49 protein-coding genes (2 of these 49 only partly in view) are annotated in these 57,103 nt (G+C 72.2%); 22 read left to right on the forward strand and 27 right to left on the reverse strand.

Annotated elements, in window-relative coordinates:
• A protein-coding gene (nucS, locus tag ABZW32_RS01370; RefSeq protein ID WP_030235827.1) for an endonuclease NucS crosses the window boundary here: on the reverse strand, window positions 1-278 show its beginning. The gene continues 394 nt to the left of window position 1, outside the view; 278 of the gene's 672 nt are visible here — the first part of the coding sequence; its start codon is at window positions 276-278; its stop codon lies off the left edge, out of view.
• Window positions 279-498: 220 nt separating this feature from the next.
• Between nucS and ABZW32_RS01375 the strand changes: the two genes are divergently transcribed.
• Complete coding sequence (locus ABZW32_RS01375) at window positions 499-891, forward strand: SCO5389 family protein (RefSeq protein WP_030235830.1); 393 nt, start codon at window positions 499-501, stop codon at window positions 889-891.
• Between the two features lie 105 nt (window positions 892-996).
• Here ABZW32_RS01375 and ABZW32_RS01380 read toward each other — a convergent pair whose 3' ends face one another.
• Window positions 997-2,028 (reverse strand): LLM class flavin-dependent oxidoreductase, encoded by a 1,032-nt coding sequence (locus ABZW32_RS01380; protein WP_356209648.1) that lies wholly within the window; start codon window positions 2,026-2,028, stop codon window positions 997-999.
• Between the two features lie 244 nt (window positions 2,029-2,272).
• On the opposite strand from ABZW32_RS01380, the gene ABZW32_RS01385 reads away from it, so the two are divergent.
• Window positions 2,273-2,599, forward strand: a complete 327-nt coding sequence (locus ABZW32_RS01385; protein ID WP_267012173.1) for an ATP/GTP-binding protein — start codon at window positions 2,273-2,275, stop codon at window positions 2,597-2,599.
• Between the two features lie 12 nt (window positions 2,600-2,611).
• Here ABZW32_RS01385 and ABZW32_RS01390 read toward each other — a convergent pair whose 3' ends face one another.
• The 7 genes from ABZW32_RS01390 to mce form a co-directional block, all read right to left on the reverse strand.
• On the reverse strand, window positions 2,612-3,466 hold the full coding sequence (locus ABZW32_RS01390; RefSeq protein WP_356209650.1) for an ABC transporter permease: 855 nt from the start codon (window positions 3,464-3,466) through the stop codon (window positions 2,612-2,614).
• Complete coding sequence (locus ABZW32_RS01395) at window positions 3,463-4,587, reverse strand: ABC transporter ATP-binding protein (RefSeq protein WP_356209652.1); 1,125 nt, start codon at window positions 4,585-4,587, stop codon at window positions 3,463-3,465. The genes ABZW32_RS01390 and ABZW32_RS01395 overlap by 4 nt, the downstream gene beginning before the upstream one ends.
• 179 nt (window positions 4,588-4,766) lie before the next feature.
• Complete coding sequence (locus tag ABZW32_RS01400; RefSeq protein WP_356209654.1) at window positions 4,767-5,543, reverse strand: ABC transporter permease subunit; 777 nt, start codon at window positions 5,541-5,543, stop codon at window positions 4,767-4,769.
• Window positions 5,544-5,545: 2 nt separating this feature from the next.
• Window positions 5,546-6,538, reverse strand: coding sequence for an ATP-binding cassette domain-containing protein (locus ABZW32_RS01405; protein ID WP_356209656.1), 993 nt, complete (start codon window positions 6,536-6,538; stop codon window positions 5,546-5,548).
• A gap of 78 nt (window positions 6,539-6,616) precedes the next feature.
• Window positions 6,617-7,555 (reverse strand): cellulose-binding protein, encoded by a 939-nt coding sequence (locus ABZW32_RS01410; RefSeq protein WP_266573907.1) that lies wholly within the window; start codon window positions 7,553-7,555, stop codon window positions 6,617-6,619.
• A gap of 194 nt (window positions 7,556-7,749) precedes the next feature.
• Entirely contained in the window at window positions 7,750-12,405 is a 4,656-nt protein-coding gene (scy, locus tag ABZW32_RS01415; protein ID WP_356209658.1) for a polarized growth protein Scy, read from the reverse strand.
• A 180-nt stretch (window positions 12,406-12,585) separates the two neighbouring features.
• Window positions 12,586-13,014: a methylmalonyl-CoA epimerase gene (gene mce, locus ABZW32_RS01420; RefSeq protein WP_356209660.1), complete on the reverse strand. Its 429-nt coding sequence runs from the start codon at window positions 13,012-13,014 to the stop codon at window positions 12,586-12,588.
• 135 nt (window positions 13,015-13,149) lie between these two features.
• Here mce and ABZW32_RS01425 point away from each other — a divergent pair, with 135 nt between their 5' ends.
• Together ABZW32_RS01425 and meaB are read left to right on the forward strand one after the other, a co-directional pair.
• A complete protein-coding gene (locus tag ABZW32_RS01425; protein ID WP_356209662.1) occupies window positions 13,150-14,352 on the forward strand; it encodes an acetyl-CoA C-acetyltransferase in 1,203 nt (400 codons plus the stop codon).
• Window positions 14,353-14,360: 8 nt separating this feature from the next.
• Window positions 14,361-15,323 (forward strand): methylmalonyl Co-A mutase-associated GTPase MeaB, encoded by a 963-nt coding sequence (gene meaB, locus ABZW32_RS01430; RefSeq protein WP_356209664.1) that lies wholly within the window; start codon window positions 14,361-14,363, stop codon window positions 15,321-15,323.
• 89 nt (window positions 15,324-15,412) lie between these two features.
• On the opposite strand, the gene ABZW32_RS01435 is transcribed toward meaB, so the two are convergent.
• From ABZW32_RS01435 to ABZW32_RS01455, 5 genes are all read right to left on the reverse strand, one after another.
• Entirely contained in the window at window positions 15,413-16,000 is a 588-nt protein-coding gene (locus tag ABZW32_RS01435; protein WP_356209667.1) for a PepSY domain-containing protein, read from the reverse strand.
• Between the two features lie 135 nt (window positions 16,001-16,135).
• Window positions 16,136-16,612: a MarR family transcriptional regulator gene (locus ABZW32_RS01440; protein ID WP_356209960.1), complete on the reverse strand. Its 477-nt coding sequence runs from the start codon at window positions 16,610-16,612 to the stop codon at window positions 16,136-16,138.
• A gap of 67 nt (window positions 16,613-16,679) precedes the next feature.
• On the reverse strand, window positions 16,680-17,483 hold the full coding sequence (locus tag ABZW32_RS01445; protein ID WP_356209963.1) for an AIM24 family protein: 804 nt from the start codon (window positions 17,481-17,483) through the stop codon (window positions 16,680-16,682).
• Between the two features lie 11 nt (window positions 17,484-17,494).
• A complete protein-coding gene (locus tag ABZW32_RS01450; RefSeq protein WP_356209668.1) occupies window positions 17,495-18,145 on the reverse strand; it encodes an AIM24 family protein in 651 nt (216 codons plus the stop codon).
• Window positions 18,145-18,783, reverse strand: coding sequence for an AIM24 family protein (locus tag ABZW32_RS01455; protein WP_356209670.1), 639 nt, complete (start codon window positions 18,781-18,783; stop codon window positions 18,145-18,147). The genes ABZW32_RS01450 and ABZW32_RS01455 overlap by 1 nt, the downstream gene beginning before the upstream one ends.
• 163 nt (window positions 18,784-18,946) lie before the next feature.
• Here ABZW32_RS01455 and ABZW32_RS01460 point away from each other — a divergent pair, with 163 nt between their 5' ends.
• Together ABZW32_RS01460 and ABZW32_RS01465 are read left to right on the forward strand one after the other, a co-directional pair.
• Window positions 18,947-19,291 carry a DUF3817 domain-containing protein gene (locus tag ABZW32_RS01460; RefSeq protein ID WP_356209673.1) on the forward strand — a complete coding sequence of 115 codons (345 nt, stop codon included), beginning with the start codon at window positions 18,947-18,949 and terminating at the stop codon, window positions 19,289-19,291.
• Complete coding sequence (locus ABZW32_RS01465; protein ID WP_356209676.1) at window positions 19,288-19,584, forward strand: MTH1187 family thiamine-binding protein; 297 nt, start codon at window positions 19,288-19,290, stop codon at window positions 19,582-19,584. The genes ABZW32_RS01460 and ABZW32_RS01465 overlap by 4 nt, the downstream gene beginning before the upstream one ends.
• Window positions 19,585-19,623: 39 nt before the next feature.
• Here ABZW32_RS01465 and ABZW32_RS01470 read toward each other — a convergent pair whose 3' ends face one another.
• The gene (locus ABZW32_RS01470) at window positions 19,624-20,622 is read right to left on the reverse strand and encodes a DUF5937 family protein (protein WP_356209678.1); all 999 of its coding nucleotides are present in this window, start codon (window positions 20,620-20,622) and stop codon (window positions 19,624-19,626) included.
• A gap of 70 nt (window positions 20,623-20,692) precedes the next feature.
• Between ABZW32_RS01470 and ABZW32_RS01475 the strand changes: the two genes are divergently transcribed.
• The 4 genes from ABZW32_RS01475 (at window position 20,693) to ABZW32_RS01490 (ending at window position 24,953) form a co-directional block, all read left to right on the forward strand.
• Entirely contained in the window at window positions 20,693-22,228 is a 1,536-nt protein-coding gene (locus ABZW32_RS01475) for an MFS transporter (RefSeq protein WP_356209680.1), read from the forward strand.
• A 43-nt stretch (window positions 22,229-22,271) separates the two neighbouring features.
• Window positions 22,272-22,826, forward strand: a complete 555-nt coding sequence (locus ABZW32_RS01480) for a MarR family transcriptional regulator (RefSeq protein ID WP_356209683.1) — start codon at window positions 22,272-22,274, stop codon at window positions 22,824-22,826.
• Window positions 22,827-22,836: 10 nt separating this feature from the next.
• A complete protein-coding gene (locus ABZW32_RS01485) occupies window positions 22,837-23,166 on the forward strand; it encodes a DUF3817 domain-containing protein (protein ID WP_030235898.1) in 330 nt (109 codons plus the stop codon).
• Window positions 23,167-23,252: 86 nt separating this feature from the next.
• A complete protein-coding gene (locus tag ABZW32_RS01490; protein WP_356209686.1) occupies window positions 23,253-24,953 on the forward strand; it encodes a methylmalonyl-CoA mutase family protein in 1,701 nt (566 codons plus the stop codon).
• A gap of 118 nt (window positions 24,954-25,071) precedes the next feature.
• On the opposite strand, the gene ABZW32_RS01495 is transcribed toward ABZW32_RS01490, so the two are convergent.
• Window positions 25,072-25,725 (reverse strand): TetR/AcrR family transcriptional regulator, encoded by a 654-nt coding sequence (locus ABZW32_RS01495; RefSeq protein ID WP_356209689.1) that lies wholly within the window; start codon window positions 25,723-25,725, stop codon window positions 25,072-25,074.
• 238 nt (window positions 25,726-25,963) lie between these two features.
• On the opposite strand from ABZW32_RS01495, the gene ABZW32_RS01500 reads away from it, so the two are divergent.
• From ABZW32_RS01500 to ABZW32_RS01515, 4 genes are all read left to right on the forward strand, one after another.
• On the forward strand, window positions 25,964-26,956 hold the full coding sequence (locus tag ABZW32_RS01500) for a tetratricopeptide repeat protein (protein WP_356209692.1): 993 nt from the start codon (window positions 25,964-25,966) through the stop codon (window positions 26,954-26,956).
• A gap of 584 nt (window positions 26,957-27,540) precedes the next feature.
• The gene (locus ABZW32_RS01505; protein WP_356209694.1) at window positions 27,541-28,191 is read left to right on the forward strand and encodes a DUF6230 family protein; all 651 of its coding nucleotides are present in this window, start codon (window positions 27,541-27,543) and stop codon (window positions 28,189-28,191) included.
• A 103-nt stretch (window positions 28,192-28,294) separates the two neighbouring features.
• Complete coding sequence (locus tag ABZW32_RS01510) at window positions 28,295-28,849, forward strand: DUF6114 domain-containing protein (protein WP_356209697.1); 555 nt, start codon at window positions 28,295-28,297, stop codon at window positions 28,847-28,849.
• The gene (locus ABZW32_RS01515) at window positions 28,839-30,158 is read left to right on the forward strand and encodes a hypothetical protein (protein ID WP_356209699.1); all 1,320 of its coding nucleotides are present in this window, start codon (window positions 28,839-28,841) and stop codon (window positions 30,156-30,158) included. Before ABZW32_RS01510 ends, ABZW32_RS01515 begins: the two co-directional genes overlap by 11 nt.
• A gap of 61 nt (window positions 30,159-30,219) precedes the next feature.
• Here the strand turns inward: ABZW32_RS01515 and ABZW32_RS01520 are convergent, their stop codons facing one another.
• The 5 genes from ABZW32_RS01520 to pta all read right to left on the reverse strand — a co-directional run bounded on the left by ABZW32_RS01520 (window position 30,220) and on the right by pta (window position 39,500).
• A complete protein-coding gene (locus tag ABZW32_RS01520) occupies window positions 30,220-30,534 on the reverse strand; it encodes a hypothetical protein (protein ID WP_356209702.1) in 315 nt (104 codons plus the stop codon).
• A 16-nt stretch (window positions 30,535-30,550) separates the two neighbouring features.
• Window positions 30,551-34,345, reverse strand: a complete 3,795-nt coding sequence (locus ABZW32_RS01525) for a hypothetical protein (RefSeq protein ID WP_356209705.1) — start codon at window positions 34,343-34,345, stop codon at window positions 30,551-30,553.
• A 321-nt stretch (window positions 34,346-34,666) separates the two neighbouring features.
• On the reverse strand, window positions 34,667-36,097 hold the full coding sequence (gene pyk / locus ABZW32_RS01530) for a pyruvate kinase (protein ID WP_356209707.1): 1,431 nt from the start codon (window positions 36,095-36,097) through the stop codon (window positions 34,667-34,669).
• A gap of 62 nt (window positions 36,098-36,159) precedes the next feature.
• Window positions 36,160-37,374, reverse strand: a complete 1,215-nt coding sequence (locus ABZW32_RS01535) for an acetate kinase (RefSeq protein WP_356209710.1) — start codon at window positions 37,372-37,374, stop codon at window positions 36,160-36,162.
• Between the two features lie 35 nt (window positions 37,375-37,409).
• Window positions 37,410-39,500, reverse strand: coding sequence for a phosphate acetyltransferase (gene pta, locus ABZW32_RS01540; RefSeq protein WP_356209712.1), 2,091 nt, complete (start codon window positions 39,498-39,500; stop codon window positions 37,410-37,412).
• Between the two features lie 312 nt (window positions 39,501-39,812).
• On the opposite strand from pta, the gene ABZW32_RS01545 reads away from it, so the two are divergent.
• Window positions 39,813-40,838, forward strand: a complete 1,026-nt coding sequence (locus ABZW32_RS01545) for an ATP-dependent 6-phosphofructokinase (protein WP_356209715.1) — start codon at window positions 39,813-39,815, stop codon at window positions 40,836-40,838.
• A 116-nt stretch (window positions 40,839-40,954) separates the two neighbouring features.
• Here ABZW32_RS01545 and ABZW32_RS01550 read toward each other — a convergent pair whose 3' ends face one another.
• Window positions 40,955-41,578, reverse strand: a complete 624-nt coding sequence (locus ABZW32_RS01550; RefSeq protein WP_356209965.1) for a helix-turn-helix domain-containing protein — start codon at window positions 41,576-41,578, stop codon at window positions 40,955-40,957.
• A gap of 400 nt (window positions 41,579-41,978) precedes the next feature.
• Between ABZW32_RS01550 and ABZW32_RS01555 the strand changes: the two genes are divergently transcribed.
• Both ABZW32_RS01555 and ABZW32_RS01560 read left to right on the forward strand, forming a co-directional pair.
• A complete protein-coding gene (locus ABZW32_RS01555; RefSeq protein WP_356209717.1) occupies window positions 41,979-42,401 on the forward strand; it encodes a MerR family transcriptional regulator in 423 nt (140 codons plus the stop codon).
• Between the two features lie 31 nt (window positions 42,402-42,432).
• Window positions 42,433-42,792, forward strand: coding sequence for a thioredoxin domain-containing protein (locus tag ABZW32_RS01560; protein WP_356209719.1), 360 nt, complete (start codon window positions 42,433-42,435; stop codon window positions 42,790-42,792).
• Here ABZW32_RS01560 and glgB read toward each other — a convergent pair.
• The 4 genes from glgB to ABZW32_RS01580 form a co-directional block, all read right to left on the reverse strand.
• Window positions 42,782-45,094 (reverse strand): 1,4-alpha-glucan branching enzyme, encoded by a 2,313-nt coding sequence (glgB, locus tag ABZW32_RS01565; protein WP_356209721.1) that lies wholly within the window; start codon window positions 45,092-45,094, stop codon window positions 42,782-42,784. The two genes, ABZW32_RS01560 and glgB, sit on opposite strands and share 11 nt — an antisense overlap.
• Window positions 45,091-46,527: a phosphotransferase gene (locus ABZW32_RS01570; RefSeq protein WP_356209724.1), complete on the reverse strand. Its 1,437-nt coding sequence runs from the start codon at window positions 46,525-46,527 to the stop codon at window positions 45,091-45,093. Before ABZW32_RS01570 ends, glgB begins: the two co-directional genes overlap by 4 nt.
• A gap of 155 nt (window positions 46,528-46,682) precedes the next feature.
• Window positions 46,683-48,389 (reverse strand): maltose alpha-D-glucosyltransferase, encoded by a 1,707-nt coding sequence (treS, locus tag ABZW32_RS01575; RefSeq protein ID WP_356209727.1) that lies wholly within the window; start codon window positions 48,387-48,389, stop codon window positions 46,683-46,685.
• Window positions 48,386-50,380, reverse strand: a complete 1,995-nt coding sequence (locus tag ABZW32_RS01580) for an alpha-1,4-glucan--maltose-1-phosphate maltosyltransferase (RefSeq protein WP_356209730.1) — start codon at window positions 50,378-50,380, stop codon at window positions 48,386-48,388. Before ABZW32_RS01580 ends, treS begins: the two co-directional genes overlap by 4 nt.
• Before the next feature lie 335 nt (window positions 50,381-50,715).
• Between ABZW32_RS01580 and ABZW32_RS01585 the strand changes: the two genes are divergently transcribed.
• The 4 genes from ABZW32_RS01585 to glgP all read left to right on the forward strand — a co-directional run bounded on the left by ABZW32_RS01585 (window position 50,716) and on the right by glgP (window position 55,564).
• Complete coding sequence (locus tag ABZW32_RS01585) at window positions 50,716-51,300, forward strand: GNAT family N-acetyltransferase (RefSeq protein WP_356209732.1); 585 nt, start codon at window positions 50,716-50,718, stop codon at window positions 51,298-51,300.
• A 3-nt stretch (window positions 51,301-51,303) separates the two neighbouring features.
• Window positions 51,304-51,822, forward strand: a complete 519-nt coding sequence (locus tag ABZW32_RS01590; RefSeq protein ID WP_356209735.1) for a hypothetical protein — start codon at window positions 51,304-51,306, stop codon at window positions 51,820-51,822.
• A gap of 45 nt (window positions 51,823-51,867) precedes the next feature.
• The gene (locus ABZW32_RS01595; RefSeq protein ID WP_356209738.1) at window positions 51,868-52,818 is read left to right on the forward strand and encodes a hypothetical protein; all 951 of its coding nucleotides are present in this window, start codon (window positions 51,868-51,870) and stop codon (window positions 52,816-52,818) included.
• A 109-nt stretch (window positions 52,819-52,927) separates the two neighbouring features.
• A complete protein-coding gene (gene glgP, locus ABZW32_RS01600) occupies window positions 52,928-55,564 on the forward strand; it encodes an alpha-glucan family phosphorylase (RefSeq protein ID WP_356209740.1) in 2,637 nt (878 codons plus the stop codon).
• Window positions 55,565-55,574: 10 nt separating this feature from the next.
• On the opposite strand, the gene ABZW32_RS01605 is transcribed toward glgP, so the two are convergent.
• The gene (locus ABZW32_RS01605) at window positions 55,575-56,579 is read right to left on the reverse strand and encodes an Lrp/AsnC family transcriptional regulator (protein ID WP_356209742.1); all 1,005 of its coding nucleotides are present in this window, start codon (window positions 56,577-56,579) and stop codon (window positions 55,575-55,577) included.
• A 140-nt stretch (window positions 56,580-56,719) separates the two neighbouring features.
• On the opposite strand from ABZW32_RS01605, the gene ABZW32_RS01610 reads away from it, so the two are divergent.
• Window positions 56,720-57,103, forward strand: partial view of an MFS transporter gene (locus ABZW32_RS01610; RefSeq protein ID WP_356209744.1) — the start only. It continues 1,131 nt past the right edge of the window; the window shows 384 of its 1,515 coding nt (coding positions 1-384); the start codon lies at window positions 56,720-56,722; its stop codon lies beyond the right edge, outside the window.

The raw sequence follows: 57,103 nt of genomic DNA on the forward strand, positions 1-57,103 counted from the left end.
CCCAGCTCGTGGGAGGAGTCGTGGAGGACCTCTTCCATGGTGATGATGAGCTTCTCGCCCGCCTTGTTGACGACGGTCCAGACGCCCGCGTCGTCTCCCGTCCCCTCCTTGAGGGTGCACGGGGGCGACATCCAGTTGAGCGGTTTGTACGCTCGGTCGTCCGCGTGGATCGAGACACTGCCGTCGGCCTTCACGAGGATCAGACGGGGTGCCGAGGGCAGATGGGCGGTGAGCCGGCCCGCGTAGTCGACGGAGCAGCGGGCAATGACGAGACGCATGGTCGGCAACGCTACTCGACGAGAAGGCCTCCACGCGATTCGCCCCTGAAAGCCCCGTTCGCCGATGGCGCGTTGTATGCGCATTCTCCTGGTGCGGCACCCGGTGGGCGCCTACCGTGGTGAGCGGGAGGTTGCCGAGCGTGCACGCTGCGTCGCGGCCTCCCTCCCTGCCCGTAAGACTCCGGCAACCCAATCGTCCGGGGTCACGAGAGGAGAACCCATGTCGCTCGACGTCTCACCGGCCCTACTCGAACAGGCCGAGCGAGGCGAGGTCGACGAAGCCGCATTCGTCGACTGCGTCCGGACCTCCCTGCCCTACGCATGGGAGATGATCAGCTCGTTGACGGCCCAGCTGGAGGTTGAGGGCGGAGAGTTCGCCGACAACCAGACGCCGCCGCCGGACGAGCAGGCCCGTGGGCAGCTGCTGCGCGCGCTCGCGAGTGACGCGATACGCGGTGCGCTGCAGCGGCACTTCGGGGTGCGCCTGGCATTCCAGAACTGCCACCGGGTAGCGGTGTTCCCGCTCGATCCCTCGGTGGACGACCGGCTGGCCAAGTTCACGTCGATCCGCGGCCAGCTGCTCAACCAGTCGCCGGAACTGCGCGACTGCTAGCGGGACCGTACTCCGCTGCCGCTCCGTGTCGCGAAAGGTGCGACTGACACCGGAGCGGCAGCCCAGGCCCCTCCCCGGCCCCGGGCCCGCCGCGTCCCGCCCGCGTCACACCAGCAGCGGCAGGACCTCCGTGCCGAGCCGCCGCACGTTCTCCTCCGTCGCCGCGAGGTCTCCGGAGCCCTCGGTCAGCAGGGCGAAGCGCGTGATCCCGGTGCGTTCGGCCGTCGCCGCCAGCCGGTCCGCCGCCAGGGCGGGACTGCCGACCGGATGCAGGTCACACAGGAGTTCCGTGTAGGCGACGGGGTCGCGCATCGCGCGCTGCCGGCCGTCCACCGTCACATGGGCGTCCAGACCCTGACGGAACCAGCCCGGCATCGCCTTGAGCAGGGCTTCCCGGGCGTCCGCCGTGCGGTCCGCCAGCTGGCACACCCCGGCCGACACGTGCCCGGCCGCCCGTACGGTCTCGGGGGAGTGGCCGGCCTCCAGCGCGGTCCGCCCCCACAGCGCGACCATCTCCGCCTTCTCCTCGTCCCCGCTGTGCATGCCCAGCAGCATCGGCAGCCCCCGCTCGGCGGCGAGGCGCACGGACGTCGGAGAGGTGCAGGCGACGATCACTTCCGGCCCGGTCCCGTCCCCGTCCAGGGCCTGCGCCGGGCACGGTACGACGGCCACCTCGCGGAAGCGGTGCCGGTCGCCGGCCGCGCCCACCCGGGGCTCGGTCAGCCAGCGCCGCAGCAGGTCGAGGTCCTCGGGGAAACCCGTCTCGTAGGCCTCCAGGCCGCCCCCGAACACCTCCAGGTCCACCCACGGACCGCCCCGCCCCACCCCCAGGGTGAACCGGCCGCCCGAGGTGACGTGGAGCAGGGCCGCCTGCTCCCCGAGGGCCACCGGGTGCGTGCTGGGCAGTACGCTCACCGCCGTGCCGACCCGCAGCCGCCGGGTCCGCCCCAGCAGCAGGGCCGCCAGGGTCACCGCCGACGGGCAGACCCCGTACGGCACGAAGTGGTGCTCGGCGAGCCAGACCGAGTCCAGTCCGGACTCCTCGCCCACCTCGGCGGTCCGCACCGCCCGGTGCAGTGCCTCGCCCTGTCCCTGGCCCGGGAACTGGGCCGCCAGTACAAACGCTCCTACGCGCATCGCCTTAGCCTCCTCGCGGCTGACGCGGCCTCCCCCAGGTGGACCGACTCGTTGATGACATCAACATCTGATGGCAACAACGTCTGACACGTGCCAAAGGCACGGCCTGACGGCAAAGTTATTGAGATTGTCGGGCCGGTCCCCTCGTGGCGGTCGGCCTTCATCCGCCACCCTGCGGGTACCCGGGCTCGCTGCGCGTAGTCTGGAAGAAAGTCACTGTCGGCCGCCCCTTCGTGAGGTATACGTGTCACCGCGCCACAACCGCCCCAGGGGCGGCGAGACTCCGGACGAACGACCCGCCACCGGCCTCGACCGGTACGGCTTGGAGCGGACCGAGGAGTACCAGGGCGAGGAGTGGAAGGTCCGGCACGTGGCGGGGGCGAGCGCGGCGGGCAAGCGCTACCGCTGCCCCGGCTGCGACCAGGAGATCCCCTCGGGCACCCCGCACCTGGTGGCCTGGCCCGAGTACGGCGGCGTGGACGACCGGCGGCACTGGCACAAGGCCTGCTGGAACGCGAAGGACCGCCGCACCTCGAAGGTGCAGCGGTCCCGCAACGCGCCGAAGTACTGACCGGCCGGGGGCTCAGACGTCGCGGCGGCGCACCACCACGTACGAGGCCGCCACGGCGAGCGCGGTGACCAGGACCAGCAGCCCCAGCTGGGCCGGCGCGCTGGGGGTCGGGCTGCCGTTCATGCCGCTGTTGGGCATCCCGAAGAGCTGGATCAGCCCCACCGGCGCGTTGTAGCTGACCACGGTCAGGCCGATGCCCTTGGTGGCGGGCCACATCGTCAGGATCCCCCCGAGGACCGGGGGCATGGTGACCAGGCCGAGCATGACGGCGATCGCGCCGGCCGAGTGCCGGACGAGGGAGCCGACGGCGAGCGCGAGGACGCCCAGCAGGGTCACGTAGAGGCAGCCGCCCAGAGCGCCCAGCCACTCGCCGCCACCGTGGTGGCCGGCGGCGGGGCCGCTGTGCAGGAGGGCGGCGGCGATGCCCACGAACCCCACCGAGCCCAGGGTGACGCCGAAGGCGACCGTGCCGAAGACGAGGTACTTGGCGGTGAGCACCCGCAGCCGGTCCGGGGCGGCGGTGAAGGTGGTCCGGATCAGGCCGGTGCCGTACTCGGAGGAGACGGTCAGCACCCCGAGCACGATCACCGCGAGCTGGCCGACCATCATGCCGAAGAGGGCGGGTGCGACGAAGGGGATCGAGGTGTAATCGCCGGAAGAGGTCTGGAGCACGGCGAGCAGGCCGATGCCGACGACCAGGACCACGAGCGAGCCGAGGGTCCACACGGTGGAGCGCACGGAGGTCAGCTTGGTCCACTCCGAGGCCAGGGCGTGCCCGAGGTGGGGCCGTGGGGTGGGCAGCGGCGAGCTGTAGCCGTCGGCCCGCCCCGCGCTCGCGGGCGGGGTCGCGTCGGCGGTGGCGGTCATCGGGGTTCCTCGGGGCTGTTCTGGGCGGCGGGGGCGAGATCGGCGGCGCTGCCGGGCATCAGGAAGGGCCGGGTGCCGGCTCCGGGGGGCGGGGGAGCGAAGAAGCTCGCCGCGGTCTCGGCGGGGACCACGGGGGCCCGCGCCTCCTCCTCCCAGTCCGGGACGGTCAGCGGCTCGGGCTCCCACAGCTCCGCGCGCGGGTCGTCGGTGGAGGTGTACTCGACGGAGGGCTGGGTCATCCGCATGTAGGCCTCCTCCAGCGAGGCCCGGTGCGGGGACAGCTCCCACAGCCGTACGCCGGTCTCGTGCGCGAGGTCGCTGATGCGGGGCAGCTCCAGCCCGGTCACCCGCAGGGCGCCGTCGGGCTCCTGGAGCACCCGGCCGCCCGCCTTCGTCAGCGCGGTCCCCAGGATGACGCGGCCGTCGGGGCCGTTGCCCGCCGCGCGGACCCGGGCGAATCCGGCCGAGTTGTGCGTGATGAAGTCCTGGGTGCTCATGTCGGACAACAGCCGCCCCCGGCCGATCACGATCAGGTGGTCGGCGGTCAGGGCCATCTCGCTCATCAGGTGTGAGGAGACGAACACCGTGCGGCCCTCGGAGGCGAGGCGGCGCATCAGGTTGCGGACCCAGAGGATGCCCTCGGGGTCGAGGCCGTTGACCGGCTCGTCGAAGAGCAGGACCTGCGGGTCGCCGAGGAGGGCGGTGGCGATGCCGAGCCGCTGCCCCATGCCGAGGGAGAAGCCCTTCGTGCGCTGGCGGGCCGCGTCCTGGAGCCCGACCACCCCGAGGACCTCGTCGACCCGCTTCTCGGGGATCCCGGAGAGCTGGGCGACGGACAGCAGGTGCGCGCGGGCCCGGCGGCCGCCGTGCGCGGCCTTGGCGTCGAGCAGGGCCCCGACGTGCCGCTGGGCGTTCGGCAGCTCCCGGAAGGGGAGGCCGTTGATCGTGACGTGCCCGGCGGTGGGCCGGTCCAGGCCGAGGATCATGCGCATGGTGGTGGATTTCCCGGAGCCGTTGGGCCCGAGGAATCCGGTGACGTGACCCGGCTTGACCTGGAAGGAAAGCCCGTCGACGGCGGTCTTGGCGCCGAAGCGCTTGGTCAGGCCGACTGCCTCGATCATCGTGCTGCCCCTTGCCAGGCCGGGACGGCTCTCGCCCACGTACGCCTTAAGAGGATATCGAGTCCTCTCCGGTTCCCTCCCGGAGCGGATCCCTGAGGTCTCCCTGAGATCCGGCTCCGGGATGTCCCGTAGTACGGGAGGCGTCCGTCACAGGGAGGACGCCGGGCCACACCCGTCCCTCACGCGTCGCGCTTCTTGAGCACCAGGTACCCGCCGAGTACGGCCGCCAGCACCCACAGGAGCATGATCCCGAGGCCGCCCCAGGGGCCGTAGGGCGTCTCGGTGCTGCCCATGGCGTCCGGCACGATCTGCATGATCTTGGACCCCGCCTTGTCGGGCAGGTACTGGCCGTACTTACGGGTCGACTCGAAGCCGCTGAGGATGTTCGAGACGATCAGGAAGAACGGGATCAGGATGCTGATCGAGGCGACCGAGCTGCGCAGCATGGTGGCCACGCCCATGGAGAACAGGGCCAGGAGCGCCATGTACACGCCGGCGCCGATCACCGCGCGCAGGACGCCGTCCCCGCCGAGGCCGGTGCCGTGGTCCCCCAGGACGGCCTGCCCGAGGAAGAACGACACGAAGCTGGTCAGCAGGCCGACCACGAGCGCCAGCGCCGTGGCGACGGTGAGCTTGCCGAGCAGGAAGCCGGCGCGCGAGGGAACGGCGGCCAGCGAAGTGCGGATCATGCCCGTGCTGTACTCGGTGCTGACCACCAGCACCCCGAAGATGATCATCGACAGCTGGCCGAACGACATCCCGCTGAAGCTCAGCAGTACGGGGTCGAAGGTGGCCCGCTCGACCGGCTTCATGCTGTCGAAGCTCGAGCTGACCGCGGCGCAGAAGGCGGCGCTGAAGCCGACGGTGGCGATGAAGGCGATGGCGAGGGTCCAGCTCGTGGAGGCGACGGTGCGGATCTTGGTCCACTCGGACCTGGCGACGGCGGAGAAGGCCATGGTCACTTGCCGCCTTCGCGCGTCGCTTCGTAGCCGGCGCCCCAGGCGGGCGCGGCGGCGGGGGCGCCGGCGGGCGCGACGGCCCCCGGCGCGTGGGCGTGGTACTCGACGGAGTCCGCCGTCATCCGCATGAACGCTTCCTCCAGTGAAGCCCGTTGCGGGCTGAGTTCGTGCAGCACGATGTGGTGCTGGGCGGCCAGCTCGCCGAGCCGCTCGGCCGTGACGCCGTCGATCTCCAGCGTCCCGGTGGCGGGCACGCTGACGGCGTCGATCCCGGCCTCGTGCAGCACGTCCTTCAGCCGTTCCTGCTGCGGGGAGCGCAGGCGCACGTAACTGCGGGAGTTCTGCTGGATGAAATCGGACATCGACAAGTCGGCAAGGAGCTTTCCTTGTCCGATCACCACCAAATGGTCCGCGGTGAGCGCCATTTCGCTCATCAGGTGGGAGGAGACGAAGATCGTCCTCCCCTCTGCGGCCAGCCCCTTCATGAGATTGCGGATCCAGAGAATTCCCTCCGGGTCCAGACCATTGACGGGCTCGTCGAACATCAGGATCTCCGGATCACCGAGCAGCGCGGAGGCGATTCCCAGCCTCTGGCCCATCCCGAGCGAAAATCCTTTCGACTTCTTCTTGGCCACCGGGGTCAGGCCGACGAGGTCCAGCACCTCGGTCACCCGGCTCCGCGGGATCCGGTTCGACTCGGCCAGGCAGAGGAGGTTGTTGTACGCGCTGCGGCCGCCGTGCATGGCCTTCGCGTCCAGCAGCGCCCCGATGTGCTTCAGCGGTTCCGGCAGTTCCCGGTAGTGCTTGCCGTCGATCCGGACCGTACCGCTGGTCGGGTTGTCGAGGTCGAGCATCATGCGCATGGTCGTGGACTTCCCCGCCCCGTTGGGGCCGAGGAAGCCGGTGACCACCCCCGGTCTGACCTGGAAGCTGAGGTTGTCCACGGCGGTCTTGGCGCCGAATCGTTTGGTTAGTCCCTCAAGCTCGATCATGCGGCCACGCTAGAACGCCGAAGGGCCGTACGCCACCTCAAAAGAGTGACGTACGGCCCAACGCCGTGCGGTCGTGTATCAGCGGCTCTGCTGGGCCGGCACGCCCCGCGTCACGGGCTCGTCGTCGACGATCGGGTTGGCCGCGGCCACGGCCGCGCCGGTCAACGTCGCCAGCATCTCGCGGACGTTGGTCAGCTGCGCGTTGATGGAGTCGCGGCGGTTGGTGAGCGCCGCCAGCTCGCGCTCGGACTCGCTGCGGATCCGGTCGGCCTTCGCGTTCGCGTCGGCGACGATGTCCTCGGCCTGGCGCTGCGCGGTCTCCACGGTCTGGCGGGCCCGGCGCTCGGCGTCCGTACGCAGCTTCTCGGCCTCCAGGCGCAGCTGCTCCGCCCGGTGCTCGATCTCCGCGAGACGCTTCTCGGCCTTCTGCTGACGCGAGGCCAGGTCGCGCTCGGACTGCTCGCGCCGCTTGGCCAGGTTGGTCTCGAAGTCCGCGGCGGCCTGGGCGGCCTTGGCGCGGGTCTCCTCGAACAGGGCGTCGGCCTCCTCGCGCTTGGAGGCCGCGTCCTTCTGGGCCTCGGCGCGCAGGGTGGAGGCGTCGCCCTTGGCCTTCTCGACGATGCGGACGCCCTCGTCCTCCGCCTTCGACTTGCGGTCCGCCGCGAACGACTCGGCGTCGTTGCGCACCTGCTGGGCGGCCGACTCCGCCAGCTCACGGTGCTGCTCGGCCGCGCGACGGGCCTCCTCGCGCAGGTCCTTCGCCTCCTCCTCGGCCAGTCGCAGGATCTTCTCGACCCGGGCGCCCAGACCGGCGTACGACGGCTCCGCGTCGCTCACCTGGGCCTGGGCGTTCTGCGTTTCGAGATGTAGCTCCTCGATCCGCTTTTCCAGAGAGTTGATGCGTCCAAGTGCGCTGTCGCGGTCGGAGACCAGCTTGGTAATGCGGTCGTCCACCTGACCGCGGTCGTAACCACGCCGCACGAGCTCGAAGCCGAAGGGGGAGGAAGTGTCGCTCATGGGGTTCCTGTCGAATGAGACCGATGAGGTGCTACGTGAGGTGTTAAGGGGAATCCTAGGCGCCCGGGCGGCGTGTCATCGAGTCAATCCGGGTTTGCCCTGGACAATGACCCCCCTTTTGAGTGGCAAGACGGCAGAATGCTTGTCACTCCTTCGCCTGAACCTCCCTCAGAAGCACACATCTTCTGTTCTGGCTACCCCTCTGACGTCTTGCCACCCGAACGAGTGGAACCCGCTGTTGCCCCGGCCTTCACGCCCCCCGTGCCCTGGCCACCCAATGCGGGCTTTCCGCCACCCGAAGGTGCCTCGAATGATTCCAACGCCTCAAGAACGTCCTGGACACGGGAGATCTCCGCCTGAATGTCCTCGCGCCTGCGCACCAGGACCTCCAGCTCACGACGGCCCTCGTCGACGAGCCGCTCGGCCTCCGCCTGTGCCTCGGCGAGCGCCTTCTCGGCCTGCCGCGACAGGTCCGCCTTCTTCTGCTCGGCCTCCTTGAGCAGCGCCTCGGCCTTGCGCACCGCCGCGATGCGGACCTTGCTCGCCTCGCTGCTCGCGTCCGACACCAGCTCCTTGGCCTTGGCCTCCGCCTCGACGCTCTGCTCCGTCGCCGCGCGCACCAGCTTGTCCACGCGCTCGCCGGCCGACTTCATCTGCTCCGCAGACTCCCGGCGGGCGCGCTCGTGCAGCTCCTCGACCTCGGACTCCACCCGGCCGCGCAGGTCTTCCGCCCGCTCCCTTATGGCAGCGGCGTCCGTACGCGCCCCGACCAGCAGCTCGTCGGCGTCGGTACGGGCCTTCTCCACCATGGAGTTGCCCTCGACGGTCGCCTCCGAGGTGATCCGCGCGGCCTCCTTGCGCGCCGCGTCGACCATCGCGTCGGCCTGCTCCTCGGCCGCCGTGGTGGCGGCGAGGGCCTGCAGACCCGCCTCGGAGGTGAGCTTCTCGGCTTCCGCCGCCGCCTCCGTGATCAGCCGGTCCACCTGCTCCGCGGCCTCGGTACGGCGCTTGTTGGCCCCCTCGCGCGCCTCGTCCAGCAGCCGCTCCGACTCCGTACGGGTCTCGGTGCGCGTGCGCTCCGCGTCGCTCGCCGCCTCCGCCTTGACCCGCTCCGCCTCGGACCGGGTACGCGTCGCGTGCTCCTGCGCCGAGGCCAGCGCCTCCGCCGCGTCGGCGCGCAGCCGCTCGGCCTCGTTCTGGGCCTCGCCGACCGTCCGGTCGTTGTCCTTGCGGGTCTGCTCGGTGAGCTTCTCCGCCTCGGTGATGGCCTCGGTGATGAGCCGGTCCGCCTGCTCGGCGGCGTCCGTACGGAGCCGGCCCGCCTCGGTGCGGGCCTCGTCGAGCGTCTGCTCGGCCTCCCGCTCCGCACCCGCCAGGGTCTCGTTCGCCGCGACCGTGACGCGCTCCGCCTCCGCGGTGGCCTCGCCGATGATCCGGCCGCCCTCCGCACGGGCCTCGTCCAGGGTCTGCGTCGCCTCGGTGCGCAACCGCTCGGCCTCCGCCGCGGCCTCGCCGACCGTCAGCTCGTTGGCCGCGCGGGTCTCCTCGACCAGCCGGTCGCCCTCGGCACGGGAGTCGACCAGGATCCTCGCCGAATCCCGCTCGGCCGCGGCCAGCGTCTGCGCCGCCTGCGCCGTGAGCTTCTCCGCCTCGGTGGCGGCCTCGGTGATGAGCCGGTCCGCCTGCTCGGCGGCCTCGGTACGCAGCCGGTTGGCCTCGGCGCGGGCCTCGTCGAGCGTGTCCGCCGCCTCGGCGCGCAGCGCGTCGGCCGCCTCCTGCGCCTCGCCGACCGTCAGCTCGTTGGCCGTACGGGTCTCCTCCGTGAGCCGCTCCGCCTCGGCGGTGGCCTCGGTGATGAGCCGGTCCGCCTGCTCGGCGGCCTCCGTACGGAGCCGGCCCGCCTCGGTGCGGGCCTCGTCCAGGGTCGCCGCGGCCTCGGCGCGGGTGGCCTCGGCCGCCTGCTCCGCCTCGGCGGTCAGCCGCTCGGCCTCCGCCCGTGCCTCGTCGACCGTCAGCGCGTTCGCGGCCAGGGTCTCCTCGGTGAGGCGCTCCGCCTCCGCCGTCGCCTCGGTGACGATCCGGCCGCCCTCGGCGCGCGAGGACTCCAGGGACTCCGCCGCCTCGCCGCGGATCCGGTTCGCGTCCTCGCGGGCGTCCGCCCGGGTCCGCGCCGCGTCGCGCTCGGACGCCGCCAGGGCGTCCGTCGCCTCCGTGCGCACCCGCTGCGCGTACTCCGCCGTATCGGCGCGCAGCTGCTCCGCCTCGGCGATCGCGTCGCCGACCGTGCGCTCCGCCAGGGACTTCGCCGCGTCCGTCTCGACACGGGCCTCGCTGCGCAGCCGCGCCGCGTCCTCGGCCGCCCGCTCGCGGTCCGCGCGGGCGTCGGCGCGGACCCGGTCCGCCTCCTCCTCGGCCTCCGTACGCGTACGGTCCGCCGCGTGCTCGGCCGCGCTGCGCAGTCCTGCGACCTCCTCCTCGGCCTGCTCGTGCAGGCCGGCCACGGAGTCCCGCACCTGCTGGGCGGTGGCCTCCGCCGCCGCGACCAGCTCCGCGGCGCGGCTCTCCGCCTCCTCGGTCAGCCAGACCGCCTCGGCCTGCGCCTCCTCCGAGCGCTTGCGCGCCTGCGCCAGCAGTTCCTCGCTCTGCTCACGGGCCTGCGCCCGCTCGTTGCCCGCGTCCGTACGGGCCGCCGACAGGGTCTCCTCGGCCTCCCGGCGACGCCTCGCGGCCTCCTCCTGGGCGGCCGCGAGGGCCTCCGCGGCCTCCGCCGCGACCCGCTCGGCGGCCGCCTTGGCCTCGGCGCGCAGCCGGTCCGCGGTCTCCTGCGCCTCGGCGCGCAGCCGCTCCGACTCGGTCTCCGCCTCGGCGCGCAGCCGCACGGACACCTGCTCGGCCTCCGCGCGGACCCGGCCCGCGTCCTGCGCGGCCTCCGTGCGCAGTTGCTCGGCCTCCGCCTCCGACTGGGCCTGGAGGGTGCGGATCCGCTCCGCCGACTCCGCGCGCAGCCGGTCGTTCTCCTCGGTGGTCTCCTTGCGGATGCCCTCCGCCGCGGCGCGGGCGTCGCGCAGCGTCTGCTCCGCCGTCGTCAGCCGTCCCTCGGCGTCCGTGTGCAGGCGTACGAGCTCCTGGTCGGCCTCCGCCCGCTTCGCGGCCAGGGCCTGCTCGGTCTCCTCGCGCCGCGCCCGCACGGCCGCGTCCGCCTCGGCGGCCAGGGCCTCGGCGTGCTCCTCGGCGTCCGCGCGCAGCCGCTCGGCCTCCGCGCGGGTGCGCTCCAGGGTCTCCTCGGCCTGCCGGCGCAGGGTCGTCGCCCGCTCCACGGCCTCGGCGCGGACCCGCTCGCTCTCGGCGCTCGCGCCGCCGCGCAGCTCGTCCGCGTCCGCCTTGGCCTTGCCCAGCAGTTCCTCGGCGGTCCGGGCCGCCTCCTCGATCTGCTGCACCGCCTCGCGGCGGGCCTCCCCGCGGATCCGCTCGCCCTCGGCCACGGCCTCCGCGCGCAGCTGCTCCGCCTCGCCGCGCAGCCGCCGGGCCTCCTCCTGGAGTTCGACGGTACGGGCCCGGTACTCCTCGGTGTCGTCCTTCGCGGCGCCCTTGAGTTCGTCGGCCGTGGCCGCCGCCTGCAGGCGCAGCCGGTCGGCCTCGGACTCCGCCTCGCGGCGGATCCGCTCGGCCTCCTCGGACGCGGCACGGGTGGTGGCCCGGGCGTCCTCCGAGGCCTTGTTGAGCACGTCCTCGGCGGTGCGGGCCGCCTTCGCCAGCTGCGCCGCGGTGTCCTCGGCGGCGGCCGTACGGGCCTGCTCGCCGGCTTCGGTGCGCAGCCGCTCGGCCTCGGCGCGGGCGTCGGCCAGCGCCTGCTCGGCCTCGGTCTTGAGGGCCTCGGTCTCCTTGGTGGCCTCGCCGACCAGCCGGGCGACCTGTTCCTTCGCCGTGCGGGTGCGCTGCTCGTTGACGGACTCCGCCGAGGCGAGCTGCCGGGCGGCGCTCTCCTTGGCGTCCGCGAGCAGGGTCTCGGCCTCCGCGCGGGCCGCGCGCAGCGCCCCGTCGGCCTCCTGCACCCGTGCCTCGGCCACCCGGCCGAGGTCCAGGGTCTGCTGCCGGGTCTGCTCGGCCTCGGCACTGGTGCTGCTGCGCAGCCGCTCCGCGTGCTCGGTGGCCTCCTGGGCCTGCGCCGAGGCGGCGGAGAGGAGCCGCTCGGCCTCCTTGCGGGCGCGCAGCAGCGTGGATTCGGCCTCGGTGCGGGTGGCCTCCGTGTCGGCGGCGAGCCGGCGGCGGGCCTCCTCCACGGTCCGGGCGGCCTCGGCGCGGGCGGCGTTCAGCGCCTGCTCGGCCTCGGCGCGGGACTCGTCCATGAGCCGGCGGGCCTGGGACTCGGTCCGGGCGCGCAGCTGCTCGGCCCAGGCGACGTTCTCGTTGACGTGCGCCTCGACGGTCTGGCGGCGCTCGTTGAGCTCCTGGTCCAGGCGCTGGCGCCGGTTGACGGCCTCGGAGTGCAGCTCGGCCTGGAGGCGCGCCTGGTGCTCGGCGTGCTCCTGGAGGATGCGCTGGGTCTGGGCCCGGGCGTCGCGCAGCTCGCGCTCGGCGTCGGAGCGCATCTGGTCTGCCTGCACCTGGGCATTGCGGAGCAGCTGCTCCGCCTGGTACCCCATGTCCGCGCCGTCGTACGCGGGGCGGGACGCGAGATTGCGGCGCACCTCATGGAGCTTGGCGCGCAGCACCTCGACCTGATAGCCGAGGTCCTCCGCGTGCTGGACGGCCTTCCCACGCTCCTTCTTCAGCCGCTCCATCTCGGCCTCGAAGCGCGAGAGATGGTCGGCTTCGGCCTGATGGCTCTCCTGGCTTTCGTAGCCCCGCACAGCGCGGTCCCATCCGTCCCCTGGTCGCAAGCTCACTCCCAATTGAGCATCGCTCGCCCGCTGAACGACGCCCCCGGGGAATGGTGTCAGATACCGGGGCAGGGGTTCGGGCCCCGACCCCGTCTCCGCACCGAACCCCGGCCGAGCCAGTGCCACTCTACCGGCCGGGGAATGGGGGCATCAGTGATCAGGGTTTGACGTGACCAGTTCGGTGAGGACTCCGTGGCAGTCCTTGGGGTGGAGGAAGGTGATCCGGGAGCCCATGGAACCGGTTCGCGGCTCGTCGTAGAGGACCCGTACGCCCTTGCCGCGGATGGCCTCGGAGTCGCCGTCGACGTCCGCGGTGCCGAAGGCGATGTGGTGGACGCCCTCGCCGTTCTTGGCCAGCCACTTGCCCACCGCGGAGTCCTCGCGGGTGGGCTCCAGGAGCTGGAGGTAGGAGGCTCCGCCGTCGGAGGTCTCGTTGATCTTGAGCATGGCCTCGCGTACGCCCTGCTCTTCGTTGACCTCGGTGTGGAACACCTCGAAGCCGTACGTGGCACGGTAGAACTCGACGGTCTTGTCGAGGTCGAAGCAGGCGATCCCGATGTGGTCGATTCTTGTCAGCATGGGTCCAGTCCACCGCCGCGGAGGGTGGTTACGCAACGTGCCAGCGATCACACCGACTGCCCGGTGACGGGGCGGGTACTGCTCAGTACATTCAGGTAAACCCTCGTTCACTCCTCATCCAAGGGGCTGTGCCTCATGTCCGGAACGAACAACACCACTTCAGTGATCGTCGCCGGGGCCCGCACGCCCATGGGGCGCCTGCTCGGCTCGCTGAAGTCCTTCTCGGGCGCCGACCTCGGCGGATTCGCCATCAAGTCGGCGCTGGAACGGGCCGGCATCTCCGGCGACCAGGTCCAGTACGTGATCATGGGCCAGGTGCTCCAGGCCGGCGCGGGCCAGATCCCGGCCCGCCAGGCCGCCGTCAAGGCGGGCATCCCGATGAACGTGCCCGCGCTCACCATCAACAAGGTGTGCCTCTCGGGCCTCGACGCGATCGCGCTGGCCGACCAGCTCATCCGCGCCGGCGAATTCGACATCGTGGTCGCGGGCGGCCAGGAGTCGATGACCAACGCCCCGCACCTGCTGCCGAAGTCCCGCGAGGGCTTCAAGTACGGCGCCATCGGGATGCTGGACGCGATGGCCCACGACGGCCTCACCGACGCCTTCGAGAACATCGCGATGGGCGAGTCCACCGAGAAGCACAACACCCGGCTGGGCATCGAGCGCGCCCCGCAGGACGCGTTCGCGGCCGCCTCCCACCAGCGGGCCGCCGCCGCGCAGAAGAACGGCGTCTTCGAGGCCGAGATCACCCCGGTCGAGATCCCGCAGCGCAAGGGCGACCCGGTGCTGTTCACGGCGGACGAGGGCATCCGCGCCGAGACCACCGTGGAGTCGCTCGGCAAGCTGCGGCCGGCCTTCGCCAAGGACGGGACGATCACCGCCGGCACCTCCTCGCAGATCTCCGACGGCGCCGCCGCCGTGGTCGTGATGAGCAAGGCCAAGGCCGAGGAGCTGGGCCTGGAGTGGATCGCCGAGATCGGCGCCCACGGCAACGTGGCCGGTCCGGACAACTCCCTCCAGTCGCAGCCCTCGAACGCGATCCTGCACGCCCTGGAGAAGGAGGGCCTGGAGGTCTCCGACCTGGACCTCATCGAGATCAACGAGGCCTTCGCGGCGGTCGCCGTGCAGTCAATGAAGGACCTCGGCGTGACCCCGGAAAAGGTGAACGTCAACGGTGGTGCCATCGCCCTGGGGCACCCCATCGGCATGTCCGGTGCCCGCGTGGTGCTGCACCTGGCGCTGGAGCTCAAGCGCCGGGGCGGCGGCGTGGGCGCGGCGGCGCTGTGCGGTGGCGGCGGCCAGGGCGACGCCCTCGTGATCCGCGTCCCGAAGGCGTAGGCGCGCGGATGGCGACGGTGGACGTCCCCACGCTGGTGGCGCAGGCCCGCGAGGGCCGGCCGCGGGCCGTGGCCCGGCTGATCTCACTGGTCGAGGGGGCGTCCCCGCACCTGCGCGAGGTGATGGCCGCCCTGGCCCCGCTGACCGGCGGCGCGTACGTGGTCGGTCTGACCGGCTCGCCCGGCGTCGGCAAGTCGACCTCGACCTCGGCGCTCGTCACGGCCTACCGCAAGGCCGGCAAGCGGGTCGGCGTGCTGGCCGTGGACCCGTCCTCGCCCTTCTCGGGCGGGGCGCTCCTCGGCGACCGGGTCCGGATGTCGGACCACGCCTCCGACCCGGGGGTCTACATCCGCTCGATGGCGACCCGGGGGCACCTCGGCGGTCTGGCCTGGGCCGCCCCGCAGGCGATCCGGGTGCTGGACGCGGCGGGCTGCGACGTGATCCTGGTCGAGACGGTGGGCGTCGGTCAGTCCGAGGTGGAGATCGCCTCGCAGGCCGACACCTCGGTGGTGCTGCTGGCCCCCGGGATGGGCGACGGGATCCAGGCCGCGAAGGCCGGAATCCTGGAGATCGGCGACGTGTACGTGGTGAACAAGGCGGACCGGGACGGCGCGGACGCGACGGCCCGGGAGCTCAACCACATGCTGGGGCTCGGCGAGTCCCGGGGACCGGACGGCTGGCGGCCGCCGATCGTCAAGACGGTCGCGGCGCGCGGGCAGGGCATCGACGAGCTGGTCGAGGCGCTGGAGAAGCACCGGGCCTGGATGGACGAGCACGGGGTGCTGGACGGGCGTCGCGCGGCGCGGGCGGCCCGCGAGGTGGAGACGATCGCGATCACCACCCTGCGCGGCCGGCTGGCCGACCTGCACGGGGACGCGCGGCTCGACGCGCTGGCCGTACGGGTCGCCGCGGGCGAGCTGGACCCGTACGCGGCGGCGGACGCCCTGCTGGACGGCCTCGCGGAGGGCTGAGCGGGGCCCGGGCCCGGGGCCCGGGGAGAGTGCGGAGTGCGGGGGCGGCGGCCGGGTGGCGGCCGCCCCCGCAGCGCGTTCCGGGCGCGTCAGCCGTTGTCGCCGTCGTCGCCGCTGTCGTTGCCGGAGTCGGCGGGGACCACCTTGCCGGTCGTGGCGTCGATGCCGACGTCCCGGGTGGCGCCCTTCGCGGGCTTGATCTGCACCGACCAGTGGTCGGCGACGCCGTTGTCGTTCTGGTCGTCCCAGTCGAGGGACACGACCTTGCCGGGGTGGGCGGCCAGCGCCGCCTTCATCGCCTTGGCGGCGGCGACCTTGGCGGCGATCAGGGTCTTGTACTCGCCCGCGTCCTGGTCGTTGTCCTGGTTGGCCCGGCTCGCGGCGCCGGAGGAGCTCACCAGGACCTCGGAGTTGCTCTTGCCGTTCTTGCCGACCACGTTGACGTGCCAGACGGTGCCGTCCTGGTCGAGGGACTCGACGTAGCCCGGGTACTTCTTCAGGGCCGCGGCGGCGGCCGCGGCCGCGTCGACGTCGGCCCGGGCGGCGGCGGGGTGCGCGGCCGCCGGGGCGGACCGCACGGCGGCCCCGGCCGGGCCGGCGGCAGCCTGGGCCGCGGCCGGACCGGCGAGCAGAAGGGCCGCGGCCGCGGCTGCCGGGACGTACGGGGTGCGCTTCATCGCTGGACCTCCTCGGCCGGCCGGGGGCGGCCGGCGGTGAGCGGTACCTGCCGGTGTCACCCGCCCATTCTGCGGCCGCTCGTCCGGCCCGGCGCGGCGGAGGTCCGGCGCCGGCCGGGGCGCGGAGGGATCCGGCTACACCTTCCCGCGGTTCTCGCGCAGGTGCTCCGCGACGGGGCGCAGCGATTCGCGCAGGGCCGCCAGGGCCGGCGGCGGCAGCAGGTCGATGAAGTGCTCCCGCACCGATGCCACGTGGTGCGGGGCCACCTTGCGCATGGTGTCCATGCCCTCGTCCGTGAGCACCGCGTACAGGCCGCGGCGGTCGGACTCGCAGTTCACCCGGCGCACCAGGCCCGCCGTCTCCATGCGGGTGATCTGGTGGGACAGCCGGCTCTTGGACTGCAGCGTGGCAGTGGCCAGATCGCTCATGCGCATCCGGTGGCCGTCCGACTCCGAGAGGTTCACGAGGATCTCGTAGTCGTTGTTGGTGAGCCCGAAGGGCTGGAGATCCTTTTCCAGCTGGTGCATCAGCAGTCTGCTGACGTCCAGATGGGTGCGCCAGGCGCACTGCTCGGCGTCGGTCAGCCAGCGGGTGGCCGTCTCGGTCTCGATGGTCTCCATGAATGAACTCTACCTAAGAAGTTGAATTACGTACAAAAATAGGAAGATGTGCGGAGTCTCACAGTCCGAGTCGCCGCTGGAGGTCGCCCAGCTGCCCCGGCATCCGCGGCACGCCCAGCTGACCCAGCGGGTTCTGGCCGGCCCCCGGAACGCCCTGGGCATTGCCCGTGGCCGCACCGGCGCCCACCGCGCCCACCGAGTGCTCCGCCATCAGCATCTCCGACGACTGGAGCAGCACCGTCCCCGCCCCGACGAACTCGAACTGGTGTTCCTCTCCCGAGGTGCCGCCGAGTCCCGTGAGCGAGCGCAGTCCGCCCATCACGCCCGTCATGTATCCGTGGTCGTAGTGGTGGCACGGGGACGGGCAGTCCGCCCAGCCCACCAGGGCCTGCGGGTCCACGCGCAGCGGCGGTTCCATGAACACCACCGGTCCGTTGGACGCCGCCACGAACTTCCCGGTTCCGATCAGCGTCAGGAAGCCCGGGACGATGGACTGCTTGAGGGCGAGCGTGGGCTGGTAGGCGAGGAGGTTCCCCGACCGGATGGTCAGGTTGCCGTCGTCCAGGTCGTACGAGTTCACGTCGAAGGCGCGGTCGGCCAGCAGCATCTTGCCCTGCCCCTCGGCCACCACCCAGTCGCTCGCGTGCAGGGGCGAGTGGAAGCTGGTGCGCAGCAGCCGGTCGAAGCGGCCGTTGCCGATGCCGTTGAACTCGATGCGCCCGTAGTAGGCGATCATCTTGCCCTTCTGCAGGAACCACTGGCTCCCCTTGAGCTCCACGCAGAAGGTGTAGGAGTTCACGTTGTCGTCGGAGGGCAGGGAGTGCGGGTCGAAGACCGTCGGGCCGCCCGGTCCGCCGGTCACGGGACCAAAGTTCACAGCTTCTCCTCCGAGGCCTGTACGAAGACGGCGCCCTGGCCGGACAGCTCCAGCTGGAACGCCTCGCCCGAACCGCGGCCGACCATGTCCCGCCAGCCCAGGGCGGCGGAGAGCTTGTTCCTGACGTCCCCGTGGTGGGCCACGTACGCCTGCGGGTCGACGTGGACCGGCCTGTTCGGGGTGATGGGGAGTTCCAGGACTCCGCCGTGGGCCATCACGGCGACCGCGCCGTGGCCCTTGAGGGTGGTGGTGAACAGGCCCTGGCCGGTCACCTGGCCGCGCACCATGCCCATGACACCGCCCTGCGAGCCCATGAACATCGTCCCCTGCTGGAGGGTGCCGTCGAAGGCGAGCAGCCGGTCGGCCTCCACGTAGAGGGTCTCGCCCGAGAGGTTGACGACCTGGACGTGGTGGCCGCCGTGGCCGAACATCACGGTGCCGCTGCCCTCCACGGCCATCAGCGGCGTCTGCTCGTTCGCCACCCGGCGCCCGATCATGCCCATCACGCCGCCCTGACCGCCCGTCAGGCTCGGGGTGAAGGAGACGTCGCCGCGGTAGGCCAGCATCGCCCCGCGCTGGCTGTACAGCCGCTGCCCGGGGATGACCTGGGCCTCGATCATCTTCGAGTTGATCTCGCGGAACGGCATCAGACGTCGCCCCCGATGGTGTTGCGCTCGCTGGGCTGCACGTAGACCAGGCCCTCGCCCTCGAAGCGGATCTGGAAGGCCTCTCCGGACCCCTCGCCGATCAGGGTGCGGAAGGTCACGCCGGACTGGAAGGACTGCTGGAGGTTCCCGGTGTGCGCGATGTACGCGCCGGGGTCCACCGATAGCGGGTACTGGGCGCTGACGCGCAGCACCACCGCCGGGCCGTCGGACATGATCGCCGCCTGGCCCGAGCCCTCGACCGTCGTCGTGAACAGGCCGTTGCCCGTGCTCGCGCCGCGCAGGCCGGTGAACGTGGTGCCCGTGCGCAGGCCGGCGTCGGTGCACAGCAGGTTGCTGGACTCGACGTGGAGCTTCTCGCCGCGCAGATTGACCAGATTGATCTCACTCGCCCGGTCCGCGAAGTAGCAGGTGCCGTGCCCCTGCACCTCCATCACGGTCATCTGTTCGCCCGTCAGGCGACGGGTCACCATCCCGCGGAGGCCTTCGCCACCGCCGGTCATCTTCTTGAAGGCCATCTGGCCGTCGTACGCGACCATGGCGCCGTTCTTCGCTTTCACGGCGTCACCGGTCAGGTCGACGGCGAGCACCTTGCTGCCTTGGAGTCGGAACTGAGCCACGGGGACGAAGGTATCGGCAGCGGGCGGGCCCGAACAGGGTCCCGTGGCCGATATGCGCCACACTCTCCCGACTCCGGGGGATCCGGGGGGACCCGGCACAAGATCTTCCGTGACGGCTGAGACACTGGGACGGACCCCCGGCCTCCACCCGCGAAGGTTCCACGTGGACATCAAGACCGCTTCCGCCCTGCACCGGCTGCGCCTCATCTCCGTTCCGGAAGCCCTGTCGTTCCCGGCGCTGCTGATCTTCGGCTCGGTGCTCAGCCGGGTGTCGGACATCGACTACCTGATGATGCCGCTCGGGATCCTGCACGGGATCCTGTTCGTGATCTACGCGATCTTCCTGCTCGACGTGTGGAACAAGGCGAAGTGGCCGGCCAAGAAGGTGGCCCTGTTCTTCCTGTTCGCACTGCTGCCCTTCGGCGGCCTGTACGGGGACAAGCTGCTCAAGCGCGACGAGGCCGACAGCGTCATCGCGGCCCGCGCCCGTGAGGCGGCCCAGGCGTGATCGTCGCGTTCTCGGTGACCCCGCTGGGGGTCGGTGAAGAGGTCGGCGAGTACGTCGCCGACGCGGTCCGCGTGGTGCGCGAGTCCGGGCTGCCGAACCGCACCGACGCCATGTTCACCACCGTCGAAGGCGAGTGGGACGAGGTCATGGACGTCGTCCGGCGCGCGGTGGCCGCCGTCGAGGCGAAGGCCCCGCGGGTGTCCTTCATCCTCAAGGCCGACATCCGGCCCGGCGTCACCGACGGGATGACCTCGAAGATCGAGACGGTGGAACGGCACCTCGCCGAGGGCTGACACCCTCCGCGCCGGAGGCCGGGCGCCGCGACGCGTCGGCTACGGGGCGCAGCCCGTCGCCAGTGCGATGGCCAGGGGCGTGCGTTCGTAGAGGACCTGGTGGCCGTGGCGGGACGGGATCAGCAGCCCCGCCGCGCGCAGCGCCTTCAGGTGGGCCGAGACCGTCGAGGGCGCCAGGCCCAGGCGGTGTGCGAGGGCCGTCGTGGAGGCCGGCTCGTGCAGTGCGCACAGCACCTCGGCGCGGGCCCGGCCCAACAGCCCGGCCAGCGCGCTCGGGGCCGGTCCGTCCGAGGCCGTCCACAGGGCGCCGATGCCCCGGGCCGGATACACCAGCGTGGGCTGCCACGGGGGGTCGTAGCCGCCGACCACCTCAGGCCAGACGAAGGCGCTCGGCATCAGGAGCAGCCCCTGGCCGCCGAGTTCGCGGTCGTGGTGGGTCCGTCGCTCGACGGTCAGCGTGTTCGTCCCGCCGTCCCAGCGCAGATCGGGGTGGAGGCCGTCGAACAACGCCTCCAGCCCGCCCGCCGCCAGCCGCCGGGAGTGGAACAGGACGTCGGCCTCCAGCAGGGCCCGCAGCCGGGGCCAGTGCGGGGCGACCAGGGCCCGCCAGGCCGCCTCGGTCAGATCGGCAAGCTCCGCCACCGCCCGGCCCGGATCCGCCAGCATCCGCCGCCCGGCGGCGCTCTCCAGGGCGCCCGGGGTGCAGGCCAGGGAGCGGCGCAGGTCCTCGTGGGCCGCCTCCGGGTCCCCGGCCGCCGCGCGCACCCGGGCCATCTCCTCCTCGAAGGCCGGGGAGGGGCCCGTCGGGGGAGGGCTCAGCAGGTCGGGGTGGTGCCCACGGCGCGGCATCAGCAGCCACAGCGGACGCAGGTCCAGGCCGGCCGCGGCGGAGCGGATCCGGCTCAGCCAGGGCAGGTGGTACGCCTGCCGGTCCGGGCGCATCAGGACCCGTACCGCCTCCTGCGTCTCCCAGCGGGGGGAGATCCCGAAGCGGCAGCGCAGCAGGTCGGCCGGGCCGAAGCGGAAGTGGTTCCGCATGGCCGCCCCTTCGATTCGCCCGGTGCCGAATGTCTACCGGCCCACCTTAGGCGGGCCGAGGCTGACCCCCATGTCCACTCCCACCGACCCGGATCCGGCCGGAGCGCCGCCCCACGATCCCGTCCGGCCCCCCGCGGCGCAGGGCGCCGCACCGGCCCCGGCCCCCGCGTCCGGCTCCGGTCCGGCCCCCGCGTCCGGCTCCGTACCCGCCCGAGCGTCCGGCTCCGCCCCGGCCCCCGCGTCCGGCTCCGGTCCGGGCTCCGTACCGGCTCCGTCCCCCGCCCCGCCGCCCGCGTCCGGCTCCGCACCCGCACCCGCCCCGGCCCCCGCCCCCGGCGCCAGCGCCGGGTCCGTGCGGCGGCGTCAGGGCGACGGGTACCGGGTGGTGTTCCGGGTCCGGGAGTTCCGGTTCGTGTTCCTCGCGCACCTGCTGTCGCTGCTCGGGGTCGTCATCGCCGAGATCTCCCTCACCGTCCTCGTCTACCGCGCCACCGGCTCCGCCCTGATGAGCGCGCTCACCTTCGCCCTCGGCTTCCTCCCGTACGCCCTCGGCGGCACCCTCCTCGCGCCCCTCGCCGACCGCCACCCCGCCCGCAGGGTCCTCGTCGCCTGCGACCTGCTGTGCGCCGGCTGCGCGGCGGCGATGGTCTGGCCGGGCACGCCCGTCGCGGGGATCCTCGTCCTGCGCTGCGCCATGGCCTTCGTCGCCCCGCTGTTCCAGGGCGCCCGCAGCGCCTCCCTCGCCGACATCCTCGGCACCGGCGAGGCCTTCGTCCTGGGCCGCTCGCTGCTGCGCATGGTCTCCCAGGGCGCCCAGCTCGCCGGCTTCGGCCTCGGCGGGCTCCTGCTCACCTTCCTCGCCCCGCGCGGGGCGATCGCCCTCACCGCGGCGGGGTTCCTCGCCTCCGCGCTGCTGCTGCGCCTCGGCACCCGGGACCGGCCCGCCCGTGCCGCCACCGCCGGAGCCGGCGTCGGCGCGTCCCCCCTCGACGGGCTCCGCGCCGTGTTCGGGGACCGGCGGCTGCGCGTCCTGACCCTGCTGTGCTGGCTGCCACCCGCCTTCGCCGTCGTGCCCGAGGCCCTCCTGACGCCGTACGCGCACGACATCGGGGCCGGCACCGCCACCCTCGGGGTGCTCATGTGCGCACTGCCCGTCGGCGCCGTCGCCGGTGAACTCTGGGCGGGCTCGGCCCTCACCCCGCGGACGCGCTCGCGGATCACCGCCCCGCTGGCCGCCGTCGCGTTCCTCCCGCTCCTCGTCTACGCCGTCCGGCCCGGCGCCCCCGTCCTCCTCGGGGCGCTGCTCCTGTCCGGGCTCACCCACGCCCACACCGTCGGCCTCGACCGGATGTACGTGGACGCCGTCCCCGACGCGCTGCGCGGCCGGGTGATGACCCTGCTCAGCACCGGCCTGATGACCCTCCAGGGCGTCGGCATGGCGCTCGCCGGGGGCGCCGCCGAGTTCCTCCCGGCGCACGTGGTGGTCACCGGCGCCGCCGTGCTCGGCACGGCCGTCGTCCTGCTCCTGCTCTCCGGGCTGCGCGCCACCGCGCCCGGCGCGTCCGGTGCGCCCCGTGCGCTCCGCGCGCCCCGGGCCGAGGAGTGAGACGGGGCTGACCGCCAAATGACCGCCCGGTAGGGTCTGGTGGATGCCCAAGCCGCTCAGCCTCCCCTTCGACCCCATCGCCCGCGCCGACGAACTCTGGCGCCGGCGCTGGGGTCCCGTGCCCTCCATGGCCGCGATCACCTCGATCATGCGGGCCCACCAGATCCTGCTGGCCGAGGTCGACGCGGTGGTGAAGCCGTACGGCCTGACCTTCGCCCGCTACGAGGCGCTGGTGCTGCTGACCTTCTCCCAGGCGGGGGAGCTCCCGATGTCGAAGATCGGCGAGCGCCTGATGGTCCACCCGACCTCGGTGACGAACACCGTGGACCGGCTGATGCGGTCCGGCCTGGTGGCCAAGCGCCCCAACCCGCAGGACGGCCGCGGCACGCTCGCGTCCATCACGGAGAAGGGCCGTGAGGTCGTCGAGGCGGCGACGAAGGACCTGATGGGCATCGACTTCGGCCTGGGCGCGTACGACGCCGAGGAGTGCGCGGAGATCTTCGCGCTGCTGCGTCCGCTGCGGGTGGCGGCCGCGGACTTCGAGGAGAACCAGCCCCGTGCCGGGGCCGCGTCAAGATCGCGCAAAACGGACGGTTAGGCTCGTGGCCATGAAACGAAGCGTGCTGACCCGCTACCGCGTCATGGCCTACGTGACCGCGGTCATGCTCCTGATCCTCTGTGCCTGCATGGTGGCCAAGTACGGCTTCGACACCGGCGCCGACCTGACCCTGGCGGTCTCGCAGGTCCACGGTGTGCTCTTCATGATCTACCTGGTCTTCGCCTTCGACCTGGGCTCCAAGGCGAAGTGGCCCTTCGGCAAGCTGCTGTGGGTGCTGGCGTCGGGGACCATCCCGCTGGCGGCCTTCTTCGTCGAGCGCACCGTCCGCGCCGACGTCGAGCCGCTGGTCGAGGACGCCCTCGCGCCCGCGAAGGCCTAGAGCCCCACTCGGCCGGACGCCCCGGGGAAGGACTCCCCGGGGTTTCCCATCGACATTTACTAGGACGTCCTAGTAAATTCGTGGGTATGGACGCTGACGCCATCGAGGAGGGCCGCCGACGCTGGCAGGCCCGGTATGACAAGGCCCGCAAGCGCGAGGCCGATTTCACGACGCTCTCCGGAGATGACGTCGACCCCGTCTACGGGCCCCGCCCCGGTGACTCGTACGAGGGATTCGAGCGCATCGGCTGGCCCGGGGAGTACCCCTACACCCGCGGACTGCACGCCACCGGCTACCGCGGCCGGACCTGGACCATCCGGCAGTTCGCCGGCTTCGGCAACGCCGAGCAGACCAACGAGCGCTACAAGATGATCCTGGCCGCCGGCGGCGGCGGCCTCTCCGTCGCCTTCGACATGCCCACCCTCATGGGCCGCGACTCCGACGACCCCCGCGCCCTCGGAGAGGTCGGCCACTGCGGCGTGGCCATCGACTCCGCCGCCGACATGGAGGTCCTCTTCAAGGACATCCCCCTCGGCGACGTCACCACCTCGATGACCATCTCCGGACCCGCCGTACCCGCCTTCTGCATGTACCTGGTCGCCGCCGAGCGCCAGGGCGTCGACCCGGCCGTGCTCAACGGCACGCTCCAGACCGACATCTTCAAGGAGTACATCGCCCAGAAGGAGTGGCTCTTCGAACCCGAGCCGCACCTGCGCCTCATCGGCGACCTCATGGAGTACTGCGCGAACGGCATCCCGGCCTACAAGCCGCTGTCCGTCTCCGGCTACCACATCCGCGAGGCCGGGGCCACGGCGGCGCAGGAGCTCGCCTACACCCTCGCCGACGGCTTCGGCTACGTGGAGCTCGGCCTCTCCCGCGGACTGGACGTCGACCACTTCGCCTCGGGCCTCTCCTTCTTCTTCGACGCGCACCTCGACTTCTTCGAGGAGATCGCCAAGTTCCGCGCCGCCCGCCGCATCTGGGCCCGCTGGATGAAGGAGGTCTACGGGGCGAAGTCCGACAAGGCCATGTGGCTGCGCTTCCACACCCAGACGGCCGGTGTCTCCCTCACCGCCCAGCAGCCGTACAACAACGTCGTGCGCACCGCCGTCGAAGCCCTCGCGGCCGTCCTCGGCGGCACCAACTCCCTGCACACCAACGCCCTCGACGAGACCCTCGCGCTCCCCAGCGAGCAGGCCGCCGAGATCGCGCTGCGCACGCAGCAGGTGCTGATGGAGGAGACCGGCGTCGCCAACGTGGCCGACCCGCTGGGCGGCTCCTGGTACGTCGAGCAGCTCACCGACCGCATCGAGGCCGACGCCGAGAAGATCTTCGAGCAGATCAAGGAACGCGGCCTGCGCGCCCACCCGGACGGGCAGCACCCGATCGGGCCGATCACCTCGGGCATCCTGCGCGGCATCGAGGACGGCTGGTTCACCGGGGAGATCGCCGAGTCGGCCTTCCAGTACCAGCGCGCCCTGGAGAAGGGCGACAAGCGGGTCGTCGGCGTCAACGTCCACCACGGCTCGGTCACCGGCGACCTGGAGATCCTCCGCGTCAGCCACGAGGTGGAGCGGGTCCAGGTCCAGGAGCTGGCCGCGCGCAAGGGCCGCCGCGACGACGTCAAGGTGGGCGCCGCGCTCGACGAGATGCTGGCGGCCGCCCGCGACGGTTCGAACATGATCCCGGCCATGCTGGACGCCGTACGGGCCGAGGCCACGCTCGGCGAGATCTGCAACGTCCTGCGCGAGGAGTGGGGCACCTACACCGAGCCGCCCGGCTTCTGACGGACGCTCCGGGAGGCCGGTCACACCCCTGCCGCACGGCGGGGGAGGTGGCCGGCCTTCCGCGTCTCCGGGGCCGGGGCCGGGGCCGGGCCGGCCGGCGGGCCGGACGGGTGGGGCCTCAGGCGGAAGCGGCGCCCCGCAGGCCGTGCATCAGCAGCGAGGTGAAGGCGGACACCCACAGCTCGTCCACCGGCTCGCAGCTGACCAGGGCGCGGTGCACCACCGTGCCCGCGATGACGTCGAAGATCAGGTCCGTGGCAAGGCCGGAGAGGGCCTCGTCCTCCTCGTACGGAAGTTCTCCGCGCGCCTGGGCCCGTTCGCGACCCAGTACGACGAGACGTTTCTGCCGGTCCACGATCGCCGACCGGATCCGCCCCCGCAGCGCCTCGTCCCGGGTGGACTCGGCGACCACGGCCATCAGGGCGGTACGCGCCTCGGGGCGCCGCAGCAGCTGCGCGAACTGCAGGACCACGTGCTCGATGTCGGCTTCGAGCGAGCCCCGGTCCGGGAGTTCCAGCGCGTCGAACAGCTCCGCGACCGCGTCCACGACCAGCTCGCTCTTGCCCGCCCAGCGCCGGTAGAGGGTGGTCTTCGCGACGCCCGCGCGGGCCGAGACGTCCCCCATCGTCAGCTTCGACCAGCCCAGCTCCACCAGCGCGTCCCGGGTCGCCGCGAGGATCGCGGCGTCCGCCGCCGCGCTGCGGGGACGGCCGGTGCGGCCGGGTGGGGGGCTCGTACGCGGGGGGCTCGTACAAGGGCTGGGGTTGCGCATGGCCGAGACCATACCCGCCAGTAGCGGAACCGGCGGGGGGTCGTTCGCTGTGGTTCAGATCACGGGGCGCCCGGGGCGCGGGGGAGTTACGCTACGGCTCGTAGCGAAAGAGCGACAACCACGCGAAGGCTACTGGCGCCAGGTGGGGACCCGGCGCCGCACAACGGTTCGACCGATCAGCGGGACGATCTTTCGGGATCCTTTTCGTCGGCGCGCGCACACGGGGGAGGATGTACGCATGCAGCCCAGAAACATGTCCATGAGCGGCGTCGTCGACCTCGCCGCGGTGAAGGCGGCCGGCGAGGCCAAGGCCAAGGCCGAGCAGGCGCGTGCGGAGGCCGCCCGGCAGGGCGGCGCCGGAGCGGGCGCCGTGCCCGGTGGCGCCGTACCGCCGTCCGCGCTCGTGATCGACGTCGACGAGGCCGGCTTCGAAAGCGACGTCCTCCAGCTCTCCAACGAGGTCCCGGTCGTCCTCGACTTCTGGGCCGAGTGGTGCGAGCCGTGCAAGCAGCTCAGCCCGCTCCTGGAGCGGCTGACCGCCGAGGCGAACGGCCGCTTCGTCCTGGCGAAGATCGACGTCGACGCCAACCAGATGCTGATGCAGCAGTTCGGTATCCAGGGCATCCCGGCCGTCTTCGCCGTCGTCGCCGGCCAGGTGTTGCCGCTGTTCCAGGGCGTGGCCCCGGAGCAGCAGATCCGCGAGACCCTCGCCCAGCTGGTCCAGGTCGCCGAGGAGCGCTTCGGCCTCATCGGCCTCCAGGTGGACCCCGGTGCGGAGGGCGCGGCGGCCGAGCGGGCCCCCGAGCCGGCCGGTCCGTACGACGCCCTGCTGGAAGCGGCCGTCGTCGCGCTGGACGCGGGTGACCTGGGCGGGGCCGTGCAGGCGTACAAGAACGTGCTCGCCGACGACCCGGCCAACACCGAGGCGAAGCTGGGCCTGGCCCAGGCCGAGCTGCTGGCCCGGGTGCAGCACCTGAACCCGCAGACCGTGCGCGCCGAGGCGGCCGCCAACCCGAAGGACCCGGCAGCGCAGATGGCGGCGGCCGATCTGGACCTGGCCGGCGGGCACGTCGCCGACGCCTTCGGGCGCCTGGTGGACACCGTCCGGGTCACCTTCGGTGACGAGCGGGACTCCGTGCGGGTCAGGCTCCTGGAGCTCTTCGAGGTCATCGGCGCGGACGACCCGCGGGTCGCCGCCGCCCGTACCGCGCTGGCGCGCGTGCTGTTCTAGGCAGGTGCCGGGCGCCCCTCCGGGTGCCGACGATTTGTTGACACGTAGATAAACAGCGGCCGCGCTTTACCAAAACTTGGTAATCGCGGCCGCTGTTACTCGCAGTAAAGCGAACCCCGTGAACTGTCCGGTTGGTTCGTTCTTCTCCCCTTCTGTCGTGGCCCTGGGTGACACCCTGTGTGGCCACTCGACGGCGCCGGGTCGCACCCCGGTTATCCAGCCGTTACCCGCCAGTAACGAACCCCCTTGTGCCCCGGCCGCGAATGGACCACGATCGGCGACGCTCGGTCCTTCCCGCAGAGCCGCTCATCCGGAGCCGCGGTGGAGGGTCCCCACCGGGCCGGCCGGTGGCAGTGGCACCGGCCGTGGGACAGGGGGGTCTCCACCACACCCGGCGGAGCCTGTCCTCCAGGTTGCGCGAACGCGTGGCCCAGTGGTTGTCGCTCGGGGGTGATCGCCGGTGTACGGGACGTGGCCCAGCCATACCCGGCCTCCTGCGCTCCTTCCCGAGGACGTAGCACTTCTCCCATCCCAGGACGGGCACGGCCCGGACCGGAGATGTACGTCCGAGAAGGAGGAACGATATGAGTTCTCAGGTTCGTGGCGGGACCAGATGGAAGCGCTTCGCGCTCGTCATGGTGCCGAGCATCGCGGCCACGGCCGCGGTCGGTGTGGGTCTGGCGCAGGGAGCCCTCGCGGCGTCCTTCAGCGTCTCGGGCCAGGACTTCAAGGTCTCGGCCGACAAGCTCGACGGTGACGACCTGCTCCAGTACGGCAGCGTCGCCAAGGGCAAGGGCCTGGACGGCAAGGAGGCGGCCCACCCGGTCACCATCTCCGGATTCCGCCGCGCCGAGATCACCAACATGTGCCAGTCCCTGGTCACCCCGATCCCCGGCCTGGGCCCCATCACGATGAGGCTCCAGACCGGCAACAAGGGCACGCCGGCCGTCGCGTCGAACATCTACCTGGATGTCGCCGAGCTCGACACCGACGCCACGTTCACCGACCTGGACATCGGTGTCGCGGTGGGCGACGCGGCCGACAAGGACCACCCGACCGCACCGCAGGCCAACACGGTGGCCAACGGCGCCCTGTTCTCGCAGCGCGCCAAGAAGGCCGTGCTGACGAAGGTGCGTCAGAAGGCGTGGGCGACGACGGCGGGTACCTTCACCCTGCCCGACCTCAAGCTCCGTCTGCTCAGCGGCGACCAGCCGTGCTACCAGGACGAGAAGTAGTCGATCCCGGTCGAGCGACCGCGGGGGCGGGGGCGGACGCCGCCGTCCGCCCCCGCGGGCTCCACAGAGTTTCCGTACCACCGTTTCCAGGGAGCTGTTGTCCATGAACCCCCAGGCCCCGGTTCGCGCCGCAGACGACGCTTGGTTCACCGTGGTGTACTACCGCTTCCGCGCCTGGAGGGGGGAACGGCCCTTCTGGGCGGGTCTCTTCACCGCCCTGGGTGGCGTTCCGATCGCCTACTTCCCCTACGCGGACCTCCGGCTGGGCAACATCACCATCGCGATGGCGACCACCGCCGGCGCGGGCTCGCTGATCATCGGCATCCTGCTGATCACCCTCGGTATCGCCCTTTGGTTCCAGCAGGGCATGCGGGTGTTCGCCGGTGTCGCCGCGATCCTCCTCGCGCTGGTCTCCCTGCCGGTGTCCAACCTGGGCGGTTTCTTCCTCGGATTCCTCTTCTCCCTGCTCGGCGGAGCGCTCGCGCTGTCCTGGGCCCCGGGGAAGCCGGACGAGGAGGAGCCCGAGGCCGATGCGGAGGCCAAGACGCAGGAGCCGGTGCACGGCCTCCTTGGGGTCCCGGGTCCCCGCGACGTGGAAACGGCTTACGCGACCGAGACCAATGCCCACGCCGATGGCGGGAGGAACAGTGCGGGGTGACGAGACGCAGAGGGGCGCGGCCCCTGGCGCAGAGTCCCGCGACAGGAAGGGCCCGCGCCACGCGGCGCCCAGGAAGTCGCTGCTGAACAAGCTCCAGATACCCGTCGGCAAGACGATGGCGCTGGCTGCGATGCCGACGGCGGTGTTCGTCGGGATGGGCATGGCCCCGAAGATGGCCCTGGCCGACGACAAGGACATCCCCTTCGCGCCCGGCCCCTGCGTGACCCGGTCGGACGAGCCGGCCGAATCGGCCTCCCCGTCGCCCTCCAAGACGCCCTCGCCGAGCACGTCGCCCACCGCGACGCCCTCGCCGGGTGCGAGCGGGAGCCCGAAGCCGGTCACCACCCCCTCGGGCTCCGCCTCCGCGAAGAAGCCGCAGGAAGCGGACAAGCAGGTGCCCCCGGCCCCCAAGCCGTCCGCGAGCGCGAGCACCTCGCCCTCCCCGTCCCCTTCGGCGACCAAGAGCACGAACCCGCTCGACCCGCTGGGAGTGGGCGACGCCCTCAAGGGCCTCGTCGACTCGCTCGGCAGGCCGATCAAGGACGCGCAGAAGCCGGCCACCCCGACGCCCGCGCCCACCCCGAGCGGCGCGACGAAGACCACGGACCCGGCCGCGGACGCGATCCGCGAGGCGGCGAAGAAGGCCGGCGTCGAGGTCAAGGAACTGCCCCAGGACGTCAAGGACACCGTCAAGACCCCGAAGGACGAGACGGGCAAGGCCGCCGACCCGAAGAAGACCGCCGACGAGACCGACCCCGACGCCTCGCCGTCGCCGTCTCCCTCGACCTCGGCGACCACGGACCCGGACGGCAAGCAGCCCTTCCCGTGCCCGACCTACGACGCCAAGGCCCTGGCCGACGCGCAGCTGGAGCCGGGCATCCCGCTCCTGCCGGACGAGCCCTGGTACCTGGACAGCTCGCTGCTGACCCTCTACGGCCTGGACTACGCGGGCATCGTCGAGGTGAAGACGGCGGGCGGCAAGGTCAAGAAGGTCCTGAAGTTCACCGCGGACTCCCTGGACATCAAGGACCTGTACCAAACGGTCGGAACGGGCAACACCGTCGCCCACCTGAAGTCCCGCCCGGGTTCCACGTCCAAGATCCGGGGCGCCAAGGTGACCATGTACACCGAAAGCCTCAAGGGCAACCTCTTCGGCCTGATCCCGATCGAGTTCACCCCGAACAGCCCGCCGCCCCTGAACGTCCCCTTCGCGTTCTTCACGCACGTCAAGGTCGTCCAGGCCGGCCAGTTCGGCGGCAACCTCACCGTCCCGGGCCTCAAGAACTACGTCGGCCCGGCGGAGAAGTAGTCCGCCACGACCAGAGGCCCCCTCCCGAACGGGAGGGGGCCTCTGGTCGTGTGCGTGGTGATCAGTCGTCGAGCCGGGGCAGGACGCGGGTCTCCATGCCGTACTCCTCGAAGATGTCCACCAGCGCCCTCGTCATGGCATCCACACCGGGCTCCCGAACGATCACCAGGTCCTGCACCTGGAAGTAGGAACCGTCGGCGCACTCGCCCGTGGTCGCCCAGCGGTCCATCACCTTGGCGATCTCACGGTGGGTCAGGAGCGTGGCGCTCCAGCGGGTGCCGTCCGGCGCCGTGACGATCGCGTCGGTGTTCTCCACCGTCAACGGGTCTTCCTCAAGGCCGAGGAAGTACGTGATGGTGAACCGGCTGGTCGTCACGGTGTGGAAAGGATGGTCAGCCGGCATAGATCCTCAGAAGTTCTGCGATGACCTTGTCTTCGTTCGCCTTGTCGGACATCGCCACGATCTCGAACGCATCTCCGACCTTACGGTAGAACACCCTTCCGCCGTTCCTGGCGCGCTGGTACCGCACTCCGCCGCTGAGGGCGCCGGCGCCGATTCCCGCCTGGTCGTTGCCCGCCTTGAGCTTGGCTTCGAGGCTCTTGAAGTCCTGGGCCACCTGCTGGTTCTTCGCGGACTTCTTCATCAGCTTGTCGAGGAGGCTTCCATCCGGGATGTTCCTCGTCACGCAGATCTTCGGCGTGGCCGCGGCGGCAGAGGCGGCACGCGGAGCGGCCTTGGCGGCAGCCGCCTGCGAGGCACCGTCGGCGAGGTCGGTGAGGCACTGGAGCGCGGGCTGCCCCTTCTTGAGGGTCTCGAGGAGCTTGCGCATCCGCTCCAGCGTGGAGCGGGCGCGGTCCATGCTCTCCAGGAAGGTGTTGACGCCCTTGCCCACCTTGTAGATCACCTTGGCGACTGCAGGGATCTTCGTCACGGCCACACCCACCATCACGACGTTGACGAGCGTCCACAGGCAGCTCTCCACGTCGCGCTGGCCGAAGCACTTCTTGGCGTCCGTGTAGCCGAGTTCGTCGAGCAGGATCTGCCCGCCGATCTCGATCACCCAGTCGAGCACGTCCTTGGCCGCGAGTTTCTTGGCCTCGCGGAACTCGTCGACGCATGCCTGACCGCAGTTCGCCAGCAGCAGAGCTTCCTCGTCCTGCGAGAGGTCGGTCCCGGTGTTCGGCTTGGGTGCATCGACCAGAGCCTTGCGCGCCTCCTCCTGCTCCTTGCGGAACTCCTCCTCGGCGCGGTCTGCGGCGGCCGCGGCATCTTTAGCGTCCTGGTTGGCATTGGCGGCGGCCGTCTCCGCGGAAACGGCGTCCTTCTCCGACTGGGTCGCCGCGGTATCGGCTGCGCTCGCGTCACGGGTGGCAGCGTCGGCGGACGCGTGGGCGTTGGACGCGCTCTTCTCGGCTTCGGTGGCCTCGTTGTTGGCGCCGAGCGCTTCGTTGGCCGCATCCTTGGCCGCGCTGCCCGCGAAGACGGCGTCCGTGCCGGCCTGGGCGCTGTACTCCTTCGTCTTGTCGTCCGCCTTCTTGGCGGCGTCGGCGGCCCGAGCCGCTTCGGCCGCCGAGGCCCGCGCGGCCGCCATGGACTTCAGCGCGGCGGCTGTGTCGGCGGCTGCCGCGGCTGCCGCCTGGGCGGCGAGCTTGGAATCGCCGGCGGCCTTGTCGGCGAGGGCCTTGGCTGCCGCGGCAGCCTTGGTCGCCTCGTCGGCCTTGGCCGTCGCGGCCGCCGCCTGCTGCTCGGCGTGGGTCTTCGCGGACTGGCCGACCAGAGCGGCAAAAGCGGCCGCCGAGTCGGTCTCGCGGTAGGCGGTACCGATCGCGATGGCGGTGTTGGCGGGCGCGATGGCCTGAGCCGCGGAGTCACGTGCGGCCGAGGCCGCCATGGAGGTGGCGTAGGCGTGTCCCGCGGTGACGGCCGACCACGCGGCCGTCTTGACGGCCTCGGTACGGGCGTCGGCGGCGTTCTTGATCGCCTGGAGGGACGCGGTCTGGGCCTTCTTCGCCTCGGCCTCGGCCTTGGTGGCGTTGACCGAGGCGGCGTTGGCCGCCGCGATGGCGTCGGCTGCCGCGGCGTGTGCGGTCAGGGATGCGGCGAAGCTGGTCTGCCAGGCGGACCATGCCTTGTCCGCGGATGCCCGGGACCGCTCGGCGGCACCGTCAGCGCGGGTGGAAGCGGCGCGTGCGTTCACGGAGGCGGTGGACGCGTCGCCGGCCGCCGTACGGGCACGAGCGGCCGCGCCGTTCGCCTCGTTCGCGGCGGTCCGGGCAGCGGTCGCGGCTTCCCGGGTCTCCGCGGCCGCGGGAGTCCCGACGGCTGCTGCCGCGGCGGCTTCCAGAGCGGCGGCGCGTGACGCGGCGGCGTTCTTCTCCACCTCGGCGGCCTCAGCCTTTTCACGCGCCTCGGCGGCCTTGCCCTCCGCGGCGAGTGTCAGTCCGAGCTGATCGCTCGCGGTCTTCGCCTGGGACTCCGCCTCGGTCCTGGCCCGGCCCGCCGTCTCGCGTTCGGTCGCGGCACGGCCCTCGGCTGCCTGGGCCTTTGCGCGCTCGGTGGCTGCGGTCTGCCGTTCCTTGGCGGCGGTGGCCTTCTCCTTCTCGGCCTTCGCGCGTTCCGTCTTCGCGGTGTCGGCCGCCTTGCGGGCGGTCTCCTGCGCGGCCTCGGCGGTGGCCTGGGCCTTCTTCGCCTTGGTGGCGTTGTCCGCGGCTTCCTTGGCCTGGGCGGCGGCGGAGTCGGCCGCTGCCTTGGCCTGCGCGGCTGCCTCCTGCGCGGCGATGCGGCGGAACTCGGTGTTCAGTGCGTGCGACTGGGTCTGGGCCAGGGCGTAGAGGGTCTTGCTGTCCGCGACGGTCGCCTTCGCGGCGTTCGACGCGGTCAGCGAGGCCTTGGCGGCGGCCTCGGCGGCGGCCGCCGAGGCCTTTGCGACCTGGACGGACTGCTGGGCGAACAGCAGACCGCGTCCGCGCGGGGTCTTGGCGACATCGGCGATGGCCCACGCCGCGTTCTGCGCGGTGTCGGCCTTGTCGGACGCAGTCTTGGCGGCGGCCGAAGCGGTCGCCGCGATCTTCGCCTGGTCGGCGGCCTTGGTACGGGCCGTCCCGAGATCCTTGGTGGCTTGGGTGAAGACCGATGCGGCGGGTCGGCCCGACGCGTTCGCGGGCTGGGCTCCCCAGTACTTCTGCCAGGTCAGGATCTGGTCGGCGAGCCAGGCCTGGCCGAGCGACTCGATCATGGCCTCGGTGGCCTTGCGGGCCTCCGAGGCCGCACTGACCTCAGCCTTGACGATTTCGTTGCGCGGCGTGGTCTGGGCGGCGTACTCCTGCTCCCACTCCACGTGCGCGGTGACGACGATCGGGGACATGACCCGGTAGAAGTCGACCGGGTTGCGGCTGTCGCAGGCACCCCAGGCAGCCTTCAGCGCCTCGACCTCAAGACGGAATTCGACCGAGTCCTCGGCCGGCACCTGCTTCATGAAGCCACCGAGCCGCAGGTAGCGGGCGATGTCGCTGGCGGTGGTGGCACCGTAGTTGTATTCGGTTTTGGTCGCGTCCGAGAGCAGGTCCTTGACGACGAAGTCGTTGTTGAGGTCCTGGCCCTTGAGCTCCTCGGCGAGCGCCTTCGCCTTGTCGACGGCGGCCTGGGACGCCACCGCGTGGCCGTCACCGCCCAACTGGTAGTACAGGTCGCGCTGGGGGCCCAGGGTGAATGCGACGATGTCCGCGTCGAACTTGGGCGCGTAGTGCGCCAGGCCGGCTGCGGTGCCGGAGGACCAGTAGGGATAGTTCGACGCTTCCCAGCGTTCGCGTCGCTCCGCGGATGCGACGGGAGAGCCCTCGCGGGAGTCCCGGTCCGTGAGCATCGCCTCGCGCAACGGGTTCATCCCCGTGGCCAGGTCGGTGGCCGTGCGGAGGTCCGCGGCCGTTCCGGTGAGCGCCTTGGACGCCACCTTCTTCATCTCGGGTCCGCCGATGTGCAGGGCGAAGCCGCCCGCGCAGCGGTCGAAGCGGCCCTGTGCGCCCAGGCTGATCGGCCGGTACGCCGGCTCGTCGTCCGGTGGGATTTCGATCGCCGACGCCGGGGCGGCGCTGATGAGGCCGGCCAGCAGGGCGGCGCTGGTGGCGAGGGCGGTGCCGGCGAGGCCGCGCCGGGCGGCGGCGCGAACGCCTGGGCTCCTGCCCCTCAAGAGTGTCGATCTTTGCACGTGTCTGCCTGTTCTCCGGAGCGAAGTGGACAGCCCGAAGGAAGGCGTGCGGATGTACGGGCGCTGGTCAGGCGCGAGTGATGTGTTCTTTGCCTTCCCCCAAGGCGTGAACTGACCGTTTCATGATCGCCCTTACCCGCGGTAGCGCCTTTCCGGCCATGTCTACCCGGGAGTAGGAAACGCACAGGGAATCCACAGGATCCCTCCGGGCCCCGGAACGCACCGAGGGCGGCGCTCCCGGTCCCGGTGGGGGAGTCGGGGGCGCCGCCCTCGGTCTCTGTGCGGCAGAGTGCGGACGGTCGGTCAGGCCTGGGTGGCGCTGCCCAGGTGGTGGACGCGGACCATGTTGGTCGTGCCCGGGACGCCGGGGGGCGAGCCGGCCGTGATGATCATGGTGTCGCCGGCGGCGTAGCGGCCCAGCTTGAGCAGCTCGCCGTCCACCAGGTCGACCATCGCGTCCGTGTTGTCCACGTGCGGGACGACGTAGGAGTCGACGCCCCAGCTCAGGGTGAGCTGGTTGCGGGTGTTCACGTCCGTGGTGAAGGCCATGATCGGCTGCGTGGCGCGGTAGCGCGACAGGCGGCGGGCCGTGTCGCCGGACTGGGTGAAGGCGATGAGCGCCTTGCCGTCGAGGAAGTCCGCGATCTCGCAGGCCGCGCGGGCGACGGAGCCGCCCTGGGTGCGCGGCTTCTTGCCCTGGACCAGCGGCTGGAGGCCCTTGGAGAGGAGCTCCTCCTCGGCCGCCGCGACGATCTTCGACATCGTCTTGACGGTCTCGATCGGGTAGGCGCCGACCGAGGACTCGGCCGACAGCATGACCGCGTCGGCGCCGTCGAGGATGGCGTTCGCGACGTCGGAGGCCTCGGCGCGGGTCGGACGGGAGTTGGTGATCATCGACTCCATCATCTGGGTCGCGACGATCACCGGCTTGGCGTTGCGGCGGCACATCTCGATGAGCCGCTTCTGGACCATCGGGACCTTTTCGAGCGGGTACTCCACGGCGAGGTCGCCGCGGGCCACCATGACCGCGTCGAAGGCGTCGACGACCGCCGCCATGTTCTCGACGGCCTGGGGCTTCTCGACCTTGGCGATGACGGGGACGCGGCGGCCCTCCTCGTCCATCACCTTGTGGACGTCCTTGACGTCGTTGGCGTCGCGGACGAAGGAGAGGGCGACCATGTCGCAGCCCATCCGCAGGGCGAAGCGCAGGTCGTCGACGTCCTTCTCCGACAGGGCGGGGACGTTCACGGCGGCACCCGGCAGGTTGATGCCCTTGTGGTCCGAGATGACACCGCCCTCGATGACGATGGTCTTGACCCGCGGGCCCTCGACCTCCGTCACCCGCAGTTCGACGTTGCCGTCGTTGATCAGGATCTGGTCACCCTTGGCGACGTCGCCCGGGAGGCCCTTGTAGGTGGTGCCGCAGATGGACTTGTCGCCCGGGACGTCCTCGGTGGTGATGGTGAACTCGTCACCGCGCACCAGCTCGACGGGACCCTCGGCGAAGGTCTCCAGACGGATCTTCGGACCCTGGAGGTCGGCGAGCACGCCGACCGCGCGCCCGGTGTCCTCGGAGACCTTCCGGACGCGGTCGTACCGCTCCTGGTGTTCTGCCTGGGATCCGTGGCTGAAGTTGAATCGGGCCACGTTCATACCTGCCTCGATGAGCGCTTTCAGCTGCTCATACGAGTCGACGGCGGGGCCCAGCGTGCAGACGATTTTGGAACGGCGCATGAAGCGGATCCTATCCGTTTGTTTCGTAGCGGAATATTCCGTCTGGTGGAAAGTCCAAGTGACTACTGGGTAACCAGCGCGTACGCCTGGGTCGCGATCTCCAGTTCCTCATCGGTCGGGACCACGGCCACGGCCACCCGGGCGTCCTTCGCCGACACCAGCCGGGGCTCGGTCGAGCGGACGGCGTTGGCCTCGGGGTCCAGCGCGAGGCCCAGCTCCTCCAGACCCGCCACCGCAGCCTCCCGGACGGCGGCCGCGTTCTCCCCGACGCCCGCCGTGAACACCACCGCGTCCACCCGGCCGAGTACCGCCGTATAGGCGCCGATGTACTTCTTCAGACGGTGGACGTACGCCGCCAGCGCGAGCCGGGCCGCCGGGTCGCCCCCGTCCGCCCGCCGCTGCACCTCGCGCATGTCGTTGTCGCCGCACAGACCCAGCAGACCGCTCTTCTTGTTCAGCAGCGAGTCGATCTCGTCGACGGACAGGCCGCCGACCCGGGCCAGGTGGAAGACGACCGCGGGATCCACGTCGCCCGAACGGGTCCCCATGACCAGGCCCTCCAGCGGGGTCAGGCCCATCGAGGTCTCCTCGCACACCCCGCCCCGGACGGCCGATGCCGAGGCCCCGTTGCCCAGGTGGAGCACGATCACGTTGACGTCCTCGACCGGCCTGCCCAGCAGCGCCGCCGTCGCCCGGGAGACGTAGGCGTGGGAGGTGCCGTGGAAGCCGTAGCGCCGGATGGCGTACTTGTCGGCCGTCGCCGCGTCGATCGCGTACCGGGCCACGTGCTCCGGCATCGTCGAGTGGAAGGCCGTGTCGAAGACGGCGACCTGCGGGACGTCCGCGCGCAGCGAGCGGGCCACCTCGATGCCGGTCACGTTCGCCGGGTTGTGCAGCGGGGCCAGCGGGATCAGGCTGCGGATCTCCGCGAGCACCTCGTCGTCGATCACCGTCGGCCGCGTGAAGCGGGTCCCGCCGTGCACCACCCGGTGCCCGACCGCGGCCAGCTCCGGGGAGTCCAGGCCCATGCCGTCGGCGGCCAGCTCCGCGGCGACCGCCTCCAGGGCGGCCTCGTGGTCGGCGATCGGGCCGAGCCGCTCGCGGGGGCCGGCCGCGGCGCCGGGGCCGGTGAGCGGTTCGTGCACGAGCCGGGAGGTCTCCTCGCCGATCCGCTCCACCAGCCCCGCCGCGAGGCGGGACCGGTCCGCCATGTCGAGGAGCTGGTACTTGACCGACGAGGAGCCGGAGTTGAGGACGAGTACGCGCGATGCGGTCACGGTGGCGGTCTTTCCTTCTTGCGGACGGAGGGAGGTCAGGCGGAGGCGGACGGCGCGCCCTGGGACTGCGCCTGGATCGCGGTGATGGCCACGGTGGTGACGATGTCCTGCACCAGCGCGCCCCGCGAGAGGTCGTTGACCGGCTTGCGCAGACCCTGGAGGACCGGGCCGACCGCGACGGCGCCCGCCGAACGCTGCACGGCCTTGTACGTGTTGTTGCCCGTGTTCAGGTCGGGGAAGATCAGCACGCTCGCCCGGCCGGCCACCTCGGAGTCCGGCAGCTTGGTCGCCGCGACCGAGGGCTCCACCGCGGCGTCGTACTGGATCGGACCCTCCACGGCCAGGTCGGGGCGGTGCGCGCGGACGATCTCGGTGGCCTTGCGGACCTTGTCGACGTCCGCGCCCGAGCCGGAGGTGCCGGTCGAGTACGAGAGCATCGCGATCCGCGGCTCCACGCCGAAGGCGGCGGCGGTCGCGGCGGACTGGACGGCGATGTCGGCGAGCTGCTCGGCGTTCGGGTCCGGGTTGACGGCGCAGTCGCCGTAGACGAGGACCTTGTCGGCCAGGCACATGAAGAAGACCGAGGAGACGATGGAGGCCTCCGGCTTGGTCTTGATGATCTCGAAGGCCGGACGGATGGTCGCGGCGGTGGAGTGCACCGAGCCGGAGACCATGCCGTCGGCGAGCCCCTGCTGGACCATCAGGGTGCCGAAGTAGTTGACGTCGGTGACCACGTCGGCGGCCAGTTCGACGGTCATGCCCTTGTGGGCGCGGGCCTGGGCGTAGTACTCGGAGAACCGTTCCCGCAGGGGGGAGGTCGCCGGGTCGATCAGCTGCGCGCCCGAGATGTCGAGGCCCAGGTCGCCGGCCTTCTTCAGGATGGCCTGCTCCTCGCCGAGCAGGGTCAGGTCGCAGACCCCGCGGCGCAGCACCACGTCGGCCGCGCGCAGCACGCGCTCCTCGGTGCCCTCGGGCAGGACGACGCGGCGCCGCTCGGCGCGGGCCCGCTCCAGCAGCTCGTGCTCGAACATCATCGGGGTGACCCGCTCGGACCGGGCCACGGACAGCAGCCCGCGCAGCTCGGCGGTGTCCACGTGCCGTTCGAAGAGGCCGAGGGCCGTCTCCAGCTTGCGCGGGGTCGCGGAGTTCAACCGGCTCTGCAGCGAGAAGAGTTCGGCGGCCGTGGGGAAGCTGTTGCCGGCCACCGACACCACCGGGGTGCCCGGGGCCAGCTTCGAGGCCAGGGTCAGGACCTCGTCGGTCGGGCGTTCGTTCAGGGTCAGCAGCACGCCCGCGATCGGAGGGGTCCCGGAGGTGTGCGCGGCCAGCGCCCCCACGACCAGGTCGGAGCGGTCCCCGGGGGTGACGACCAGGCAGCCGGGGGTCAGGGCGTTCAGGAAGTTCGGCAGCATCGCGCCGCCGAAGACGAAGTCCAGGGCGTCGCGCGCCAGCCCGGCCTCGTCGCCGAGGAGCACCTCGCCGCCGAGCGCCCGGGTGATCTGGGCGACGGTGGGGGCCGACAGGGACTTGTCGTCGGGCAGTACGTAGCAGGGCACCGGCAGCCGGGCGGCGAGCCGCTCGGCTATGAGGTCGCGGTCCTCGGCGGCCACCCGGTTGACGACCATCGCCACGACGTGGCAGCCCAGGCTCTCGTAGGCCCGGTGGGCGTTGCGCGCCTCGGCGCGCACGGCCTCGGCGGGGTGCTTGGTGCCGCCCACCACGGGGATGACGACGGCGCCGAGCTCGTTGGCGAGCCGGGCGTTCAGCGCGAGCTCGTCCGGGAGGTTCGTGTCGGCGTAGTCGGTGCCGAGGACCAGCATGACCTCGTAGTCGCGGGCCACCCGGTGGTAGCGGTCGACCAGTCGGGACACCAGCTCGTCGGTGCCCTTCTCGGCGAGGATCGCGGAGGCCTCCTCGTACTCCATGCCGTACGCCGTCGCGGCGTCCTGATCGATCCGGTAGCGGGCCTTGAGGAGGTCGAAGAGCCGGTCGGGGCCATCGTGCAGCAGCGGCCGGTACACGCCGACCCGGCCTGTCTGACGGGTCAGGAGCTCCATGATCCCCAGCTCGACGACCTGGCGGCCGTCCCCCCGCTCGATACCGGTCACGTACACGCTGCGCGTCACGCGTGCTCTCCGTCCCATGATGTGTGTGCCGGGCCGGCCCCGCCGCGGAGCGGGGAGATCTTCGACCCGGTTGTCCCGATTGGTGTGGGCTTGACCTCTTGACAATACCTCTGCCGATGGATACGACGCCCGCCGGGAAAAAGGCCTGGCGGGGAGGGTCGAAAGGCCCTGTGGGCGGATCCGCGCGGCGAGCGCACCCTCCGCGGACCGTGGAACAATCGGACGGGGTTCACCATTACGCCCTTCATCTTGTACGGCCGTACGCCCGCACGCGCCCGGCCGGGTACGACCAGGAGCAGGAGACACAGCACGATGCGTATCGGAGTTCTCACCGCAGGCGGCGACTGCCCGGGCCTGAACGCTGTCATCCGGTCGGTCGTACACCGCGCCGTGGTCGGTCACGGGGACGAGGTCATCGGTTTCGAAGATGGTTTCAAGGGCCTCCTCCACGGTCACTACCGCCCCCTCGACATCAACGCCGTCAGCGGCATCCTGGCCCGCGGCGGCACCATCCTCGGCTCGGCGCGCATGGAGCGCGCCCGGCTCCACGAAGCGGCCGAGAACGCGGCCGAGTTGGCCCGCCGCTACGAGATCGACGCGCTGATCCCGATCGGCGGCGAGGGCACCCTGACCGCCGCCCGGATGCTGTCCGAAGCCGGGATGCCGGTGGTCGGCGTACCGAAGACCATCGACAACGACATCTCCGCCACCGACCGCACCTTCGGCTTCGACACCGCCGTCATGGTCGCCACCGAGGCCATCGACCGCCTCAAGACCACGGCCGAATCGCACCAGCGCGTGATGGTGGTCGAGGTCATGGGCCGCCACGCGGGCTGGATCGCCCTGGAGTCGGGCATGGCCGGCGGCGCCCACGGCATCTGCCTGCCGGAGCGCCCGTTCGAGGTGGAGGCCCTGGTCAAGATGGTGGAGGAACGATTCTCCCGGGGCAAGAAGTTCGCCGTCATCTGCGTGGCGGAGGGCGCGCACCCGGCCGAGGGCTCCATGCCGTACGAGAAGGGCGCGATCGACGCCTACGGTCACGAGCGCTTCGCCGGCATCGGCAACCGCCTCGCCGTCGAGCTGGAACACCGCCTGGGCAAGGAGGCCCGCCCGGTCATCCTCGGTCACGTCCAGCGCGGCGGCACCCCCACCGCCTACGACCGCGTCCTCGCGACCCGCTTCGGATGGCACGCGGTGGAGGCCGTCCACCGCGGCGAGTTCGGCAACATGACCGCCCTGCGCGGCACCGACATCGTGATGGCCCCGCTCGCCCACGCGGTCACCGAGCTGAAGACCGTCCCGGAGAACCGGATGTACGAGGCCGAGTCGGTCTTCTGACCCGGTCCGACGGGCCCCGCCCGCCGGGACCTTGGACCCCAGTTGCGCGCCGAACGGCCCCGGGCGTCTCCCTCGCGGAGCGCCCGGGGCCGTTTCTTCGCAGGAGGGGGTGTGGCCTATCCCGCACCGCCGGCCAGTGCCCAGAACCGGTCCACGATCTCCGCGAGGAACTCCCGGCCCGCGTCCCCGGTCCCGGCCGCGCCCCCGCCGCCGCCCCAGCTCAGGGTGGCCACCATCCGCGACTGGTAGTCGTTGTGCATCGTCTCCAGGACCCGCTCCAGATGGGCCTTGGGCACCGGCAGCAGCTTGGCCAGCGGTTTCGTGTACGCCTGCCAGCGGGTGGTGACCGCGCTGCGCAGCAGTCCGGCGAGCTCCTCCTCCTTGCCGGTCGCCGCCACGAACTGGGCCAGGGTCAGGCCGAGCACCGAGGCGAGGGCCGCGGACTGCCGTTCGTTGCCCTTCCAGCGCCCGGAGTCCTCCATCTTCTGGTACGAGTTCGCGTCCAGCCCGATCCGCCGGGCCAGGTCCTCGGGGTCCAGGCCGCGCGCCATGCGGTGTTCGCGCAGGGAGACGGGCTCGGCGAGCAGCTCGCCGGGGGCGCACCAGAGCACGCCGGCGAGCGCCGTGAGCTCGGCGGAGGTGGGGGACTGTTCCCCCCGCTCCCACGCCATCACGGTTTCGGGCGCGACGAGCAGGCCGTACTGGGCGCGCAGGCCATAGGCGACATGACCGGGAGCCATGCCCAGGGCCGCGCGCAGGCGACGCGCGGCGGGGGCATTGAAAGGTGGGCTGGAGTGCACACGGCACACCGTAGGAGTGGCCGAGGGGTGGCGACTACCAACCAATCAAACAAGCTCATAACTCGTAGGAAAGTCCTATGGAGTTTGATGCTTTGGGTCGGTTTCCCGGCGACTGTCCGGTAATCGGATTAAGCGAAGATCCAATATCAGCGTACGGATTCGGCCACTCCATTTCAGGCGCCTTCCGCAAACTCATGGAGTGATCCCCGTCACAGGGCCCGAACCGGACATCCACCCCGTACGTGATCCGTATCGGGGACCCTCGCACACGGGGGTGGCGAGGGTCCCCCGGCCCGCCGACCCTTGCCTTGACGTCGGCGTCAAGCCCTACGGTCGGTCCATGCGCATCGGCGAACTGGCGGAGCGGGCCGGGACCAGCACACGGACCCTCAGGTACTACGAATCACGCGGGCTGCTGGCCGCCCGGCGGACCGGCAACGGCTACCGCGACTACGACGAGGACGACCTGCGGCTGCTGCGGCAGATCCGCACCCTCCAGGACTTCGGCTTCGAACTGGAGGAGACCCGCCCCTTCGTCGACTGCCTGCGCGCCGGCCACCCGGCCGGGGATTCCTGCCCGGCCTCGCTCGCCGTCTACCGGCGCAAACTCGACGAGCTCGACGGCCTCATCGGCCGGCTGGCCGACGTCCGCGAGCAGGTCGCCCGGCAGCTCGCCGCCGCCGAGGAAGAGACCGGTGCCGGCACCGGCACAGGGGAGAGGGACGGGGAACCGCCCACGCCGCGCTGCGAGATGACCGGCTGATCTCTGACCACCCGCACGAGAGGGGAACCACATGATCCACGCCCAGGGCGTACCCGAAGTGACCGACGCCGACTTCACCGCGGAGGTACTGGAGGAACGCGGCCGGCCCGTCCTGGTGGAGTTCACCGCGGACTGGTGCGGACCCTGCCGCCAGCTCGCCCCCGTCCTGTCCGCCGTCGCGGCCGAGGAGACGGACCGGCTCAAGGTCGTCCAGATCGACGTCGACCGCAACCCGGCCACCGCCGCCCGCTACGGCGTCCTGGCCACCCCGATGCTGTTCGTCTTCCGGGGCGGCGAACCCGTCCGCCAGCTCGTCGGCGCCCGCGCCAAGCGCAGGCTGCTCCAGGAACTCGAAGAGCACCTGGAGCAGCGGCCGGCCGCTACGGCCTGAGCCAGACCGTCGCCATCGGCGGGAGCGTCATCCGCAGGCTCGCCGCACGCCCCTGGGCCGGTACCGGCTCGGGGCGCAGCGCACGGGCGTGGTGGACGCCGCTCCCGCCGTACGGTTCGAGGTCGGTGTTGAGGACCTCGCGCCACTGACCCACCTCCTGCGGCACCCCGATCCGGTAGCCGTGCCGCACCACCGGGGAGAAGTTCGACACGCACAGCAGCGGCGAGCCGTCCCGCGCGAACCGCAGGAACGCGAACACGTTGTCGTCGGAGGCGTCCGCCTCCACCCACGCGAAGCCCTCCGGCACGCTGTCGCGCTCCCACAGCGCCGGCGAGGCCGTGTACGTGCGGTTCAGGTCGCGCACCAGGTTCCGGACGCCCAGGTGGTCACCGGCCGCCGGGTACGCGGAGTCCAGCACCCACCAGTCCGGGCCGTACGTCTCCGACCACTCCGAACCCTGCGCGAACTCCTGCCCCATGAACAGCAGCTGCTTGCCGGGATGGGCCCACATGAAGCCCAGGTACGCCCGGTGCGTGGCCCGCTGCTGCCACCAGTCGCCCGGCATCTTCGACACCAGCGAACGCTTGCCGTGCACCACCTCGTCGTGCGAGATCGGCAGCACGTAGTTCTCGCTGAACGCGTACACCATCCCGAAGGTCATGTCGTGGTGGTGGTACTTGCGGTGCACCGGCTCCTTCGACACGTACCGCAGCGTGTCGTGCATCCAGCCCATGTTCCACTTCAGCCCGAAGCCCAGCCCGCCCGCGTCCGTCGGCCGCGTCACCCCGTTCCAGGCCGTCGACTCCTCCGCGATCGTCATCACCCCCGGGCAGCGCCGGTACACGGTCGCGTTCATCTCCTGGAGCAGCGCCACCGCGTCCAGGTCCTCCCGGCCGCCCTGCGCGTTCGGCGACCAGTCGCCCTCGTCGCGCGAGTAGTCCAGGTACAGCATCGACGCCACCGCGTCCACGCGCAGCCCGTCCACGTGGAACTCCTGGCACCAGTACACGGCGTTGGCGACCAGGAAGTTGCGGACCTCCTTGCGGCCGTAGTCGAACTCCAGCGTCCCCCAGTCCGGGTGCGCCGCCCGCCGCGGGTCCTGGTGCTCGTACAGCGGCCGCCCGTCGAACTCGGCCAGCGCCCAGTCGTCGCGCGGGAAGTGCGCGGGGACCCAGTCGACGATCACCCCGATCCCGGCCCGGTGCAGCGCGTCGACGAGGAGGCGGAAGTCGTCCGGCGTGCCCATCCGCGAGGTCGGCGCGTAGAACCCGGTGACCTGGTAGCCCCAGGACCCGCCGAAGGGGTGCTCGGCGACCGGCATCAGCTCCACGTGCGTGAACCCCAGCTCCTTCACGTACGCCGGCAGCTGCTCCGCCAGCTGCCGGTACGAGAGCCCCGGCCGCCAGGACGCCAGGTGCAGCTCGTACACCGACAGCGGCGCCTGGTGCGGCTCCAGTGCCCCGCGCCGCGCCATCCACTCCGCGTCCTGCCACTCGTACCGGGAGGCGGTCACGATCGAGGCGTTGGCCGGCGGGACCTCCGCGTACCGGGCCATCGGGTCGGCGCGCAGGGTGTGGCCGCCGTCCGGGCGGGTGATCTCGTACTTGTACAGGGCGCCCTCGGCCACCCCCGGCAGGAACAGCTCCCACACGCCGCTCGCGCCCAGCGAGCGCATCGGGTACGCGACCGCGTCCCAGTACGAGAAGTCCCCGGTCACCCGCACGCCCAGGGCGTTGGGCGCCCACACCGTGAACCGGGTGCCCGCCACCCCCTGGTGCTCCATCGGCTGCGAGCCGAGCGCCGTCCACAGCTCCTCGTGCCGGCCCTCGCCGATCAGGTGCAGGTCCAGCTCGCCGAGGGCGGGCAGGAACCGGTAGGGGTCGTGGACCTCGATCTCGTCGCTGTCGTACGTCACCAGCAGCCGGTAGTCCGGCACCCCGGTCAGCGGCAGCAGCCCGGAGAACAGCCCGTCCCCGTCGTCGAAGAGTTCCGCCCGCAGCCCCTTGGCGACGACCGTGACGGTCTTCGCGTACGGGCGCAGCACCCGGAAGGCCACCCCGCCGCGCTGCGTGCGGGCCCCCAGCACCGCGTGCGGGTCGTGGTGGCGGCCCTCCAGCAGCCGGGCCCGTTCCTCCGCCGCCAGCGCGGGGGCCGGCCGCACCCCGTGGGGCGGGGCGGCGCGGCGGGCCCGGGGGGTGCGGGACCCCTTCGGCGCGGCAGGTGCGGCAGGCGCGGCCGGAGCGGCGGGCTCGGGTGCGGCCTTGTCGCGGACGGTCGGTGACGGCTGTCGTGCGGCGCTCACGCGAGCGGCCTCCTCGGGGGCTTCGGGTGGGGAGTGGTGCCGGGGGTGACCGGCGGGGGCATGCGGTGGGCGGGTCGCTGGGGTTCCGACAGGCGGCGGATCGCCGCCATCGGGACGTGCAGCCAGTCGGGGCGGTGCCGGGACTCGTAACGGGCCTCGTACACCGCCTTGTCGGTCTCGTACGCGCGCAGCAGCACCGGGTCCTCGCGGGGGTCGCGGCCGGTGGTGCGGGCGTAGCCCTCGCAGAACGCGGAGCGGCAGGCGTCCGCCCAGGCGGGGGCGAACGGCCGGTGCGAGCGGGCGGCGTAGTCGAAGGAGCGCAGTATCCCGGCGATGTCGCGCACGGCCGGTTCGGGCCGGCGCCGGTCGGCCAGCGGCCGCGCGGGCTCCCCCTCGAAGTCGATCAGCGCCCAGCTGCCGTCGGCGGTGCGCAGGGTCTGCCCCAGGTGCAGGTCGCCGTGGATGCGCTGGGCGGGGACCCCGGCGCCCCGGGAGGCGGCCAGGGCGTCGAAGGCCCCGCGCAGCCCGGCCTCGTAGGGCTGGAGGGCGGGTACCTCGCGGACGGTGGCGGCGAGCCGCGCGGTCATCCCGGCGGCGAGCCGGGCCGTCTGCTCGGGGCCGAGCGCCAGGGTGGGCAGGGCGGCGGCGAGGGCGCTGTGCACCTCGGCGGTGGCCCGGCCCAGCGCGTGCGCCTCGGCGGTGAAGTCGGCCCCGGCGCCGAGCCGGCGCAGCGCCAGCTGCCAGCCGTCGTCGGAGCCGCGCAGGTAGGGCTGGAGGACGCCCAGGGTCAACGGTTCTCCACCGGGCAGCTCGGCCTCGTACCAGGCGACGGGCGCGGGCACCCGGGCGCAGCCGGCGGCGGCCAGTGCTCTGGGCAGCTCCAGGTCGGGGTTGACCCCGGGGCCGACCCGGCGGAAGACCTTCAGGATGTACGCGTCCCCGTAGATCAGCGAGGAGTTGGTCTGCTCCCCGGACAGCGGCCGGGGGGTGAGCCCGGCCGGGACCGGGGCCCCGGGGTCCCGGTCGAAGCGCAGCGGCCCCAGGGCGCCGGGGGAACGCAGCCGCTCCAGCAGCATCGAGGCGAGCCGGGGGTCGCCCAGCGCCTCGTAGACCGTGCGGCCCGTGTACGGCCCGGACTCGACGTGCCCGATCAGGGCGGGGCCGAGGGCGGGCGGCAGGGGCGACGGGCGGATCCCGAGCAGGAGTTGGTAGCAGTCCCCGTCCACGTCGAGGAGCAGGTGCAGCAGGCCGGGGGTGGATCCCGGCGGCAGCAGCTCGGCCGCGGAGACGGTCCTGAGCCTGCTGATGGCGCGGCCCTTGCCCGCGAACCAGCGCTGGGCGGGCAGCCAGGCCCGCAGCATCGGCTCCAGCGGGGCGATCCCGGCGGCCCGGTCGGCCGCCAGCCGGCTCCGGGCGGATGCAGCCTCCGACATGGCGTCGCGTCCTTTCCCCGGGCCGTCACAGAATGCGCAGAGTGTCCCGGATGCGCGGCAGTTGCTTCTCCGGTATGGGCGAGTGTCGGGTCAGGATGATCCGTACAGGGGCGGGCGATTGACCCGAATGAGTGCCCGCCCCGTACATCGGCCCGTCAGTCGGCGCGCTTCTCGCTCCGCAGGCGGAACCAGTAGAAGCCGTGGCCCGCCAGGGTCAGCAGGTACGGCCACTCGCCGATCGGCGGGAAGCGCACGTCACCCGTGAGCTCCACCGGGACCCGCCCGTTGAACGACCGCAGATCGAGCTCGGTGGGCTGCGCGAAGCGCGAGAAGTTGTGCACGCACAGCACCAGGTCGTCCCCGTACTCGCGCAGGAACGCGAGCACCGCCGGGTTCGACGACGGCAGTTCGGTGTACGAGCCGAGTCCGAAGGCCGGGTTCGCCTTGCGGATCTCGATCAGCCGCCGGGTCCAGTGCAGCAGTGAGGAGGGCGACGCCATGGCCGCCTCGACATTGGTGACCTGGTACCCGTGGACCGGGTCCATGATGACCGGCAGGTTCAGCCTGCCCGGATCGCAGGAGGAGAAACCGGCGTTGCGGTCCGGGGTCCACTGCATCGGCGTGCGGACCCCGTCGCGGTCGCCCAGCCAGATGTTGTCGCCCATGCCGATCTCGTCGCCGTAGTAGAGCACCGGCGAGCCGGGCAGCGACAGCAGCAGGGCCGTGAACAGCTCCATCTGGTTGCGGTCGTTGTCCAGCAGCGGGGCGAGCCGGCGCCGGATGCCGATGTTGGCCCGCATCCGCGGGTCCTTGGCGTACTCGGCGTACATGTAGTCGCGCTCTTCGTCCGTGACCATTTCGAGGGTGAGCTCGTCGTGGTTGCGCAGGAAGATGCCCCACTGGCAGCGGTCCGGGATCGCCGGGGTCTTGGCCAGGATTTCGGAGACGGGGTAGCGGGACTCTCTTCGGACCGCCATGAAGATGCGCGGCATGACGGGGAAGTGGAACGCCATGTGGCATTCGTCCCCGCCCTTCGCGTAGTCGCCGAAGTAGTCGACGACGTCCTCGGGCCACTGGTTGGCCTCGGCGAGCAGCACCGTGTCCGGGTAGTGCGCGTCGATCTCCGCCCGGACCCGCTTGAGGAGCCGGTGGGTACGGGGGAGGTTCTCGCAGTTGGTGCCCTCCTCGGCGTACAGGTAGGGCACGGCGTCGAGGCGGAAGCCGTCGATGCCGAGGTCCAGCCAGAAGCGCAGGGCGGAGACGATCTCCTCCACCACGGCCGGGTTCTCGTAGTTGAGGTCCGGCTGGTGCGAGAAGAAGCGGTGCCAGTAGTACTGCTTGCGTACGGGGTCGTACGTCCAGTTCGAGGTCTCGGTGTCGACGAAGATGATGCGGGCGTCCTGGTACTGCTTGTCGTTGTCGGCCCACATGTAGTAGTCGCCGTACGGTCCGTCCGGGTCCTTGCGCGACTGCTGGAACCACTCGTGCTGGTCGCTCGTGTGGTTCATGACGAAGTCGATGATCACCCGCATGCCGCGGGTGTGGGCCGCGTCCACGAACTCCACGAAGTCGGCGAGGTCGCCGAACTCGGGAAGCACGGACGTGTAGTCGGAGACGTCGTAGCCCCCGTCGCGCAGGGGCGAGGCGAAGAACGGCGGCAGCCACAGGCAGTCGACGCCGAGCCACTGGAGGTAGTCCAGCTTCGCGGTGAGCCCCTTGAGGTCACCCACGCCGTCGCCGTTGCTGTCGTGGAAGGAGCGGACGAGCACCTCGTAGAAGACCGCCCGCTTGAACCAGTCGGGATCGCGGTCCTTGGCGGGGGTGTCCTCGAAGGTGTCGTGGACGGGATCGTTGATCATCATGTGGTGGGTGACCCTCCGGTGGGCGGGGACGGTCGCAGGGCGGCCAGTACGTGCGCGGGCGTGCGGCCCGGTTCCAGGCGCACGTAGTTCGCCCTGCCCCAGTGGTAGGTCTCGCCGGTGAGCTCGTCGCGCACCGCGAGGGACCCGTGCCAGTCGAGGCCGAGTACCGGCATGTCCAACGAGACCGTCGCCTCCTGGGTGTGGTGCGGATCGAGGTTGACGACCACCAGTACGGAATTGGCTCCGGCGTGCTTCGAAAAGGCGATCACCTGTTCGTTGTCGGTCGTGTGGAAGTGGATGTCGCGCAACTGCTGGAGTGCGGGGTTGCGCCGGCGGAGCCGGTTCAGGGTGGTGATCAGCGGGGCGATGGAACGGCCCTCGCGGTCGGCGGCGGCCCAGTCGCGGGGCCGCAGCTCGTACTTCTCGGAGTCCCGGTACTCCTCGCTGCCCTCGCGCACCGGCTCGTTCTCGCAGAGCTCGTAGCCCGCGTAGACGCCCCAGGTGGGGGAGAGGGTGGCGGCGAGGACCGCCCGGACCTCGAAGGCCGGCCGGCCTCCCTTCTGCAGGTACTCGTGCAGGATGTCCGGCGTGTTCACGAAGAAGTTCGGCCGCATCACGGAGGCCGAACGGTCCCCGGACAGCTCGGTGACGTACTCGGTCAGCTCGGCCTTGGTGTTGCGCCAGGTGAAGTACGTGTACGACTGCTGGAAGCCGATCGCGGCGAGCGCGCGCATCATGGCGGGCCGGGTGAAGGCCTCCGCCAGGAAGATCACGTCGGGGTCGGACTTGTTGATGTCCGCGATCACCTTCTGCCAGAACACGACCGGCTTGGTGTGCGGATTGTCCACGCGGAAGATCCGGACGCCGTGCTCCATCCAGTGCCGCAGGATCCGGACCGTCTCCGCGACGATGCCGGCCATGTCGGCGTCGAAGTGGATCGGGTAGATGTCCTGGTACTTCTTCGGCGGGTTCTCGGCATAGGCGATCGTCCCGTCCGCGCGGTGGCGGAACCACTCCGGGTGCTTCTCCACCCACGGGTGGTCCGGGGAGCACTGGAGGGCGAAGTCGAGCGCGATCTCCATGCGCAGCTCGCGGGCGCGCGCGACGAAGGCGTCGAAGTCCTCGATGGTGCCGAGCTCGGGGTGTACGGCGTCGTGCCCGCCCTCCGTGGAACCGATCGCCCACGGCACGCCCGGATCCCAACTCCCCGCAGAAAGAGTGTTGTTGGGTCCCTTGCGGTAGGTGGACCCGATGGGGTGGACGGGCGGCAGGTACACCACGTCGAAGCCCATGGCGGCGATGGCCGGCAGCCGCTCGGCGGCCGTCCGGAAGGTGCCGCTGACCGGCGCCCCGCCCGGTTCGACCACCGCGCCCTCCGAGCGCGGGAACATCTCGTACCAGGAACCGAAGAGGGCCCGCTTGCGTTCGACCTGGAGGGGCAGCGCCTTGGCCGCGGTGACCAGCTCCCGGTACGGGCGCTTGGCGAGCGCCGCGTCGACGGCCGGTGCGAGCGCGGCCGCGTACCGCCGCTCCACCGGCCGCTCCTCGTCGCGCATCGCGTCGGCCGCCGCCAGTACGGCCTCGCGTCCGTCGCGCTTGGGGATCTTGGCCGCGGCGCGGGTGTACAGCTCCGCGCCTTCGAGCAGGGTCAGTCCGGTGTCGAGGCCCGCCGGGATCTTGATGGCGGCGTGGGCGCGCCAGGTGGCGACCGGATCGCTCCACGCCTCGACGGTGTAGGTCCACCTCCCCTCGATCTCGGCGGACACCCGGGCCCCCCACCGGTCGGTGCCGGGGGCGAGCTCGTTCAGGGGGACGGGCGGGCGCAGCCGCCCGCTGGGATCGCGCAGGACGACGTGCGCGCCGACGGCGTCGTGGCCCTCGCGGAACACGGTGGCGGAGATCTCGAAGACCTCGTCCACGACCGCCTTGGCGGGTCTGGCGCCGCAGTCGACGGCGGGGCGGACGTCCAGCACGGGAATGCGACCGATCATGATGGGATCACCTGGGGGCAGTTCGCAGGGCTCGGTGACAACAGGCCAGCCGCGATGGCGGCTGGTAGTGCACGCTCTGTTCGCTCTGTTTCTAGCCGCTCGGAAGACGGCTGGGCTGCGGGCATGGCCGCTCCTGTCCGCGTTCACTCGGGTGGCGGGGAAAGGTTGGGGGCGGGTGCGCCGTGCGTGTACCGCGCGTACCCGCAGAGCCCTGCCCCACTCACACCCCGCCCAATCCGTGCTGTTGGTTAACTACTCGTACGTAGTGGCACGCGGAAGTCCAGGGGATGGATCGACATCCACCGAGGCTCCGTCAAGTCGGCCGGGAGCAGCCCTTGTCCAGCGAGATGTCCCCCACCCCACCCACCACCAGGGCCCCACAGCCGGTGTTCGCACTGCCCTGCGGGATGGAGTTGCGGCCCTGGGGGGAGGCGGACGCCCCGGTCCTCGTGGAGGCCTACGAGGACCCCGGCATACGCCACTGGAACCGGCCCGAGCCGGAAACCCCGGAGTCGGCCGTCGCCCGCGTCCGGCGCTGGGGCCTGCGCTGGGAGGCGGGGGAGGCCGCGTTGTGGGCGCTGGCCGACCCGGGTCCGGCGCCGGCCGTCGGGCTCGTCGGGCTCGGCGACATCGATGTGAGCGGCGGCAGCGCGGAGTTCCTGTACTGGCTGCTGCCCCGCGGGCGCGGGCGCGGCGCGACGGTGCAGGGCGTCCGGGCCGTCTCCCGGTGGGCCTTCGACGGCCTCGGCCTGCACCGGCTGCGGATCTGCCACTCCGTGGCCAACCCGGCCTCCTGCGCCGTGGCCGTCCGGGCGGGCTTCCCCCTGGAGGGCACGATGCGCGGCGCCCTCCACCACGCGGACGGCTGGCACGACGAGCACCTGCACGCCCGGCTGGCGACGGACCCGGAGACGGCGTAGCCGGTGGACGCCGCGCAGGCGCTGTTCCCGTACGTCGGGCCGCCGGGCCCGGCCGCCCTCGTCCGCCCCGGGGTCCGCGGGCGCGCCGTGCGCGGCCCGGGGGACCTGGAGCCCCTCCCCGCAGACCCGGGCGAGCCCTGCACCTACGTGGTCGACCGGGAGGGGGTGCTGCGGATCGCCCCCCGGCGCAGCGAGCACGTCGTCTGCGCGGGCGGCGAACCGGTACGGGCCGCCGGGGAGATGGGCTTCCTGCGGGGCCTGCGGGGCGCCGCCGGGCCGTGGACGGTGGACGCGGTGAGCAACCTGTCCACCGGCTACTGCCCCGACCTGACGGCCTGGCGGGCCGTCGCCGCCGCCCTGGACCGGGCCGGGATCCACCGCCCGGAGGGCTTCACCCACGCGGTGGTCTTCCGCCGGTGCGAGAGCTGCCGCGCGTGCAACGTCGTCCGGGAGGACTGGTACGTGTGCGCCCTGTGCGACGCCGACCTGCCGGCCCGGTGGAACATCGGCCACGGGAGCTGACGCCGGCGGTCCGCCGCGCCCCGCGCACGCGGGACAATGCCCGGCATGGGCCTGACGGAGCAGCTCGGACATCCCGACCCCCGGCAACGGGAGGCCGCCGCACGCCGGGTGGCGCTGCAGGTGTGGGAGCCGGAGGCGGAGGAGGAGATCGGCGCCGCCCTCGTGCGGGCCGCCGGCGCCGAGACGGAAGCCGGCCCGCTCGCGGCGCAGCTCGACGCGCTGCCCGCCGTCGAGGCGGGGCTCACCGACGAGGGCCTGCACCGGCTCGGCCTGGTCCGATCCGAGGCCCCCGTGCTCGCCCGGCTCCTCGCGCGGGCCGGCCGGCTCCAGATCTCCGCGCCCGTGCGGCCCAGCGGCGCCGCCACCCTGGCCGTCGTGCGCTGCCTGCGCGGGGCGCCGCGCACCGGGCTGTGGCTGCGCACCCCGGACGGGGAGTGGACCGTACTGGAGCGCATCGAGCTCTACGGCCGGGCCGCCGACCGCCTCGACTCCGGGCTGACCGGGCGGGTGCTGCTCTCCGGGCCCGGGGCGCGCGCCCTGGGGGAGTGGGAGCGCCTCGACGCCGACCCCCGCCCGCGGGAGTGCGTACGGGGGCTGCGCGCGCCCGACCCCCGCGTCCGCGCCCTGGCCGCCGCCGGGGCGGCGGAAGTGGCCGCAGCCGCGGGCACGGCCGGAGCCGCGGGCACGGCCGGAGCGGGCGGTGCCGCCGCAGCGGGCGGTCCGGGCGGTGCGGGCGCACCCGCCGGAGCCGTCGGAGCGGGCGCACCCGCCGTCGGCCCGGAGGCGGGCCGGATGCTCTGCGCCGCCCTGGCCCGTGCCGCCGCCACCGAGCCCGACCCGGCCGCCCTGGAGTCCGAGCTCGCGGCCCTCCTGGCCCTGGCCCCCTTCCTCGGCCCCCCGGCCCTCGCGCTCCTGCACGCCCTGGACCCCGCCACCCTCCCGGCGAGGGCCCGCACTTGCCTGGACGCGCTGCTGCGGCCCGGCCGCCCGGGCTGAGGCGGGATGGCCCGCGGCCGGAGCCGACGCTAGCCTTCCGGGGGCGTTGCGCGGGTGCACAGCGTGGTGCGGCCGCTCCTATCCGTCATCCCCTGCGAAGGTGGTACACGTGAAGGCCATCCGTCGATTCACCGTGCGCCCCGTCCTCCCGGAACCCCTGATGCCGCTCGCCGAACTCGCGCGCAACCTGCGCTGGTCGTGGCATACGGAAACCCGCGAACTCTTTCAATCCGTCGATCCCGAGGGCTGGCAGGCCGCCGGCGGTGACCCCGTCCGGCTGCTCGGGTCCGTGCCCGCCGCCCGGCTGGAGGAACTCGCCGCCGACCGGCGGTTCCTGCGGCGGCTCGCCGTCGCCGTGGCCGACCTCGACGACTACGTCCACGGCGGGAGGTGGTACCAGAGCCAGGAGAACACCGCCGAGCTCCCCGCCGCCATCGCCTACTTCTCCCCCGAGTTCGGGATCACCGCCGCGCTGCCGCAGTACTCGGGCGGCCTCGGGATCCTGGCCGGCGACCACCTGAAGGCCGCCAGCGACCTCGGCGTCCCCGTCATCGGTGTCGGGCTGCTGTACCGGCACGGCTACTTCCGCCAGTCCCTCTCGCGCGACGGCTGGCAGCAGGAGCACTACCCCGTCCTGGACCCCCACGAGCTGCCCCTGACCCTGTTGCGCCACGAGGACGCGACTCCCGCCCGGGTGTCCCTCACGCTGCCGGGCGGGCGGTCGTTGCACGCGCACATCTGGCAGGCCCGCGTCGGGCGGGTGCCGTTGCTGCTGCTCGACTCCGACGTCGAGGACAACGACGCCGCCGCCCGCGAGGTGACCGACCGGCTCTACGGCGGCGGCAGCGACCACCGCCTGCTCCAGGAGATGCTGCTCGGCATCGGCGGCGTCCGCGCCGTGCGCGCCTACTGCGGGATCACCGGGCACGCCGCCCCGGAGGTCTTCCACACCAACGAGGGCCACGCCGGCTTCCTGGGTCTGGAGCGCATAAGGGAACTGGAGGGGGAGCAGGGGCTCGGCTTCGACGCCGCCGTCGAGGCGGTGCGCGCCGGGACCGTGTTCACCACGCACACCCCCGTGCCCGCGGGCATCGACCGCTTCGAGCGGTCCCTGCTCGCCCGGCACTTCGGCGAGGGCGGCGAGCTGCCCTCCGTACCGGTCGACCGGATCCTGGAGCTCGGGGCCGAGACCTTCCCGGGCGGTGACCCCGGGGTGTTCAACATGGCCGTCATGGGGCTGCGCCTGGCCCAGCGCGCCAACGGGGTCTCCACCCTCCACGGGGCGGTCAGCCGCGGCATGTTCGCCGGGCTCTGGCCGGGCTTCGACGCGGCCGACGTGCCCATCGCGTCCGTCACGAACGGGGTGCACGCCCCGACCTGGGTGGCCCCCGAGGTGATGCGGCTCGGCGCCCGCCAGATCGGGTCCGGGCGAACCGAGGACGCCCTCGCGGTCGGCGGTTCGCCGCGCTGGGACGCGGTCGCGCAGATCGCGGACCAGGACGTGTGGGACGTGCGCCGGGCCCTGCGCGAGCAGCTGGTGCAGGAGGTGCGGGACCGGTTGCGGGCCTCGTGGAAGCAGCGCGGGGCCGCCGACGCCGAACTGGGCTGGGTGGACTCCGTCCTGGACCCGGACGTGCTGACCATCGGGTTCGCCCGCCGGGTGCCCTCGTACAAGCGGCTCACGCTGATGCTCCGCGATCCCGAGCGGCTGCGCCGGCTGCTCCTGGACCCCGACCGGCCCGTGCAGATCGTCGTCGCGGGCAAGGCGCACCCGGCCGACGACGGCGGGAAGCGGCTGGTGCAGGAACTGGTGCGCTTCTCCGACGACCCGCGGGTGCGCCACCGGATCGTGTTCCTGCCCGACTACGGCATGGCCATGGCCCAGAAGCTCTACCCGGGCTGTGACGTCTGGCTGAACAACCCGCTGCGGCCGCTGGAGGCCTGCGGCACCAGCGGGATGAAGGCGGCGCTCAACGGGTGCCTCAACCTGTCCGTCCTCGACGGCTGGTGGGACGAGTGGTTCGAGCCCGACTTCGGCTGGGCGATCCCCACCGCCGACGGCCTGGGCACCGACGAGGACCGGCGCGACGACCTGGAGGCGGGCGCCCTCTACGAGTTGATCGAGAGCCGCGTCGCACCCCGCTTCTACGACCGGACGGGGCGGACGGGGCTGCCCGTGCGGTGGATCGAGATGGTCCGCCGCACCCTGGTGTCCCTGGGCCCGAAGGTGCTCGCGGGGCGGATGGTGCGGGAGTACGTGGAGCGCCTCTACACCCCCGCCGCCCTCTCCCACCGGGCCCTGGATCCCGCCGCCGCGCGGGACCTCGCCTGGTGGAAGGGGCGCGTACGGGCGGCCTGGCCACGGGTGGCGGTCGAGCACGTGGAGGCCGTCGCCGCGGCGCCCGTCGGGGGCACCGCCGAGCTGGGCGCCACCCTCACCCTGCGGGTCCGGGTGGCGCTGGACTCGCTGGCACCCGATGACGTGGAGGTGCAGGCCGTCGCGGGCCGGGTCGACGCGCAGGACGTGATCCGGGACGCGCGGACCTTCCCGCTGAAGCCAGCCGCCGGCCCGGACCTGGAGGGCCGCTGGGTCTACGAGGGCCCGCTCGCCCTCGACCGCACGGGGCCCTTCGGCTACACCGTGCGGGTCCTGCCGAGCCACCCGCTGCTGGCGACGGCGGCCGAACTGGGACTGGTCGCCGCCCCGGTGGACGCCGAACCGGTGGGCGGCGTGGTGCTGCGCTGACGCGGTGACGTCAGGGGGCGGGCGGCGGGTCCACCAGCCGCTGCCCGTCCTCCACCAGCATCCCGGCCCGCTTCACACTGCGCAGGGTCGGGATCACCTCCACCTGGCCGACGCCGTCCACGGCGCCGATCCGCTCGGTCAGGTACGTGTAGAGCGCGTCGGTGTCCCGGCACACCACCACGGCCATGAGGGAGGACGCCCCCGTCACGGCCGCCGCGAACGGCACCTCCCGGTGGCCCGCCAGCGCGCGGCCCACCTCCGCCAGCCGGGCCGGCGGGACGGTCAGCGCCAAGGTGGCCTCCGCCTCGTAGCCGAAGAGCGACGGGACGAACTCCACGTCGAAGAAGAGCGCCCCCAGATCGCGCAGCCGCTCCACCCGCCGCCGGGCGGTCGATTCCGACAGACCGGTGGCGCGGGCCAGGTCCGGATACCCGGTGCGGCCGTCCCGGCCCAGCAGCGAGAGCAGGGCCAGCTCCGTCTCGTCCAGGACGTACCGCTCCTGAGCGGGCTCGACGGGGGGCCGCTCCAGCGCCGCGATCTGGTCGGGCCGCAGCACGTCCACGCCCGCCCACGCGTCGGGCCCGCCGAAGAACTTCCGCAGGATGGTGTGGGCGCTGATCCCGGTCACCCGGCGGGTGCGCGGCAGCTTCTCCAGCAGCAGGGCGTCCCGGTCCTTGCGGGTCCGGGCCCGGGTCATGCAGTGGATCTCCGTACCGCCCGAGTTCAGCGTCACCCACGCGATGTCCGGACGGCGGGCGAGCGCCTCCGCCACCGGGAGCGCCGCGTCGGGGGCGCACTGCACCCGCAGCCAGGACTCGAACAGGCCGACGCGGCTGCCCTGCGGCAGCCCCACGACCCGGACCAGGCCCTCGGTCCGCAGGCGCCGGTAGCGGCGTACGACCGTCTGGTCGGAGACCTCCAGCACCTCGGCGATCCGGCTGAAGGGGGCCCGGCCGTCGATCACGAGGGCCTGGACCAGGCACTGGTCGAGGGCATCCAGCTCCACGTCTTTCATGGTTTCCATCATCGCAGGCGCTTCGATGGGGGAAATCCGGCAGGACGAGGTCGCTGGGTGGGGGGCGGGCGCGGGGCGCTGAGACCTTGGGGCGCCGGGACCCACACCGCTCCCGGGATCAGCGACCGAGGAGAACCCCCATGCGCAAATGGCTCCCCCTGACGGCCGTGTGCCTCGGGGCCTTCATGCTGCTGGTCGACGTCACGATCGTGACCGTCGCCCTGCCGGACATGGCGAAGGACATGAACACCGGCTTCGCCGGACTCCAGTGGGTGATGGACGTCTACGCCCTCGCCCTGGCCGCCCTGCTGCTCGGCGCGGGCTCGCTCGCCGACCGGATCGGGCGCCGCCGCGTCTACCTCGGCGGCCTCGCCGTCTTCGCCGCCGCCTCCCTCGCCTGCGGTCTGGCGACCGGTCCGGAGGCCCTGATCGCCTTCCGCGCCGTCCAGGGGCTCGGCGGCGCGGCGATGTTCGCCACCACCATGGCCCTGCTCAGCTCCGCCTATCAGGGCCGCGACCGGGGG

The sequence above is a fragment of the Streptomyces sp. NPDC004667 genome (genome assembly GCF_040609475.1).
Classification (GTDB): Bacteria; Actinomycetota; Actinomycetes; order Streptomycetales; family Streptomycetaceae; genus Streptomyces.

Coding starts and splice junctions, on each gene's coding strand:
- pyk (WP_356209707.1), bottom strand. CDS start 36,097: ATGCGCCGTTCCAAAATCGTCTGCACGCTGGGCCCCGCCGTCGACTCG.
- ABZW32_RS01480 (WP_356209683.1), top strand. CDS start 22,272: ATGCCCAAGCCGCTCAGCCTCCCCTTCGACCCCATCGCCCGCGCCGAC.
- ABZW32_RS01490 (WP_356209686.1), top strand. CDS start 23,253: ATGGACGCTGACGCCATCGAGGAGGGCCGCCGACGCTGGCAGGCCCGG.
- ABZW32_RS01510 (WP_356209697.1), top strand. CDS start 28,295: ATGAACCCCCAGGCCCCGGTTCGCGCCGCAGACGACGCTTGGTTCACC.
- ABZW32_RS01425 (WP_356209662.1), top strand. CDS start 13,150: ATGTCCGGAACGAACAACACCACTTCAGTGATCGTCGCCGGGGCCCGC.
- ABZW32_RS01550 (WP_356209965.1), bottom strand. CDS start 41,578: ATGGCTCCCGGTCATGTCGCCTATGGCCTGCGCGCCCAGTACGGCCTG.
- ABZW32_RS01560 (WP_356209719.1), top strand. CDS start 42,433: ATGATCCACGCCCAGGGCGTACCCGAAGTGACCGACGCCGACTTCACC.
- ABZW32_RS01505 (WP_356209694.1), top strand. CDS start 27,541: ATGAGTTCTCAGGTTCGTGGCGGGACCAGATGGAAGCGCTTCGCGCTC.
- ABZW32_RS01470 (WP_356209678.1), bottom strand. CDS start 20,622: ATGCGGAACCACTTCCGCTTCGGCCCGGCCGACCTGCTGCGCTGCCGC.
- mce (WP_356209660.1), bottom strand. CDS start 13,014: ATGCTGACAAGAATCGACCACATCGGGATCGCCTGCTTCGACCTCGAC.
- ABZW32_RS01450 (WP_356209668.1), bottom strand. CDS start 18,145: ATGCCGTTCCGCGAGATCAACTCGAAGATGATCGAGGCCCAGGTCATC.
- ABZW32_RS01500 (WP_356209692.1), top strand. CDS start 25,964: ATGCAGCCCAGAAACATGTCCATGAGCGGCGTCGTCGACCTCGCCGCG.
- ABZW32_RS01435 (WP_356209667.1), bottom strand. CDS start 16,000: ATGAAGCGCACCCCGTACGTCCCGGCAGCCGCGGCCGCGGCCCTTCTG.
- ABZW32_RS01405 (WP_356209656.1), bottom strand. CDS start 6,538: ATGATCGAGCTTGAGGGACTAACCAAACGATTCGGCGCCAAGACCGCC.
- ABZW32_RS01390 (WP_356209650.1), bottom strand. CDS start 3,466: ATGACCGCCACCGCCGACGCGACCCCGCCCGCGAGCGCGGGGCGGGCC.
- ABZW32_RS01375 (WP_030235830.1), top strand. CDS start 499: ATGTCGCTCGACGTCTCACCGGCCCTACTCGAACAGGCCGAGCGAGGC.
- ABZW32_RS01495 (WP_356209689.1), bottom strand. CDS start 25,725: ATGCGCAACCCCAGCCCTTGTACGAGCCCCCCGCGTACGAGCCCCCCA.
- ABZW32_RS01580 (WP_356209730.1), bottom strand. CDS start 50,380: ATGATCGGTCGCATTCCCGTGCTGGACGTCCGCCCCGCCGTCGACTGC.
- ABZW32_RS01395 (WP_356209652.1), bottom strand. CDS start 4,587: ATGATCGAGGCAGTCGGCCTGACCAAGCGCTTCGGCGCCAAGACCGCC.
- ABZW32_RS01545 (WP_356209715.1), top strand. CDS start 39,813: ATGCGTATCGGAGTTCTCACCGCAGGCGGCGACTGCCCGGGCCTGAAC.
- ABZW32_RS01400 (WP_356209654.1), bottom strand. CDS start 5,543: ATGGCCTTCTCCGCCGTCGCCAGGTCCGAGTGGACCAAGATCCGCACC.
- ABZW32_RS01410 (WP_266573907.1), bottom strand. CDS start 7,555: ATGAGCGACACTTCCTCCCCCTTCGGCTTCGAGCTCGTGCGGCGTGGT.
- ABZW32_RS01570 (WP_356209724.1), bottom strand. CDS start 46,527: ATGTCGGAGGCTGCATCCGCCCGGAGCCGGCTGGCGGCCGACCGGGCC.
- ABZW32_RS01595 (WP_356209738.1), top strand. CDS start 51,868: ATGGGCCTGACGGAGCAGCTCGGACATCCCGACCCCCGGCAACGGGAG.
- ABZW32_RS01380 (WP_356209648.1), bottom strand. CDS start 2,028: ATGCGCGTAGGAGCGTTTGTACTGGCGGCCCAGTTCCCGGGCCAGGGA.
- ABZW32_RS01605 (WP_356209742.1), bottom strand. CDS start 56,579: ATGAAAGACGTGGAGCTGGATGCCCTCGACCAGTGCCTGGTCCAGGCC.
- ABZW32_RS01555 (WP_356209717.1), top strand. CDS start 41,979: ATGCGCATCGGCGAACTGGCGGAGCGGGCCGGGACCAGCACACGGACC.
- treS (WP_356209727.1), bottom strand. CDS start 48,389: ATGATGATCAACGATCCCGTCCACGACACCTTCGAGGACACCCCCGCC.
- ABZW32_RS01485 (WP_030235898.1), top strand. CDS start 22,837: ATGAAACGAAGCGTGCTGACCCGCTACCGCGTCATGGCCTACGTGACC.
- meaB (WP_356209664.1), top strand. CDS start 14,361: ATGGCGACGGTGGACGTCCCCACGCTGGTGGCGCAGGCCCGCGAGGGC.
- ABZW32_RS01475 (WP_356209680.1), top strand. CDS start 20,693: ATGTCCACTCCCACCGACCCGGATCCGGCCGGAGCGCCGCCCCACGAT.